Origin of the sequence: Shewanella sp. M-Br, from assembly GCF_036245925.1 — a bacterium.
Classification (GTDB): domain Bacteria; phylum Pseudomonadota; class Gammaproteobacteria; order Enterobacterales; family Shewanellaceae; genus Shewanella; species Shewanella oncorhynchi.
This window is the reverse complement of sequence record NZ_BJBV01000022.1, coordinates 57,672-106,557: the sequence shown is the minus strand read 5'-3', so window position 1 is coordinate 106,557 and position 48,886 is coordinate 57,672. Positions and strand designations below refer to the sequence as shown.

The window sequence follows — 48,886 nt, the reverse complement described above, 5'->3', positions numbered from 1 at the left end:
GCCCATGCAGGGCTTTTTATTGTCTTTTCAACACCAATTCTGCATAAGCACGGCATAGAAGCCTTAAATTTAGGCGACGATAGCATTTAAGTTGATTAACAGATAACCAATTGAATCAGTTGCGTGAATTTCCAGCCAAAACACGGGTGACAAGCGTAAGTAAGCTTAGTATACTTCCTCCCGCTTCAGGTAATGACGATTACCTTAAGTCGGCCCCTTAGCTCAGTTGGTTAGAGCACACGACTCATAATCGTTAGGTCCACGGTTCAAGTCCGTGAGGGGCCACCACCCGATTCAACGAAAAAGCCCATTGATTCAATGGGCTTTTTTGTATCTAAAAACTGATCTCCGCTAGTTATCACACAATATCCGTGTATTTACACATTCCCCTCGCTGAACTGTTTTAAATTTTTAGCCTATTCGATGTTATTTAAATATCCATAAAAATAGGCTCTTTGATAAGTGTTAAGCAGCAACACAATCAAAGAGCCTATTTAAAATCAATGAGCTAATTCCACAAATATCTGAGTGCTAGGTTTTTAACTTGCCTAACTGCTCATGTTGCTGCTTCACTAAGTTTGCTAAAACTACACTGCTTTGCTGTGCTTCACCCGCAAGACGCGCAAGTTCAGAAGCCGAATCAGAAATGCCTGTAATATTGCGATTAACCTCTTCAGTCACCGCGCTCTGCTCTTCTGCCGCTGCCGCGATATGGGTCACTTGGCCCGAAATTTCTTCAATCTGACTCACCATAGAGTTCAATGAGTTCAGCGCTTGCTCAGTTTGAGATACGGCCATTTGTGCCCGTTCCGCGCCTTTATCTATGATACCAGAAGCACTTTGAACTTCTTTTTGTAGTGCATCAATAAGAGTACTAATATCATTCGTCGAGCTTTGAGTCTTAGATGCCAACGCACGGACTTCGTCAGCCACCACTGCAAAACCCCGTCCTTGTTCACCCGCCCTCGCCGCTTCAATCGCCGCATTTAATGCCAGCAGGTTTGTTTGTGCGGCAATGGAACTGATCACCTCAAGAATACGACTAATATTCATACTGCTGTCTGCGACTTTACTCACGGCCAGCTTAGCTTCCATTGACTCTTTAGACATAGTCGCCACAAAGCCCATCGCCTTAGTCAGACTTTCTTCACTGTAACGAATGTTGCGTGACATAGCTTCTGTTTCTGCAGCGGTTTGCTCAGACGCCTTAGCAACCTCAAGTGCGGTGGCACTCATTTGGTTTACGGCCGTTACCACACTCTCAATTTCACCATATTGACGATTGACACTATCACGCGTGAGCTGGGCAATTTTCGCTGAAGCTTGGCTTTCTTCCTGAGAACGACTCGCGAGGGTTTTAAGTTCGGCAATCAAGTTTTTCAGTTTATAAATAAAGGAGTTGAAACCTTTTGCTAACGCAATCAACTCTGCATGGGAGTCCACTTCTATCGATTGCGTTAAATCGCCATCAGCGCTTGCTAAGTGTTCTACACGGCCTTGGATCATCTTTAAGGGTGAAATAATGCTACGGATCACTAGGCTAATCGTAATCACAGCAGCAATCGACACGACAACACCGACCATGAGCAACAAACTTCCCAAGGAAGTTGCCATTTCATCCATGTCATTATTTAACACAATCGAACTCTTGTACGCCTGCGCAGTCGGCACTTGGATCACTAAGGACCACTCGGCATTCGCTAAAGGGATCTTAATTGGGTAGGCAACAATAATTTCATCATCGTTAACCATGTAACCCGAGTTCTTATGTAACGAGATGATTTGTGAGGCAATAGCTGGATTTATTGACTCAGCTAAAGGGCGTGCCTTTTTACTGTAATGACTTGCTGCAACCACTAAACCTCGGGTACTTAATAAGGTCACTTTTGCTTGCCCATCGTAGAGGCTCTTAGATAACTTATCGATAAGGGTTTGAAAGACTGGTAAGTTTAAATCAACACCGACCACACCGATAAACTGTTTACGCTTAAGCACAGGAACAGTTAGCGAGGTCATTAATGCTTTGTTACCGGGAGTGATTTCGTATAAATACGGCTCCATTAGACAGGGCTTTAAGGTTTCTTTACCGCATAAATACCATTCTGCATCACGGATCCCAAATTCATTTAGGCTAGTAAGGTATTTTTCTGACGAATCTTCAACCTGTTGATGTGCAACAGTGCCATTGTCATCACGGGTATAGTAAACCTCTAGGGCACCTGATGTCGTTACACTGTGGCTGGAATTAATATTCAGAAACTCAGTATCGAGCCCATCATAACCATTAGGTTCAAACTGGGCATACATGGAGGAAACTTGCGCATTCTTCTTAAGCACAGCCGCCACAGTGAGTTCTAAACGATCACGCTTTAAGGGAAGTTCTTCTGCCGTACTCTCCACCATACCGGCAAAAGAGTAAGGAATACGATAGGCTTCGTTAATAAATCCAGCGACCATTTCGCCATATTCACCGGCGCGGGCTTCGAGTTTATCCCGCGTTTCAGTTTGTAGGGTATTTTGAACTTGATCCGATAATTGCGCGTTTTGAGCCGACAGTGTCCACCATAAACTGATAGATAAAATAGCCACTATCGATAAAAATAATGCTGAAGTAATCCACAACAACTTAGTACTGATGGACAAATGCTTCATCTAGTAAACTCCCAAGAGAACGACAATAGCGTAATTATTTTGATCTACTTTATTTTTATACTTTCTATACAGCATTAAAAATAGCACTTAGGGTAAGAATTACCAGCACTTAAGATAAAGAGTTGTCAATGGAATGTAAAACTTTTGAATGACTAAATCAAAAAAAGGCCAAATTCAAATAAATGAATTCAGCCTTTAATATCAAACACTATACTTGATTGAGTCTAGGATTAGCGTCCCCACAACCAAGCGGCGCCACGCACCCCAGATGAAGCACCATAATAATTTTTAACAACGGGTGTGTGGCACTCTCGGCCAACCACATAGAGCGGCAAAATTTTCGGTAATTCGGTATAAATAGCATCGATGTTAGACACGCCGCCGCCAAGGACGATAACATCAGGATCCATCATATTGATCACATGGGCCAATGAACGGGCTAAACGATCAATAAAGCGGTTAAATGCTTGAGTTGCCAGCGGATCTCCCGCTTGCATCATTTGGGCAATTTCAATACCGCTGTCAGCAACACCGCCCGCAGCGCGAAAGTCGCGAACAAAGCCTGTTCCAGATATAAACGTTTCGATACAGTCTCTATTACCACAAAAACACGTCGTGGTATTAAATTCATCGGCTTTCATCCACGGTAAAGGATTATGGCCCCACTCACCACCAATACCATTGCCACCATCATGTACTTGGCCTTTAATTGCGATACCAGCACCACATCCCGTTCCAATAATGGCACCAAATACAACTGACTTTCCTGCGGCAGCGCCATCTACCGCTTCTGATACGGCAAAACAGTTCGCATCATTAGCAATTTTTACTTTACGATTTAATCGAGTCCCCAGATCCACATCGAGTGGATGACCATTGATCCAAGTTGAATTAGCGTTTTTTACTAGGCCAGTAAAAGGAGAAACAACCCCAGGAATACCTATTCCGATAGTGGCGGTTTGCTGCAGGCTGTCTTCGACTTCAGTTACCAATGCAACCAAAGCATTGACTGTCGCAACATATTCTCTCGGTGTCGGGATGCGTTTACGAAAGACTTCGTTACCATCGCTATCTAATGCGACTACCTCGATTTTTGTGCCACCAAGATCGATACCAATTCGTAACATTCATATACTCCGTTTAAATATATTTAACGCAAAGCGATGCATTAACAACCTGATGCATATCTGCAACTGTAGAGACGCTGCTAAGTAGAACTTTTCGTTTTAAAGTTATCTACATTAGAATTTACAAGCGCACTATGCCTGCTGGACAAACAGCAATCAACCTCAATGTATTTAAATACACCATAGCGCATACCCGCACATGCCATTATGTGCTTATCCGATAGTACTGCGAATGTTCCTTGATTTATCCGCAGCAGAAAAACTTGGATAGAACTGTCCCCGCTTAAATCCACCTTAAAATTGATAAGGTCATTTGTAACAAAGTCTGTTTTTGCCTATGTCTGCCATTGGTTTGAATTGGTTATCGCCTTATACTTTTGAGCTCAAATATTAAAACAACAATGTTGGAAGCAAGCGATATGACTATTGGGACTGCTCCGGTAAGTAAAACACATTCATTTATGACTGTGTCTCTTATCGAATTATGGGAACGCTTTGGTTATTACGGCATGCAAGCGCTGATTGTGTACTTTATGGTGCAGCGCCTTGGCTTTGATGACTCACGTGCAAACTTAGTATGGAGTGCCTGTGCGGCACTTATTTATGTATCACCGGCAATTGGTGGCTGGGTTGGGGATAAAATCCTCGGCACCAAACGCACTATGCTGCTCGGTGCGGGGATCCTCTCTCTGGGTTATGCGCTAATGGCCGTACCCACTGAAAATACGTGGTTTATGTTTTCAGCGCTCGGCGTGATTGTGGTCGGTAACGGCCTATTCAAGCCGAATGCGGGTAACTTAGTCCGTAAAATTTACGAAGGTGACGACTCTAAAATCGACAGTGCTTTTACCATCTATTACATGGCGGTAAACGTGGGATCGACCTTCTCTATGTTGCTCACGCCTTGGATTAAAGATTACGTTAACGCCCAGTATGGCAACGAATTTGGCTGGCACGCGGCCTTTGCCGTGTGCTGTGTCGGTATATTGGTGGGGTTAGGTAACTATGCACTCATGCGTAAGAGTCTAGTCCATTACGGTTCTGAGCCAGATACTCGCCCTGTGAACAAGAAAAACCTCGCGATTGTATTGGGTCTATCCGCATTGTCAGTTGTCGCTTCAGCCATTATTCTTGAATACGAAGCTGTTGCGCGCGTCTTCGTTTATGCAGCAGGCGTAGCCGTATTGGCAATCTTCTTCCACTTAATCCGCACCAGCGAAACCAGTGAAAGAGCGGGACTGATTGCAGCACTGATCCTTACCGTGCAAACTGTGTTCTTCTTTATTTTCTATCAACAAATGTCAACGTCACTCGCGCTGTTTGCCCTGCGTAACGTGGATTGGGATTTTCAAGTTTTTGGTACCCACTTGTGGACTTGGTCACCTGCCCAGTTCCAAGCATTAAATCCATTATGGATTATGGTATTAAGTCCAGTACTCGCATGGAGCTATTCGTGGGCTGGACGCAATGATAAAGACTTTTCTATCGCGGCGAAATTTGCTCTCGGTTTTGCCGTTGTGGCGATTGGCTTCTTTATCTATGGCTTTGCGGGCCAATTTGCCGTCAATGGTAAAACCTCTTCATGGATCATGATCTGGGGCTATGCCTCTTACTCTTTAGGGGAATTGCTGGTGAGTGGTCTTGGACTTGCCATGATTGCTCGTTACGTACCTGCACGCATGGGCGGCTTTATGATGGGTGCCTATTTCGTCGCATCAGGTATTTCCCAGTATTTAGGCGGTGTGGTTGCTAACTTCGCCAGTGTACCCAAGGATTTAGTCGACCCACTGCAAACCTTACCCGTATACACAAGTCTGTTTAATAAACTAGGTATAGCCGCTGTGGTCTGTACCTTTATCGCACTTGCGGTATTACCTCTGATGCGTCGCCTGACTGAGACTCACCATTCACATAACAATGCGGCTGATCATGATATTAATGAAAGTGCTGCAGCATCGCTACGGGATGTGAAAGCCGAGCAGTAATGCTCGACTGACAATAGCGATTTTTCTATTGCATAACATTAACTGCCGATAGCCCTGCTATCGGCAGTTTTTTATCACTTCATTCAACATCGTTTATACCCTTATATTGCTACTCATAACCAAATGAGCTTTAGCGAAAGTCATGCAATCCTACTGTGACTGGCTTAGCGCTGAGTTGCTGAGAATAAGAACTTCAGTTCCACATTATCGGCCCTCACACGCGGATGACTTCAGCCCCTCAATTTGTTACAAAGCGAGTACACACTCAGTTGCATGGCGATGCTCAAGTGCAGACTCACATTGAAATAATGAAGGGGAAAGTGTTATCCATTAAAGCTTGATAAGCCGTATCGTTAACCCCATATCAATAACACTGAATACCTTTTATTCATCAAGACTGAGCCGTTAACGCTTTTTCTTAGCAATGAGCCTAGCAATGCAACAAACAATACGCCTAACACAGTTAGCGCCTCTTGTTGTCGCTAGCAAAAACGGCTGCCACTTGGAGACACTATGTCACAACCGACATCAATATTGGCCGATATTCCCTTCTCGCTATTGGAACTCGCGCCCATGCGCCAAGGCTCAACCGTGGGCGAAACGCTTCAAAACAGTTTGCAGTATGCCAAGGAAGCCGACAGACTCGGCTTTAATCGTTTTTGGTTTGCCGAACACCACAATATGCCCGGTATCGCCAGCGCGGCGACCTCGGTATTAATTGGCTATATTGCTGGCAATACTCAGCGTATTCGCGTCGGCGCGGGTGGGATTATGCTGCCAAACCATGCGCCTTTAGTGGTCGCCGAACAGTTCGGTACCCTTGAAAGCTTATATCCTGGTCGAATCGATTTAGGACTAGGCCGTGCGCCCGGCAGCGATCAAATTACCAGCCGAGCACTGAACCGTGATACCAGTCGCGCCGAACAATTCCCTGAAGAAGTCAGTGAATTACAAACTCTACTTGGCCCTTACAATGGTCGTCATGCGGTGCGAGCGATTCCCGGAGAAGGTACTAATGTGCCAATTTGGTTATTGGGCTCGAGTCTTTTTAGCGCACAGTTAGCGGCGCAGCGCGGCTTGCCCTATGTGTTTGCGGGCCACTTTGCACCACGTTTTCTCTACGATGCGATTGAAATCTATCGCCGCGACTTTAAACCTTCTCAAGTGCTTGATAAGCCGTATGTGATGTTAGGTTTGCCGCTCGTTGCCGCCGACACTGATGAAGAAGCGCAATTTCTGGGCACAACCTCGAAACAGCGCGTGCTGGCACTTATCCGTGGTCACGAGTTATGGCTAAAGCCACCGGTTGATACTATGGATGGCTTATGGAGTGCGCAAGAAGAAACCTATGTCGATAATTTCTTAGGTTTATCAGTTACTGGTGGCCCAGCGACGATTAAGCATCGCTTGGAAATGATCGTAAAAGAACTCGGCGTGAATGAGTTTATTTTTACCAACGACTTGTATGACCTTGATAAACGCAAAAAAGCGCTGCAGATCCTAATGGAGATTAAAAAATAGCGATTCATTTAACTGATGAGTGCTGAAAGTCACTGGCAGTAAAAACAGCCAATTCCAAAACAATCGCCCCAATAAAAATCCCGCCGAAGCGGGATTTTTATTGGGCAAAACTGTCATCTAAATCGTTTTATATCAAAGCGATATTAGCTTTTCAGCACGGCATTAAAGCTGGCGCTAAGAATACCAAGGCCTGCATCAATTTGTGCATCCGGCGCCGTTAATGGCACCAAAATACGCAGCACATTACCGTAGGTACCGCAGGATAATAAAATCAATCCTCGGTCACGGGCATCGCTCAACACTTGCGCGCAATAGTGCGGCGCAGGTTTACCTTCTTCCATCAATTCAATGGCGATCATCGCGCCTAAACCACGCACATCGGCGATTTGCGCATGTTCGACCTGCATTACATTCAGGGCAGACTTAATGCGCTCACCAATGGCATTAGCCCTTTCTAGCAACTTTTCTTCTTCAAACACTTCAATGACAGCAAGCGCAGCGGCGCACGCTAACGGATTACCACCATAAGTACCGCCAAGACCACCGGGACCCACTGCATCCATGACTTGGGCGCGGCCAGTAATGCCAGAAAGTGGGAACCCACCCGCGATAGATTTAGCAAAGGTCGTGATATCTGCAGCAACCCCCATTTGCTCCATAGCGAAGAAAGTGCCAGTACGGCCCGCGCCTGTTTGCACTTCATCGGCGATGAGCATAATGCCTTCACGGTCGCACAGTGCGCGCAGGCGCTGCATAAAGGCGGGCGATGCGGCGTAGAAACCGCCCTCGCCCTGCACTGGCTCTAAAATAATGGCGGCGATATCACTCGGCTCGGCATCATTTTTAAAGATACGTTCAATCGAGGCCATAGCATCATCATCGGACACGCCATGCATTTCGCACGGGAACTCAGCGCGGAACACATTCGCCGACATCAGCCCCATACCTTTACTGTAAGGCGCGACTTTTCCGGTCAATGCCAAAGCCGCAATAGTGCGACCATGGTAGCCCGAGGTAAACGCAATCACGCCAGCACGTTTGGTATAGGCACGCGCCACTTTAACTGCGTTTTCAACCGCTTCTGAACCACTAGTGAATAGTGCCGTCTTCTTGGCAAAATCCCCAGGAACAAGTTGATTGAGCTTTTCACATACTTGGATATAGCTCTCGTAGCCGAGCACCATAAAACAGGTATGGGAAAAATTATCCAGCTGAGCCGCAACCGCCGCCTTCACTTTAGGATGAAGGTGACCCGTATTGAGCACGGCAATGCCGCCCGCAAAATCGATAAACTCGCGACCTTCAACATCCCACACAGTCGCATTTTCGGCGCGGGCGGTAAAAATAGGGTGAATTTGCCCGACACCACCCGCAACTGCGGCTTGGCGACGTGCCATCAATGAATCATTGGTTGTTGTCATTTAGTCTTCCTCACTCGCCAAATCGGGCCGTATTAAACGGACATACAGATATATTTAATTTCTAGATATTCTTCGATACCGAACTTAGAGCCTTCGCGGCCAAGCCCTGAAGATTTCATCCCGCCAAAAGGTGCGACTTCCGTCGAAATCAAGCCAGTGTTGACCCCAACCATGCCATATTCCAAGGCTTCGGCGACTTTCCACACCAATGAAATATCGCGACCATAGAAATAGGCGGCGAGGCCAAATTCAGTATCATTAGCTTGTTTAATCACATCGTCGACATCGCTGAATTTAAACAGCGGCGCGAGTGGACCAAAGGTTTCTTCGCGGGCAACAAGCATGCTTTTATCGACATTGGTGAGCACGGTTGGCTCGAAGAAATTACCGCCAAGATCATGAACTTTGCCGCCCGCGATCACAGAGGCGCCTTTAGCGATAGCATCGATAAGGTGACTTTGTACTTTCTCGACCGCGGCAGCATTGATCAACGGACCCGTAGTGATGCCCTCGTTGATGCCCTCTCCAACCTTAAGCTTGCCCACTGCTGTGCTGAGTTTTAAGGCAAACTCGTCGTATACGCCGTCTTGCACATAAATACGGTTAGCGCAGACACAGGTTTGGCCGGCATTACGATATTTAGCTATCATGGCGCCTTCGACTGCGGCATCGATATTGGCATCGTTAAATACGATAAATGGTGCATTGCCGCCAAGCTCTAGCGACAATTTTTTTAAGGTAGGCGCGCATTGCGCCATTAATTTAATACCGATATTGGTTGAGCCAGTGAAAGACAGCTTACGCACTATCGGGTTGCTGCACATTTCATTACCAATCTTCACCGCATCACCCGTTAACACACTAAATACGCCCGCAGGAATACCGGCACGCTTAGCGAGTTCAGCCATCGCTAATGCGGTAAAGGGTGTTTGGTGCGCAGGTTTTACCACCATAGTGCAACCCGCAGCTAACGCTGGAGCGGCTTTGCGGGTGATCATCGCAGCAGGAAAGTTCCACGGCGTAATCGCGGCAGTTACACCGACAGGCTGCTTAATTACCATCAAGCGCTTATCCCCTTGATGCCCAGGAATGGTATCGCCATAAATACGCTTCGCTTCTTCGGCAAACCACTCGATAAACGAAGCGGCATAGGTTACTTCACCTTTCGCTTCTGCCAGCGGTTTACCCTGCTCAGTCGTCATGAGCAATGCTAAGTCATCACTATTTTCATTGAGTAATTCAAACCAACGCCTTAACTTAGCGCCACGCTCTTTTGCTGTGAGCGCTCGCCATGCAGGTAAAGCCGCTTCTGCCGCCTTAATCGCCATTTCAGTTTCAACTTGTCCCATATTAGGAACGTAGCCAATCACGGCATTGGTTGCGGGATTAACCACCTTTAGCGTGTCACCAGAAACGGCATCACACCATTGACCATTAATAAAAGACTGTTGACGTAGCAAACTCGGATCATTTAATTGCACAAGGATTTCCTCGTATTGTGAAGCTACCTAGCTTCTTAAAAGTGATGATGTTAGAGACCTAGTTTGTCTCTTAACGTGTAATACCAAGCTCCGATAGCACTAAAAGGGACGCGAAGTGCGTGACCGCCGGGAAAAGGATAATGTGGCAATGCAGCAAAGGCATCGAAGCGCGTGGCTTGGCCGTTGAGCATCTCGGCCAGTAACTTGCCCGCCAGATGGGTATAAGTGACACCGTGGCCACTGCAACCCTGTGAATAATAGATGTTCTTACCGATACGACCGACCTGTGGCAGGCGCGATAGCGTCAGGAGGAAGTTACCTGTCCACGCATAATCGATCTTCACATCCTTTAATTGTGGGAAGGTTTTGAGCATGTTCGGAATAATGATCGATTTGATATCCGCCGGATCGCGGGCGCCATACACTACGCCGCCACCGTAAATCATCCGCTTGTCGCCAGACAGACGGAAATAATCGAGTAGATAGTTACAATCTTCGACGCAGTAATCCTGTGGTAATAAACTCGCCGCCAGATCGGCACTCAAAGGCTCTGTGGTAATCACTTGCGTGCCGCAGGGCATAGATTTCGCCTGCAACTCAGGCATTAACTTACCTAAATAAGCGTTACCTGCCACGACCACAAACTTGGTTTTTACACTGCCCTGCGCCGTATGCACAACTGGGCTATCGCCTTCATCGACACTCAGCACTGCTGAGTCTTCAAAAATTTTACCGCCGAGGGATTCAACCGCTCGCGCTTCGCCTAGGGCTAAATTAAGCGGGTGAATATGGCCACCGCTTTTATCGAGTAGACCACCGACATAACGCTCAGTATTTACCACACCGCGAATACCTTTAGCATCGAGAAGTTCGAGCTGATTAACATGGCCGTGGCTTTCCCACAGTTGTTTTTGATGGCGTAGATGGCCCATTTGCTTTTCGTTCATCGCGGCAAACACGCCACCATCTTTTAGATCGCATTGAATATTATACTTAGCAATACGATCGCGGATGATTTGCCCGCCCTCAAAGGCCATTTGGCCAAAGAGTTTACCTTGTTCTTTACCGACTGTTTTTTCAATAGTATCAATGTCACGGCTATAACTATTAACGATTTGTCCACCATTACGGCCCGAGGCGCCCCAGCCTATGCGAGCGGCTTCTAACACCACCACACTCATGCCCGATTCTAATAAATGCAGCGCGGCAGAAAGGCCTGTATAACCTGCGCCAATCACACAAACATCGGCTTCAATCGATTCCTGTAGACGCGGACGTTCAACCTTATCGTTGGCCGATGCCGCATAATATGATCCAGCGTGAGCTATGGCAGACATGTTGTTCCCTTGAATTCTAATGTTCATTATTTTAAACAGCCATCACATCCTACACCTTCAGAAAACGAAACACTAGCCAGATACGCGCAATAATTTACATTTTGTTTGATATTTCAAACACGCAATAATCTTAAGCACTGCGATGTCATGCTAATGGTGTCGAGTAGCAGAACTGGCCTGCAAAGCGAAGCGGGTGATGGGAGCGGTGACAAATATCAAGGATGGCTTTGGCAATACCAAAGCCATCCCAAAATTAAGCTAACTAGTTCATTGGTGTACGGTCACGTTTCTCTGCCCGCCTTGCCATATACCAAGAAAGGAAAGCGATGAGTGAAACACACAGTATGATCAGCGTCGCTAAGGCATTGATCTTAGGAGAAACCCCTAAACGTACAGAAGAGAACACCACCATAGGCAAGGTCGTTGCACCAGGGCCTGAGGCAAAACTTGCGATCACTAAATCGTCTAAGGACAAACTGAATGACAACAACCAACCCGCCACCAGCGCCGGCGAAATCATAGGCACAGTGATCAAGAAGAAAGTCTTGAGCGGTGTTGCCCCTAAGTCCATCGCCGCCTCTTCGATTGACATATCAAGCTCGCGCAATCTTGAAGACACCACCACAGCCACATAGGCAGCACAAAATGTTGAGTGTGCAATCCACACTGTCATCATGCCACGCTCCCTAGGCCAGCCCAACAAATCTGCCATGTGCACAAACAGTAAAAGCAAAGACAGACCAGTGATCACTTCAGGCATTACCAGCGGTGCAGTAATCATGTTCGACAGGGTCAGTTTTGCCCATGAACGCTTAAAGCGTGTCATCACAAAGGCTGCCATAGTGCCGATAATGACCGCCATAGTTGAGCTATAAAACGCTATCCGCAGGCTGGTCCATACTGCATCTAAAATCTGTTGATCTTGAAATAACTCGCCATACCATTTAGGTGAAAATCCGCCCCATACCGTCACTAATTTAGAATCGTTAAAGGAATAAATCACCAGCACTAACATAGGTGCATACAAGAAAAACAAGCCAAACCAGAGCATCACTGAAGAAAAGCTTAATTTTTTCATAGGTCTTTCTCCAAACTACGCGCCTGATAGCGATGGAATAAAGTGATCGGAATAATCAATAGACCCAACATCACAATCGCCAGTGACGAAGCCACAGGCCAGTCGCGGTTATTGAAGAATTCTTGCCATAACACTCGACCTATCATTAAGGAATCGGGACCGCCGAGTAGCTCAGGGATCACAAACTCACCCACGGCAGGAATAAACACCAGCATAGAACCAGCAATCACACCACTTTTTGACAGCGGGAAGGTGATTTTCCAGAAGGTATTCAAACGGCTTGAACCCAAGTCAGACGCAGCTTCAATCAAACTCATATCAAGTTTCACTAAGGTGGCGTACAAGGGCAGAATCATAAAGGGTAAATACGCATAGATAATGCCGATATACACGGCAATATTGGTATTGAGGATCTGTAACGGCTCAGAAATAATCCCCAACCACATCAGTGAATTATTGATAATACCAGTGTTACTTAAGATCCCCATCCAAGCGTAAACACGGATTAAAAATGAGGTCCAAGAAGGCAACATAACTAACAGCAGCAGCACGGTTTGCAACCGCGCAGGGGCACGGGCAATGGCATAGGCCATTGGGTAGCCAATAATCAAGCAGCCCAAGGTCGAAATTAACGCCATTTTCAATGAGCTGAGATAAGCCATGTAATATAGCGAATCATCGAGCAACATCAAATAGTTACCCAAATGCAGAAAGATATTTAATACATCGTCAGCATATTGGAATGTTGCTTCATAGGGCGGGATAGCAATCGCCGCCGTCGAAAAACTCAGTTTAAGGACAATCGCAAACGGTAAGGCAAAAAACAGCAGCAGCCAAGCGTAGGGAATACCTATGGTCCAGAAGCGGCCCTTAAGCCACTTTAATTTAATGGGTTTCTTCATGATCTCAACACCACGCCACTGGTGTCCTCCCAACTAATGAACACTTCGTCATCCCATGTGGCATGATCGGCGCGGCGTTCACGGTTAGTCATACTGCACTGTACGATTTGACCATTCTCTAAACGAATGTAATAGACTGAAATACCGCCTAAATAAGCGATATCATGCACGATTCCTTTCGCCCAGTTATACTGACCTTCAGGCTGTTCACGGCTAATAATGGTCTTTTCGGGACGCACTGCTAGCCAAACATTCTTATCTTCAACGTTAGTCGTGACGCCATAACCGACATAGAAAGGTTGAGCCAAATCATTAGATTTAATGATCAGATGGTCGACTTCATCCACTTCAATCGCGCCACCAAACAAATTCACAGTACCGATAAACTCGGCTATCATGCGGCTGTTAGGGCTTTCGTAAATATCCATTGGCGAGCCAGTTTGAGCAATCCAGCCATCACTCATGATCGAAATTCGACCAGCCATTGTCATGGCTTCTTCCTGATCGTGGGTCACCATCACGCAGGTCACGCCGACACGCTCAAGGATTTCAACCACTTCTAGCTGCATTTGGGTACGCAGTTTTTTGTCCAATGCGCCCATAGGCTCATCGAGCAGTAATAATTTAGGTCGTTTCGCCAATGAACGGGCCAGTGCAACACGCTGGCGCTGACCACCGGATAACTGATGCGGTTTACGCTTACCGTATTGCTCCATATGCACGAGTTTCAGCATATCTTGCACACGCTGTTCAATTTCGGCTTTAGGCAGCTTGTCTTGCTTCAAACCAAATGCAATGTTTTGTGCCACTGTCATGTGGGGAAACAAAGCATAGGATTGAAACATCATATTGATGGGACGTTCGTATGGCGGTAAATCAGTGATATCTTCCCCATCAAGGAAAATACGGCCAGAGGTGGGCTTTTCAAAACCCGCCAACATGCGCAGTAGTGTTGACTTACCCGAGCCTGACCCGCCAAGTAAGGCAAAAATTTCGCCTTTATTGATAGTTAATGACACATCGTCGACAGCCCGCACGTCATCGAATAATTTGCTTACCCGCTCAATCTTGAGCAGTACTTTTTCTTGCGTCTTTGTTGTCGGTTTATTGGTGACGCTCGAGGTGATTGCCATAGTACTTCTCCACCCGAAAATGAGGCGTAGATACGCTCAAACTCTAGGTTCAACACGATTAATAAATGAAAAGTGGTTAAACAAACTGTGTCAAATCCTATACGTGGATTAACTATGCATAGGATTGGACATAGAAGTTTGCCAAGCTGGGGGCAAGCTAGGCTTGCCCCCTATCGACTATTGTCCTGACTTCACTTTGGTCCAAACACGAGTTAATACGCGCTGAATTTTCAAAGGACGAATTTCACCGATATAAAGTTTGTCTAACACTTCTTGTGGTGGATAGATCGCAGGATCGGTACGGATAGCCTCATCAACCAGAGGTTGAGCGGGATCGTTCGGGTTAGCATAGGCCACATAGTTAGAGATAGGCGCTATGACTTCTGGACGCAGAAAATAGTTAATCAACGTCAGTGCATTATCGACGTTCGTTGAGTCAGCAGGGATAGCTAACATATCGAACCACAGATTGGCACCTTCTTTTGGAATGGAGTAGCCGATCTTATTGCCATTTTTTGCTTCTTCAGCACGGGCTTTCGCTTGGAATACGTCACCGGAGAAACCGTAAGCAACACAGATGTCACCGTTTGCTAAGTCAGAAATATAACGTGAAGAATGGAAATACGTCACATAAGGACGAATTTTTTCCAGTAACTCACCCGCTTTTTCATAATCTTCAGCCTTAGTGCTGTTAGGATCTAAGCCTAAATAAATCATCGCCTGTGGCACCATATCGTCGGCAGAGTCCAACATAGCAAAGCCACACTTAGAAATTTTTTCAGCGTATTTAGGATTGAAGATCAGTTCCATTGAGTTAAATGGCGCATCTTCCCCCACAGCGGCTTTCACTTTATCTATGTTGTAACCAATGCCATTGGTTCCCCATAAATAAGGCACGGCATATTGGTTACCCGGATCGGCTTTTTCAAGCAACTTCATCAGGGCTGGATTTAAATTTTTAAAATTAGGTAACTTAGCGCGGTCTAAAGGTTTGAAAGCACCCGCTTTGATTTGCTTAGCGAGAAAGTGGTTAGAAGGTACAACGATATCGTAGCCACTACGACCAGACAGTAATTTAGCCTCAAGCACTTCGTTACTATCAAATACATCGTAAATTACCCTAATGCTCGTTTCTTTCTTGAAGTTTTCTAAGGTATCTTCCGCGATATAATCTGACCAGTTATACACGCGAACCACTTCTTCCGCTTGGGCTACTGCGCTCGCAAATACGCTCGCAGTCACCAGCGCTAATGTGGTCATCTTATTAAATAGCTTCATGCTTTCTCCTTTCTCGGGTAGCAGAACTGCTTAAGCAAATTCTGACATTGTGTCACCGGGCTGCCCGGATATTGTTGTTATTTTCGACCAATGCTACACCTTAAAAACCGCATCGGCAGTCTCTACGGCATGATAACCATGCCTACTTTATATCTTGCTGCAATTTGTTAAGTATCAGGTTTCGTGCCAAATTTTCGAGGCATCGGTATTGCATTAACACTCAAAAAAAATAGACTAGATATGACACTGCTTGTACATTTTGCAACATTAAGGCAAATGCCTCAAGTCCCTAAGCAATCGCAAAAAAACACTTAGATAAACACATTTTAAATATGACTAACAATTAGTTAGTAACGCTAGCAAGCGAACAACCTAAAATTGTTAAGCCTATTTTACTTCCCTTGCAGACAAGCAATGGAATTGAATAATCACTTTAACGGACAAGCCATTAAAAACCATCATATTATTTAACAAGCGAGTTGCACCAGTTAAGTGCAACCTCACTAAAACAGTGCACGCATCAGTATCGTTATGGCCAACGTTAACCCCTTATTCCTTGGGTTAACGCGGCAACACGGTCAGTGCAATCAATCCAAAACATTACACAGTGAGTAATAGGAATTCACGTTCCCATGAGCTGACAACACGGCGGAAGTTTTCAAGTTCAGCCTGTTTTACCGCCACAAATCCAGTGGTGAAGGATTCGCCTAAATATTGCTTACAGGCATCACTTTCTTCCATCGCCGCTAATGCTTCCTCTAATGTCAGCGGTAAACAATGGGTATTATTGCTACGACTTTCATTGGCTTTACCTTGCACAGGAGTCGAAGGTTTTAGCGACTCAACCATGCCGATATAGCCACACAACAAGCTCGCGGCAATCGCCAAATAACAGTTAGCATCGGCGCCGGGAATGCGGTTCTCAATGCGACGGTTTTGTGGTGAAGATTCTGGAATGCGTAAACCACAGGTACGGTTTTCATCGCCCCATTCTAAGTTTACAGGTGCCGAAGTGCCCGGGAGGAAACGACGAAACGAGTTCGCATTTGGCGCCATCAGTGGCAGCAACTCAGGAATGAATTTTTGTAGACCTGCAATATATCCCAAGAATAGCTTGCTCTTAGTCCCATCTTCATTGGTGAAAATATTCTTGCCCGTCTCTTTATTGATCACGCTTTGATGAATATGCATCGCACTGCCAGGTTCATCCGTCACGGGTTTTGCCATAAAAGTGGCGCACACATCGTGCTTCAGCGCGGCTTCCCGTAAAGTGCGTTTGAAGATAAACACTTGATCAGCTAAAGATAATGCGTTGCCATGGCTGAAGTTAATCTCCATCTGTGCGGGACCATCTTCATGGATTAAAGTATCGATATCTAAACCTTGAAGCTCACACCAATCGTACATGTCTTCAAACATAGGATCGTATTCGTTGGCAGCATCAATAGAGAATGACTGGCGACCCGCTTCGGGGCGACCTGAACGACCAATTGGAGGCTTTAAGGGTAAATCGTGGTCGTCACTACGACGAGTCAAATAGAACTCCATTTCGGGAGCGATAACAGGTTCCCAGCCCTGTTCGTCATAGAGAGACAAGACTTTTTTCAACACGTTACGTGGTGACAGCTCAATCGGATTACCCATTCTGTCGTAGCAATCGTGGATAACCTGTGCCGTGGCTTCGATGGTCCAAGGCAACATAAAGACGGCATTTTCATCGGGTACACAAACAAAATCGATGTCGGCGGGATCGAGCAAACTGTAGTAAATCTCTTCGTCGACAAAATCACCGGTCACGGTTTGTAACAGCACGCTTTCGGGCAAACGCATGCCTTTTTCATCGAGAAACTTATCGACTGGAGCAATCTTGCCGCGGGCGATGCCAGTCATGTCACTGATAACACATTCGACTTCTGTGATTTTTCGTTCTTTTAAAAAAGCGATTAGCTTATTCATTATTATTTCACTCGAGTTGTAGCCCTACGTCGGCATGCATCACCGAAGGCATTGAAAATGGAGAGGTAAAACGGATTCTCGCTCACCTTCCACTCTGGATGCCATTGCACACCGAGGGCAAATTCTTTAGTACCAATTACGGAGAAAGCCTCCACTAACCCATCTGGAGCATAAGCTTCTGGCCGCAACCCAACACCCAGGCGCTCCACGCCTTGAGTATGTACAGAGTTAATCTCTGCAGAGTTACGGCCCCAGGCCTCGTAAATAAGCCCCCCGGGCTCAACAGTAATACTGTGAGAAGCCCCATACTGCACATCTAAGGATGTGGTTTTATCTTCTCGATGTTCAATAAAGCCACCCACCTCATGGAGCTTCTGATGCAAACTGCCACCAAAAGCCACATTCATTTCTTGAAAACCGCGACAAATACCTAATACAGGTACCCCAGCAGCAATAGCAGCGTGGATCAGCGGCAAAGTTGTCGCGTCACGTTTAGGATCATGGTGTGTACCAAGCTCACTCGGCTGGCCTGCATAAAGATGGGGTTCTACATTAGAAGGAGAGCCAGTAAACAAAATACCGTCAAGACGATCTAAAATAGCGTCTATCGGTAAATCGCCACCTAAAGATGGGATCACTAACGGCCAGCCTTTCGCGCCATTAACTACGCCTAAAAGGTATTTTTCACCAACAATATTAAAGGGGTGTGATCCCAATTGTTGATTGCATGCAATAACACCTATGAGGGGTAAATCGGCTGACATATCTCACCTTTAGAATTGATTTTACTAGCATAACGAACACTTTGCCTTTAAATGTTCATTTTTTCACACAGTACACCGAAATTTAGCACTAGGCAAGAGGTTAAACACTTGTTAAAGGTTATTTAATCCACTTATTCTTAATAAGCATAAATAACATGTAGTTAAATATATATTTACCCCATTTCAGGCTAATTCATGTATATAAACCGGCAGTTACACCAGCATAAAACTCACTTGTTACCGAGTAAATTAAACCGTATTCGAAGCAAATTTGAACCAATATTATTTACACAAAGAAGAGGATACATAACCAATATGACAGGGTTAAAAAGTAGGTAATACCAATCGTATTAAATATCTGTTCATTCAGCGGGAGTTCAACGCGCTTTAGACAAGGCGAAGGCTTGAAGGCATAGTGGCGCTCTGTCGAAAGCCTTGAACGTAGTATAAAGCGCGTTGCCATGTAGTGAACATCAGCCGCCCTTCGGGAGCCTCACAGGCATGCCACTCCCGTGTTGCATTGACTTAAAAGGGAATGACCATTTCTGCGTCAATGCGCCTTGGATTGAAATGCCTGTGAGGCTCTGAACTGATTAGATATTTAATGTGATTGGTATAAATCCGCAGGAATGTTGAATAACAGTATTACGCCACTCACCTTTAGCTAATAAGTGGCCTAATATGTTGAATAATAGGGTAAGTTAATGACTTAATTAGAAGTTTGCAGGCGTAGTCGCACTCACAAGGCGACAAGGTTCATCGAAGGGATTGCGGAATCTATGGGGTAATTCACTGTTAAAATAATAACTGTCACCCGCTTCCAAAATATACACTTCATCCCCAACAGTGAGTTCGAATTTACCTTCTATCACCATAGCGGCCTCTTCACCTTCGTGCTTTAGCATCTCTTCACCCGTATCTGAACCGGGTGGGTAAATCTCATTCATCACTGACATTGCACGGTTCGGGTAATCACGGCCAATCAGTTTAAATTCAAGTGGCCCAGTACCGATATTCAGTAATTCATTGGATCGATAGACGACCTTTTGCTCACTATCCGTTGAGGCTTCAATGGAGAAAAAGTCCACTAAAGACATCGGGATACCCGACAGCACTTTTTTTAAAGAGCTGACTGACGGGCTAACACTGTTTTTCTCGATCATTGAAATCGTACTGTTAGTCACACCAGCACGTTTGGCTAATTCTCGTTGAGATAAGCCTTTCATTTTTCGAACAGTTTTGAGGCTGGCTCCAATATCCAAATTTCACATCCCCCTAAAGGCTCGGGTCAATCCCGATAGATGACGAACAGGTTGTTCAGGATAAACACCATCCAGAACGCATTTTCGCCCAAAAAGCGCGTGTTTTACTGCTTTCATTGTATTCTACATAAAAAGCGTGTTAAATAAAACGAACACTTTTTTGCGTCATGTTAAAAGTGTGATGAGTATACTGAGACAAGTCCAATTTACAATAAAAACAATTTTTGGGAGCCATAATGGCAAACAAACCTCCAGTGCACAGCGAACAGTATCCACACTCTTATTATGTTGATACTGCTAAAGAAATTTACGCGCACCCACAACTCGAAGGCAATATCAGTGCCGATGTCTGCATAGTGGGCGGCGGCTTTAGCGGTATCAATACCGCCATAGAACTCGCACAGCGCGGTATGAGTGTTGTGCTGTTAGAAGCGAGGCGAATTGGCTGGGGCGCATCGGGGCGTAATGGCGGCGAACTCATTCGCGGCATAGGCCATGACCCTGCACAATTTCAAAGTGAAATAGGCACTGAAGGTGTTCAAGCAATTCAACAGATGGGCTTTGAAGCCGTCGAGATAGTGCGAAATCGCATACGAGAACACAGTATCGACTGTGATCTGCAAATGGGTTATTGCGACTTAGCGGTAAAACCTCGTCACATGGATGAGCTTGAAGAAGAATTTTGCGCACTCAAGGCCATGGGTTATCAGCAAGAAATCAAGCTGTTAACTAAGGCGCAATTAGGTGAAGTCATAGGCTCAGACTTTTATCAAGGCGCGCTAGTTGATATGGGTAGCGGCCATTTACACCCGCTGAATCTTGCCCTCGGTGAAGCTCGCGTCGCCCGCAATCTCGGCGCTAGGTTGTTTGAGTACAGCGCTGCTGAAAAAATCATTCAAGGCGCCAAACCTAAGGTCATTACCGCTAAGGGCGAAGTCACATGCCAATACTTAGTGCTGGCGGGCAATGCCTATATCGGCCACAAACTTAATAGCTTTGTAGGGGGGAAAGTATTACCTGCAGGCAGTTATTTATTGGCAACAGAGCCCTTAACTGAGGCCCAATGCGCGAGTATTATCCCGCAAAACATGGCCTTCGCAGATATGCGAATTGCCCTAGATTACTTTCACTTATCGGCAGATCGTCGTTTGCTGTTTGGCGGCCTTTGTACCTATTCGGGTAAAGATCCGAAAGACATTGAAGCGGCACTGAGACCGAATCTTGAGAAGGTTTTCCCGCAATTAAAAGGGGTACGTATCGATTATGAATGGGGCGGCATGATAGGCATTGGGGCTAACCGTATGCCACAAATTGGTCGCCTGCCCGATGCCAATAATATTTTCTACGCCCAAGCCTATGCAGGACATGGCGTGAATGCCACTCACATGGCGGCAAAACTACTGGCCGAGGCCATTTGCCAACAAGCGGGACATTTCGATGTGTTCGCAAAAATCAAACACATGACTTTCCCCGGCGGCCCGACATTCCGCTCACCTATGCTCGCGGCTGGCATGCTGTATCACAGATTTAAAGACTTGTTTTAAGGACTGGTTTGAAGCCATAACGCATGATGCCCATCGGATAAACAATCAGATGGGCATCATTGTCATATGCGCGAGCCATTTAACCACTCGCTATTTAGATACGAGTCATTCAACTGCAAGTCATTCTTTACAATTAGGGCTGCAACAACGCTAAGCCTCGCCTAAGAGATAACCTCGGTCTGAGAACCATAACGACTTTTAAAAGCTAATTTGCTCTCGCTAATCTCTGCCGCTTTCTACGCCTTCCCCACAGGATAAAAGGGATAGAACCGAGATAATGCACGACTAACGCCACCACAACCCCAAAGCCAATCCCACTGGTGGTTAAAGGTATTCCTGGCTTAAAGTTACTGACGGTTTTCTCAAGATAATCAAAGCGAACGGGATTAAACATGTAGGCAGTTTTCTCAAACAAATTGCCCGTGTTAAACATCGCCAAGCCTTGTGTTAACTCTTTATAAAGCTCGATTGTCTGTACCTTTTGCTCGGCGTCGGCACGCACGCTAGGCTCCTCATTTTGCTGGTGACGGGCAATCATGGCCTCAGCATCGGCATAATGATATTCCTTAGCCGTTGCCTCGTAGCCTTCTACCTGCCATTGGGTCGATGCATAAAGTCCAGCGAGAAATTGCTGATAATGATCAGCCAGTTGCGGCAACTGCAAGGCAATCACCAGAATCAACCCAAAAACCAACTTATCAATCAATCTGCCAATCAAGGGATCCTCCTTGGTGATCTAGCCAAACAACGCAGCGGTTACGACACCGCAATGACATAATGCTCAAAACTGTACTGACTCAATCAATGCACGGCACAATTAGCACTCAATTGGCAGATCGGTACGACTGCCCCAATCCGCCCACGAGCCATCATAGAGGATGGGATGTGTATGCCCTACCGCAACCGAAGCCAAAATCAAAATGCACGCCGTAATCCCAGAGCCACAGCTAAATATCCGTGCGGGCTTATCCGCTGCTAACCCTTGATAAATCGCCTGTAACTCACTGGCCGTTTTGATTTTATTGCCATCAAGCACTTGAGCGAAGGGTAAGTTCACCGAGCGTGGAATATGTCCTGAGCGCACACCGGGGCGCGGCTCACTCACTTGGCCTAAAAAGCGTGGCGCACCACGGGCATCGACAATCGCGGTTTCGGCATCTTCGATACGTGATAACACGGCCTCGGCATCCATCACGCGCTCGGGGTGGTATTGCAGCACATCAACTAAAGTATCGACATCCGTCGGGCCGTAATCTACGCCTTCGGCTTGATAACGCGATGAGGTAATGCGGTCTTCTTCAATCCACTGAGGCAAGCCACCATCGAGCACATAGACTCGATTAAAACCCATGACTTTAAAGGTCCACCACGCCCGTGGAGCTGAATAAATACCTTGATTATCATAGATAACGATAACACTGTCGGCCTCAATCCCAAGTTGCGCTATCCCTTGGCTGAATTGCTCAAACGTCGGCAAGGCATGGATTTGAGTTGAAGTTTTATCGCAAAACACATTTTCCAAGTCGAATCGACGTGAGCGCGGAATACAAATAGGCTCATCGTAAACCAGAGGTTCTTTCCCAATAACGGTTTCCATACTGGCATCGAGCAAGACTAAATGGGGATCGGTGAGATGTGCTTCGAGCCACTGCGTACTAACAAGTGGGTATTCCATAGCGGGTCCTTTTACTGTTATCCAAGTCTGCCGCTAGTCTCTCACCAAATGCCGTAAAGCCCAAATATCGGCTTAACAAATTGTCTGCTGTGGGATTTTATTTAAAAGCGTCGACTCGATTTCATGCACTCAATCATTAAATTGCGGCGAAGCCATATTTTGAAGAGAGTGCTTTAAACTGCTCATTTTTAATGATGCTGCTTTCAAAACGATCTTTTCGATATGACCGTGTTCGAGATAGCCTTTTTCGCAACAGTCCTTTTCTAGACAGCTGCTTTCAAAATAGCCGCTACTTAATCACTTCTATTTTCACGTCAATCAAACCAGAGGAAGTGTTGCCTATGCTACTGAACGCCGATTTAGACAGATCAATAATGCGGCCACGCACGAAAGGCCCTCTATCATTGATTTTTACAATCACACTTTTGCCATTATCAACATTGGTGACCTTAACGCTCGAACCAAAGGGTAACTTTTTATGCGCCGCCGTCTTTAACTTATGTTTGTAAAACTCACCGCTGGCCGTCTGCTTATTTTGATGTTTATCCCCATAAAAGGAAGCTTGACCCGATTCAGTGAATCCCACCCAGTTACCATTTTCACCCGTCTGCATTGAAGAACAGCCAGCCAAAAAACTTAACAATGCCAGTACAGATAGTTTGACGAAATTGAACTGCCTAATTGGGTTTTGAAGTGCATTCATTTGAAGTGCATTCACATGACACCCTCTCTAATGAGTGAACGCTTTGCTAACGAGCAATAGACTCAGCAAAAGTCACGGGGAAAATAACGAACAACCTTAGATGGCAAAGCTCGAAGCTTGCATCCTAAAAGATCAAAATAAGAAACAATAAATTTCCACGAGGCTACAGCAGTTGCACGCTAAAATCACGTACTTACAGGTGAATGCTCTCTGTTTGAAGTCAAAAGGTTGCGGACATACTGACTTAAAAACAGACAGAATAGCGTTAAAAATAGAGGCCTAGTACGACTAAATAACTTGTTTGGTAACTTAAATGCTGGCCCCTACTAATGGGCAAGCCATGATGTTCACTCACCGACACGCAGCAAGTCCCTCCCTGGATGCTCGACCGCCCCATCCATGGGGCGGACGGTCGTCTCGCCAATCACCATGGCTCACCTTTTTTGCATTAGCGTAACCTATAGATTTAAAAGCTTTACGCAGCACGCTTTGGAACAAAACCTTGTTAGATAATTCACTCTTATGAGCCAGATTCGGATTAGCTATTCTATTAGTAATGCTTCGTTTGGCTACAAACTAATCAATGAACGATATAACCAGTCGGAATAGGCATAACAGGGACATGAATCAGTTCTCTAGAGATTTGATTCATCTTAAGGGAACAAACCGCCCCAGAATAGCCGCAAATGGGGCGCTAGAGCGGGTTTTAGCGGTTGGCGTGAATCAGTCTGGTGTAGAGTGATTCTACTAGTCATTATTTAAGTGTAAAAGGTTAGTACGCTTATTTTTTAGGTAAACCTGTGAATACACTCTCAATCCATGAATCAAATTTACTGCCTTTATCAAAGCTCATGACATCATACATTTCAGGATTTAGTTCTTTAAATCCGGCTTTGAATATTTCAAGATTAAACACTTCAACTTCTTTCTCCCGCTTAACTCTGAGAAATGATTTAGTGAAATCTTTAGCTTTAAACCCTATATCTTTTTTGCCTAGGCTAATAGGCTTTCCTTTTTTAGTAATTCCAAGTGCTTGAGCAGCTCGAACAGCCTCCTCTTTAACTTTGAAAACTTTATCGTGCAACGCCAGTCTAGTTATAACATCTCTGGATTGCTGACAATCATACTTTCTTAGTTCTTCTAAAGCTAAAAATCGAGTTTCCCAGCTGTGTTTACAATTAGCATTTTTGATCAGGTCTTCGATATTTATTGGGGGTTCCATTATAAGTGCCATTAACTTTCCTTATGTGATGAATGCTAGATGATGAACTCTTACGTGCTAACACTGGGTTTAGGGGCTGACAAAGCAAAACCACTGAACCCAAAATAACAACCGAAACAACAAATGTCTATTTAAACTGAGAGTGTCACGCATTGGTAGTCAATCTTAAAGATTTTGTTATATAACAGGTTTTTCCCCTAACTCACTTATCGTCACTTGAGAGTTGAAATCACTTGAGTTGATGATTCCCAACATTTTATATGCATTGTTACCATGCTTAATTACGGGAACTTTGGTTTTAATTTTGCCGTTGCTTGTTTCATGGTCTATTTCAAAAACCCAAGCCAATGTACCGTGCTCGATTTGTTCGTAACTGGATACAGCCATTGAAAGAAGATGATTATCGTAAGTATATCGAGCAGTAACATTTAACCCAACTCGGACATATTCGCCATTTATGTAACAGTAAAGAACTAAACGCCTGTCGTTTTCAAACGTAAAAGTAGCTACGTCTTTTACTACACCTTTTGAACCTTCATGCAACTCCTTTATTAAAGGAGAAATAAGTTCAACAAAAGACATGTTATAAATTTTGTCTCTAGACCATATTTTCTCATTTGAGTGTATTAGTTGGCGATCTACTAACTTTAAATCAATACTTCCTTTCTCAACACAACAACTCAAAACATCAATGCCAGTAATACAGACGTTTTCATACGATACATAAAATGATAAAAAATTTAGTGGAAGCGACTCTGGAGTTTCCTCCTTTAGATTAACGAGAAGAACCCTATTACCTTCAAATCTTGCAACCTCTTTTACACTTTCAGGAAATTCATTTCGCGAAATGCAGATTAAGCCATTAGCACCAACGTCATCTAGCTTCTGTAACCAATCGTTGAAAGTGGCAATATTAACTTGCGACTTTCGATCCTGAACCTCAACTATTGTCACGTTACGACGAAATTCGGGACCACTCTCAATGACAACGTCACATTGCCTAGTTCTTCCCGTTTGTGAATTCAACACTGGTAACATAACATTCTGACTAATAACTGAAGATGGAGAAATAGATCTTTCTATTAGCTCCACTATTTTTTCAAGATCATCCCCTAGCTTCGCCATAAGATTAGAACTCCTCATTTTGAATATCGTATAACCAGAACCATTGTAAAGTTCACATGCGCGTTTTCAAACCGATTATCTAACCTACCTAAAATTTAAGCTATTAAATTTTATAGTTTTATCTTTACTGCATTGGAATAATACGCACGTAAATTGACTAAGAATCACATATTTTGAATTTAGTGCAAAAGTGCGTTAACCCGAAGCCAACGCAAACAGACGGGCATTGGCGCGTGAATCAGACTAGGTAAGTCTGATTCACTGTAACGATTTTTGCAATCCCTCATGGTCAGGTCTTTCTTTTGGGTACCCATTACTTTAAGTATCTCAAATTATCAGATAACAAAGGGCTGATCTTCGAGCCGTGGCGCACTTAGGGGCAATATTTTTTTAGCTAAACGAACAGCAGAAGTGTTAGTTAAGATTGGCATTGTTGCAACTGTGACCGTTGGCGGCATGGATGCCGTCGTCGAGCCCTCAGGGACGAGTTTATGGCGAGTCACAGGGGAAACAATGACAATTCATGCTGCAAACTGACAACAAAGTTATCTTGCTTTGGGGCAATAGCTTTTTCGCAGAACGGCAGCGAGAGGGTTGGTTAGGATTGGCATTGTTGTAACAGTGACCGTTAGCGACATGGCCGCTTTTTCACATCCCTGCGAACACGGCATATACACTTCCGTGTGCTGTAGATGTTGCCGTCGAGCCTAGAGGGATTCTTCTTTTTAAATCTAAAGACGGCGAATCACAGGGGAAACAATGGCAATTAATGCAGCACAACTGACGATTCAATGAGCTTGCTTGGGGTAAAGACGCCCTAAAAATAAAAAACCTCTTTCCATGTAATATGAAAAGAGGTTTTAGTATTGAGCGAAAGTGGCTCCTTCTCTTATATAGACAAAAAAGAGCGGCTATAAAAACAGAACGCTTATAACACGATCCAAGTCGCTTTCAGTTCTGTGTATTTGTCGAAGGAGTGCAGAGATTTATCTCGGCCATTACCTGACTGTTTATAGCCACCGAATGGCGCTGTCATGTCGCCGCCATCGTAATGGTTGATCCACACCATGCCAGCGCGCAGGGCTTTAGCGGTTTTATGGGCCTTGCTAATATCCGATGTCCACACGCCAGCGGCTAAACCGTAAATAGTATCGTTGGCGATTGATATCGCTTCTTCCATGCCATTAAATTCAATGACAGATAACACAGGGCCGAATATCTCTTCACTGGCAATTTTCATTTGGTTGTTTACGTTAGAAAATACCGTTGGCTGCACATACACACCGCCCGTATCGGCCATAACTTGGCTGCCACCGTGGACTAAGGTCGCGCCTTCATCTTTACCTGATTTGATGTAACTGAGTACTGTGTCTAACTGTTGTTTATCAACAACGGCGCCGCTCACAGTCGCAGGGTCGAGTGGATGACCCGGATGCCACGAGGCTAGCTCCTCTGCAATAAGCGCGATAAGCTCATCTTTCACCCCTGATTCCACCAGCAAACGTGAACCTGCAGTGCAGACTTCACCTTGGTTAAAAGCAATGGCTTCGGCCGCGGCAACGGCAGCGGCTTTCAGATCTGGCGCATCATTAAAGACGATATTGGGGCTCTTGCCTCCCGCCTCTAACCACACGCGTTTCATGTTCGACTCGCCAGCGTAAATCATTAATTGTTTTGCGATTTTGGTGGAACCTGTAAACACCAACGTATCCACATCCATATGCAGGGCTAAGGCTTTACCTACGGTATGGCCAAATCCTGGCAACACGTTTAATACGCCTTGTGGGATCCCAGCTTCGATAGCCAGTTGCGCCATACGGATAGCCGTTAAGGGTGACTTTTCAGAGGGTTTTAATACCACACTGTTACCCGTGGCAAGTGCAGGCCCGAGCTTCCAACACGCCATCAGCATAGGGAAGTTCCACGGCACAATTGCAGCGACAACACCAACAGGTTCACGGGTGATCATGCCAATTTCATTGTGAGCGGTTGGTGCGAGTTCATCGTAAATTTTATCAATCGCTTCGCCAGACCAGCGAATCGCACGGGCGGCGCCCGCCACATCCACCGCTTTAGAGAAACGAATAGGTTTACCCATGTCGAGGGTTTCTAACAATGCGAGTTCATTGGCATTTTCTTCCAGTAATTCTGCGAAACGTATCATCACTTGTTTGCGCTTTACTGGAGACTGCTGCGACCAAACACCGGAATCGAATACGCTGCGGCCATTGGCAACCGCAAGATTGGCATCCGCAAGATCGCAACTCGCCACTTTTACCAGCAAGCGGCCATCGATAGGGCTAATACAATCAAAGGTGTTACCCGAAACGGCATCTTGGTATTCGCCATTGATAAACGCCTTCCCATTAATAGACAGGCTGGCAGCCAGACTTTCCCATTCGCTGCGTTTCTTCGGTGTGCTCATGATGACCTCTTAATAGTTCGCATAGGTGTGGTTTATCGTTCATCGACAAGAAATTGTGTTCAGTGACGACATTAGCGCAAATGCTACACATCATCACAGTCGTAATCCGAGCTTCAGATTACGCTGTTTGAGCAATAAAATTCAATATTTTTTACAAAAATAGCTTTTTTGCCACAAATAACTGCACACAGCTCTTCCATGTTCATTATTTCTAACATAGCATAGCAAATATTAGCCACCCTAAAACAAGACCTGAAAATACAGGACAAGGTAGACACTATGGCCGATTTGCCGCTCAATTCCTCAAGTGATGCTTCACATCAATCTTCAACTGAGCATCCCTCACTTGAACATTTCTGGATGCCTTTTACCGCCAACCGCCAATTCAAAACCAACCCGCGGTTACTCACCAAAGCGGAAGGCATGTATTACACGGATATTGATGGCAATAAGGTATTAGATGCTACCGCCGGTTTATGGTGTTGTAACGCAGGCCATGGTCGCAAAGAAATCAGCGAAGCGGTCAGCAAACAAATTAAAGAGATGGACTACGCGCCCTCCTTCCAAATGGGTCATCCGATTGCCTTTGAACTTGCCGAGCGCTTAGTCGAGCTCAGTCCTGAGGGATTGAACAAGGTCTTCTTTACTAACTCAGGTTCTGAGTCCGTCGATACTGCACTTAAGATGGCACTTTGCTATCACAGAGCCAACGGTCAAGCCTCACGCACCCGCTTTATCGGCCGAGAAATGGGTTACCACGGTGTAGGTTTTGGCGGTATATCTGTCGGTGGATTAAGCAATAACCGCAAAGCATTTAGTGGCCAATTATTGCAAGGCGTCGATCACTTACCGCACACCTTAGATATCCAAAATGCGGCATTTACCCGTGGACTCTCGCACTTTGGCGCTGAAAAAGCCGAAGTATTAGAACAACTAGTGACCCTGCATGGCGCCGAGAATATTGCCGCCGTGATCGTTGAACCAATGTCAGGCTCAGCAGGGGTGATATTGCCGCCACAAGGTTACTTAAAACGTCTGCGTGAAATCACTAAAAAGCACGGCATCCTACTGATTTTTGACGAAGTCATTACCGCTTTTGGCCGCGTTGGCGCCGCTTTTGCGAGTCAACGTTGGGGCGTTATTCCAGACATGATCACCACTGCTAAAGCCATCAATAACGGCGCCATCCCTATGGGCGCAGTGTTTGTGCAAGATTTTATCCACGACACTTGCATGCAAGGCCCCACAGAACTGATTGAGTTTTTCCACGGTTACACCTATTCAGGTCATCCAGTCGCAGCCGCCGCCGCACTTGCCACACTATCGATTTATGAGAATGAGCAATTATTCGAACGTAGTTTTGAGCTTGAGCGCTACTTTGAAGACGCAGTGCACAGCCTCAAAGGGTTGCCGAATGTGATTGATATCCGCAACACAGGCTTAGTGGCGGGGATTCAATTCTCCCCTAACGCTCAAGGCGCGGGTAAACGGGGTTACGGCGTGTTTGAACACTGCTTCTGCCACGGCACTTTAGTGCGAGCCACGGGCGACATCATTGCCATGTCACCGCCACTGATTGTCGATAAACGCGAGATTGACCAAATGGTTAATAGCCTAAGCGATGCCATTAACGCCGTTGGATAATAGCACCAGCGGTTCGTTCCACTCTCACATTTAACACCCCGCTGCGGCGGGGAACTTCAAAGGTTAACTATGCTCAAGATCACTCATTTTGTTAATGGTCAGCACACCCCTGCCAGTATAAGAACCCAAGATATTTTTGAACCCGCTACGGGTGAGCTACGTGGCCAAGTCTCACTGGCAAGCGAAACCGAAGTCGGCGAAGCCATCGCGATCGCTAAAACCGCCTTTGAAACCTGGTCGCAAGTCACGCCGCTCAACCGTGCTCGAGTGCTGTTTAAATTCAAAGCCTTAGTTGAGCAGCACCTAGATGAAATGGCGCAACTTATCACCCGTGAGCACGGCAAAGTGATCGACGATGCTAAGGGCGAGTTGATCCGAGGTCTCGAAGTGGTCGAATTTGCCTGTGGTATTCCGCACTTGCTTAAAGGTGAACACACACAGCAAGTGGGTGGCGGCGTCGATTCTTGGTCAGTTAATCAAGCTTTAGGTGTTGTCGCAGGCATTGCGCCCTTTAACTTCCCCGTGATGGTTCCCATGTGGATGTTCCCAATCGCGATTGCCTGCGGTAACACCTTTATTATGAAACCCTCGGAAAAAGACCCAAGCTCGGTGATGCGTATTGCCGAATTGCTTAAAGAAGCGGGTCTTCCCGATGGCGTGTTTAACGTGATTAACGGCGACAAAGAAGCCGTCGATACCTTACTCACCCATAAAGATGTGCAAGCGGTGAGCTTTGTAGGCTCAACGCCGATTGCCGAATACATCTACAGCACAGCCTCTAAACATGGCAAACGCGTGCAAGCCTTAGGCGGCGCGAAAAACCATATGTTAATCATGCCAGATGCAGATTTAGATCAAGCCGTTAGCGCCTTAATGGGTGCCGCTTACGGCAGTGCTGGTGAGCGTTGTATGGCAATTTCAGTCGTACTCGCGGTAGGCGATGTGGGCGACGCGTTAGTGGAAAAACTGCTACCGCAAATCCAAACCTTAAAAGTCGGCAACGGCCTAACGCCGGAGATGGAAATGGGTCCGCTGATCTCAAAACAACACCTTTCCAAGGTCACCCAATATGTTGAAGCCGGTGTGCAAGAAGGTGCAGTGCTGCTGGTCGATGGCCGTAAACTGAGTGTTGAAGAAAATCCACAGGGTTATTTCCTCGGCGCCTGTTTGTTCGACCACGTCACGCCTGAAATGAGCATCTACCGCGAAGAAATCTTTGGCCCAGTGCTGGCGATTGTGCGCGTGAAAGATTACCCAACGGCGCTTGAGCTGATTAACCGACACGAATTTGGTAATGGCACGGCGATCTTCACCCAAAGTGGTGAAGCGGCAAGGCATTTCTGCCACCACGTGCAAGTCGGTATGGTTGGAGTGAACGTGCCGATCCCGGTACCAATGGCGTTCCACAGTTTTGGCGGTTGGAAGCGCTCACTGTTTGGGCCGCTGCATATGCATGGTCCCGATGGCGTGCGTTTTTATACCAAGCGTAAGGCAATTACTGCCCGCTGGCCCGTGGGTAAACAGACTCAAGCCGAGTTTGTGATGCCTACGATGAAATAGCCGAATGTCAGCTCAACAAGGAAATCGCAAATGACTGTGAGCATCAACGCCATTATTCGTTTTGCTACGGCGCAAACAGCCGTCGAGACCTATCAGTTACCGACGGAAAAGTTGTTAGCAGGCAATCCAACTCAAGGGTTAGAGAATCATTATTCTAGCCCTTGTGATCAATTTCACAGTGGAATTTGGCAAAGTGAATCAGGCGCTTGGAAAATAAACTACACTGAATACGAGTACTGCGAAATCCTCGAAGGAATAAGTGTTATCACCGATCTTCAAGGTCAATCGCAGACTTTCACTGTGGGTGACAGGTTTATCATACCCGCGGGTTTTCAAGGCACTTGGGAAGTCGTAGAGCCCTGCCGCAAGGTTTACGTCATTTTCGAACAAAAGTGAGATCAACGAGGCTGATGTTAGCCTCAAAAAAGCTAAGTTATCTTAGCAATAACTCGCCATGAGGTCACAGCAACGGGTTTTCCTAGGCTGTTGTTTGGCAAACCAACGGATGCACTGGCGCGATTGAATAACCATGGTCGCCAGTAACACGTCCGAGTCAACAAAGAAAATGGGAGAAATACCGTGCATAACAATCTGAAAAAAAAACGGCTGGTACAGCTTGTCGGACTCGCGCTAACCACGACCCTATTCTCCGGCATTGCCGCCGCCGAAGTGACTGGGGAAATTAGTCTTACTAACGACTATCGTTTTCGCGGCGTATCACAAACCGCTGGCGATCCTGCCCTGCAAGGTGGTATTGATTGGAGCTTCGACTCAGGTTTCTCTGTCGGCGCTTGGGCAAGTAACGTGGATTTTGATGAGCCAGGTTATAACGGCCCAGCGATCGAATACGATTTCTATGTCGCCTATGGTGGTGAGATCAACGAAGATCTGACCTACGACATCACCCTTAACCGTTATAACTACTCAGGCGAGAGTGATATAGGTTATTTCGAAGTGATTACGGGTATGGAATTTAAGGGCTTTCGCGTAGCCTATTGGTTTACCAATGATTACGGTGGTACTGATTTAGACTATCACTATGGAGAGCTAAACTACTCCTACGAATTTGTTGAAAACTGGAGTCTCGATCTGCACTACGGCTATAACGTTGGTGATGCATTAGATGACGGTGAAGGTTTTGATAGCTACTCAGATTACTCTGTTGGCGTATCGACCGAATTGGCAGGCTTTGGGCTTTCTCTCGCTTGGTTAGGCACAGATCTCAGCGGTGACCAAAAGGTCTCTGACGGTGCATTTAAAAACTCAGATACCGTGCTTGCGAGCGTAAGCTACGCGTTCTAATTTCGCCTTAGCTTGGTCCAACTAAGACACAAAAAAGCCCTCATCATCGAGGGCTTCTTTTTAGCTGTTCAAACAGATTTGACTACCAACTACGCATTTTATGGCCTTTCACCGCGTAGAACAGAATGAACAAGTAGCATGGCAACATCACAATATAACCGCCCTGCATGCCCATATCTGTCGCCGAACTCATTAAGCCCCAAGACACTGGACCAAAGGCGCCACCTGCAATCCCCATGATGAGTAATGCTGAACCTGTACTGGTCAGTTTCCCCATACCAGACAAAGCTAGCGGCCACACTGCAGGCCAAACAATCGCATTAGCTAAACCAAGAAAAGCAATCATCAACAAAGTATCGGGCAGCGCCACACCGCCAAAAGGCACTAACAAAACATTAGCAATAGCGTAGGAATTATTGTCGCCAAACAAAATACCGCACGTCAGTAACAAACCCAGAATAGCCGACACCATCAAAGCCTTAGGCTGTGAAATAAAACGAGGAATTAACAGGATACCTAAAGAATAACCCAATACCATACACACCATAGTATAGGAAGTCATAACACCGTATGACTCTATGCCTAAAGACAAAGCAAATGTGCCAATGGTATCGCCAGCAATAACCTCTACAGCAACATAAACAAACAGCGCTAACACGCCAAAGGCTAAGTTAGGGTGAGATAATGCCGCTTTAAGTTGCCCTTTATCCGTATTTTCAGCAGTTTCATCTTCATTCAACAACTCTGGCAAAGGTGATTTTTTTACCGCGAGCGCTAAGATACCGATAAAAATTGCCATGCCTAAATAGGGAAATACTAAACCGTCAGCCATTTCTTCAATTTGCACTTGAGTTAACTCAGTACCAATACGGTCTTTAAAGCTGTCTAAAATCAACGCCGAAAACACCAAAGGCGCAATCACACCCGCACCTTTATTCAAAATACCCATCACACTGACACGCGCGGCCGCAGATTCTTCAGGCCCCAAACGCACCACATAAGGGTTAACCGCAGTTTGTAATAGGGTTTGGCCTGCGCCCATCACTAATTGGGCGAAAAGGAATAAGGCAAATATTTGTGTTTCCGCAGCTGGGATAAACAGTAAGCCCGCCAACATCATCACGCCCATGCCTATCGCCATACCATTCTTGTAGCCAACTTTGCGAATAAGCCAAGCGGATGGCAAGGCAGTAAAGGTCACTGCAATGTAGAAAGAAAACAGGATCAACGACGCTTGAAAGGGATTGAGTTGCAATATTTGTTTCAAATAAGGCATCAAAGAACCATTCAACCAAGTGGCGAATCCGAGGATGAAAAAGAGAGCGGCCACTATGGCCATGGGGAGAAAGCTGCTTTTCTGCTGGCTTTTATCGAGTGTCATTTCCATAAACCTGCTTCTTATAGTAATTAATTATTTAGGTGATAACGGGGTTTAAATTAATGCCTAAGTTCCCGAATATCCGTATCGCGACTCGTCCGCAATGGCTAATGTTATCATCCAAACGCACCATTGTTTCAGTGATGTTAAAACAAATAACACAAAAAGACAACGCTGTCATTTAATAAATTCTCGCGAATATTCCCTCGTAATCATCAATTGGCCGATAGCTAAGTTGTAACTCACATCCATAAAATAATGTAAAAAAAGCCGCAGACACTGAGTGCGTGCGGCTGATCTCAAGCTATTAAGCCAACTGACTAAATTCTGACAAAAATATTGCGGCGATACATCCAATATAAAACCAGCCACTGCACCGCGAGCAAGCTGATAACCGCAGCTAACGCTTGAGCGCTTTCAGGCAAGGCCAGCACTAAGCCGCCAAACACGCTTTGAGCGATATATTTCCAATCCACTAAGCTCGACGCTAAGTAAATAATAATGGCGTTGGTGCCTATCACCACGAAGAAAAATGCGGCTTTTTGCCACTTAAGCACATCGACTAAGGCATAGAATACCGCCAGCAGTATCATGCTCCAACCCGACGTCACTAGGACAAATGAACTGGTCCACAGCTCTTTATTGACCGGAATGACAAGATCCAACAGCCAACCAAAGGCTAAACAAACGCAACCCGCAGCGGCGAGCAATCCCACTTTGGCCCACTCACCTTTAGGATGGGATTTAACAATAAAGTGGCCGACAAACACACCCGCTAACGCATTGACGATGGCGGGAATAGTCGACAGTAAACCCTCTGGATCGGGCGTGCGTCCCTGATAGCTCACGCCGGGTAATAAAATCGAATCGACATAGGCATTGATGGATTCCGTTGGCGAGAGCACGCTTGCCTGTCCACCGGGAAAAGGCAACCAAAGTTGCATTGCGCCATAACCAAGCAAAATGCCCAAGGCGACGATAATTTGGGTTCGTAGACTCGTGTGCCACACCAATAATGCGGCAAAAAACCATGCAAAGGCGATTCGACCTAACACACTAGCATAACGAATTTTTTCAGGATCGGCAGGCGCGCCAGTTCCCCAACCGTGATTGTATAAAATGCCTAGTAACAGCAATAAAAAGAGTCGTTTAATCCCATGACGATACACAGGTAATCGCTCCTTCATAGGTAATTTATCTAAACGTTTAGGGGATAAACCTAAGGCCACACCAGAGAGGAAAATAAACAGCGGAAAAATCAAATCGTAGAAGTGAAAACCATGCCATTGGCTATGGTGCATTTGTTCATCGCCCCATTGCCAACCTGCCCAGCCCGTTAGAATAAGCAAGCCACCAAACAAAGCCTCACCGCCCAAAATCCAAAACATATCGAAGCCGCGCAGTGCATCCAGCGACATCAACCTAGGTTTATTCACCTTTACTGGCGCAATTGCGTTTGTCTGTGTCGTCCCCATGCCATCATCCTTTATTATTGTTATTAAAAGCTTTTATAAAAGTTGAGCAAAACTAATACTGTACAAAACTAATACTGTTTAAAATTAGTGCTGTACAATAAAAAAACTTAGCCCCTGTCATCAAAATACGACAAGGGCCAGATGTTAAAAATCACCTAAACTGCAAATGTAAATGCAAATTAAGGGTGTGCATAAACGGCTTGTCCCGCAATGTAGTTTGCCTGCACTTTGTTCTGCACATCGAGCAAGACAAAGTCAGCCCTGTATCCCAGTGCTAAACGGCCAGCCTTATGCTCAATCCCGAGGAACTGTGCGGGATATAACGCCGCCATTCTCAAGGCTTCCGCCAAAGGTAAACCTAACAAGTTGACGGTATTATTGACCGCAGTCGCCATATCGAGCACACAGCCCGCCAGCTCACCGGTCACGGCATTTAATCTGTCGCCGACTCTCAGCACTTGCGTACCGAAGAGCTCGAAGCTAGTCTCACCGTCCATACCGACAGGCGGCATAGCATCTGTGACTAACATCATTTTTCCCCTCGGCTTTGCCCTTAGTGCGACCTTTGCCGCCGCGGGATGCACATGGTGACCATCGACAATCAACCCACACCAAGCGGTTTCACTCTCAATCGCCGCGCCCACCATGCCCGGCTCGCGGGAACCCAGTGGTGACATAGCATTATAAAGATGGGTAAAACCCGTCGCGCCTGCCGCTAATGCCGCAATAACTGTATCGTAGTCAGCATTAGAATGACCCAAACACACCTTCACGCCCGAGGCAACGAGCGTACGGATCACCTCTGGCGACACATTTTCAGGTGCAAGCGTGACCACTTTAAGCCCCAGATCTTGACGACAAAATACCGCGAGTTCAGCCTCTGTGATTTCGCGAATAAAACCCTGTGGATGCACACCTTTTTTAGGCACAGATAAATGTGGCCCTTCAAAATGCACCCCTAAAACGCCAGCACAACCTTTGACTAAAGCCTCGGCCACGGCATCGGCCGCATTGGCCATCACGCTGACATCATCGGTGATAAGCGTAGGTAAAAAACCTGTCGTGCCAAAACGCGCATGGGCACGGCCGATAGTCTCAATGCAATTAACACTCGGATCGGCATTGAATAACGCCCCGCCGCCACCGTTCACTTGCACATCGATAAAACCAGGCACCAGCATGCCAGCTTGGCGGATTTCCTTCGCGCCAACAACCGTATCAAACGCCAGAATGTGCCCGTTTTCGACAGTCACAGGCACATCTTGATGGAAATACTCACCATCAAAAATACGCTCGGCGATCAAGGTGATTTTCATCGCAACCCTCTTTCAATAAATAACACGAGTGACTTAAGTCTTTAATTAAGTTAACTGCGCTGACTTAGCTGCAGATGTTTAATCGTGCAGCCTACCTAGACCTCTTACACTTTGCCGCTTAAAGCTAAGCAACTTAGAGCGTTTGGGTCACTTTTTTAAGGCCAGCAGGTTGATCGGGATCGATACCGCGGGCAATCGCAACCGCAGCCACATCGATATAGAAACGTTGTAATAACGCTAACGGCGCCACACGTGGGTGAATGTCAGTCGAGGTTTGATTCAGATGCACTAAATCGGCGCCGCGTTGGCTCACGTTTTCAATTTGTTCAATATGGCTAGCGTAAGATTCATCGCCAATACACACATCGACGATAGTGAGTTTTTTCTCAACTAAGGTCACAGGACCGTGGAGGAACTCGGCGCTACTGAATGCTTCAGCATGGATTGAACACACTTCTTTTAACTTAAGTGCGATTTCCTTAGATACCGCATAGCCTAAACCACGGCCGAGTACGACTAAGTTCTTCACGTCGGCAACGGATTCTGGCGTGAGCTGCGGCTCAGCGTCCACCGCCGTTTGCAGCGCTTGGGGTAAAGACGCTACGGCACTAGCAAGCGACTCGCTTTGAGTCCAGGCGGCGGCAAGTTGTAAAATCGCTGACAAAGTTGCGAGATAACTCTTAGTCGCGGCAACCGCTTTTTCTTCACCGGCACGTAAAGGTACAACAACATCGACGATATCTTTAATCGGTGCGGTTTCATCATTGACTAAGGCAACACAGAAAGCACCGGCATTTTTTGCCATACGCGCCTGCGCCAAAATGTCAGGGCTCCGGCCAGATTGTGAAATCACAATGACTAACGCGCCTTCGAGTTTCAAGGTTTTACCATACACACTCGCCACTGAAGGTGCGGCGGCGAAGGTAGGTACACCCGCTTCAATTTCAAATAAGTATTTAGCGAACACTCCCGCATGATCCGATGAGCCGCGACCTACTATCATCACAAAACGAGGGGCGAAGGCGCGCAGTTTCTCACCTAACTGCTGCATGATGTCAGCGTTAGCTTCTAATTGACCCGCAATTTTTTGCGGTGCAGTGCGTGCTTCTTGTTCCATAATAGTGTTTGTCATGTCTTTTACCTTCACGTTCAAATACAGGATTTGGCTTCAGTGCCTATGTGCACTGACAACGACTTATTAAATTCTTGCTGGGCGAAATACATAGCACCGAGTTCGGGTGGTGCTAAGGTTTCTGAAATCTTAGCGACCACATCGGCACCGAGCCAAGCTTGTAAAGGCTCAGCAAGACCACCGATCATAGAAAAACGCACCGGATTTAAGCTAAATAACTTACGTGCCATTTCGCTAATATAATCAGCACCTTCTTGTACGATAGCAGCCGCTACCGCGTCACCTTCATTGGCGCAATCGAGTACGCGTCTGGCTAATGCGGCGTAGCAACTTGATGATTTACCGGCTAGATTTTCGACAATGCCGAGCGCATCGGTGACGTTAAAGTAGCTCAGCAGCATATCGGTTAATCGGGTTGGTACGGCAAAGCCATCGAGTGCTAACAACACGTGTTCGGCGGCTTTTAATCCCAGCCAAGCACCGCTGCCCTTATCACCTAATGCAAAACCATAACCGCCAATACTCAAGCTGGTATCACCAACATGGGCATAACCGCAAGAGCCAGTACCCGTGATGATCACCGCGCCATCGGCACCGCGGTGGGCACCAATACAAGCCGTATGCAGATCTGTGGTGACATACATGGCCGCAAAAGGATGCTGCCAGTTGATAACATCTTGATATAACCTAGGGACATTTACGCCAGCAAGACCAAGACCCGCCACCAGCAAGTGACTATCGCTCTCGTTCATGCCCGCATCCAGCAACGCTAGGCGAGTCGATGCTTCAATGGATTCAAATGTTTGTGTGAGACCATGCAGTGGATTTGCACGTCCTGCAACACCTGTCCCTAAAACGGTACCGTCTGCGCAGTAGATGGTGGCTCGGCATTTACTACCGCCTCCATCTACACCTATAAACAGTGGTTGATCTTTTGTCTGGACTAACCCCATGACACCCCTCTTCACCTATCAATGCAGCGCTACCGTTGCTTATTATTTGCCGTTAATACAGCGCTCAACTTTAGTTAACTCAATGTTACAGCAAAAATGACAGCGTTGTCATTTACTTTTTAAGGCAATTCTTCATCTAAAATAAAATTTCGAAAATCACCGACATAGAAAAACAAAAAGGCTGTATTTTATCTTTAAAATACAGCCAGATATAAAAACGATTTAGTTAACGATTAAACTTCGGCCTTTACGAATACCATCGGCCGCAATGGCGCGGATCTCAATCGGTGCAGTGACCGCCAATCCCGCTTGATAAACTTGCCATTGGCCATTTAGACTTCGGTATTCAAGTTTGAGCCCGGGATAGGCAATATTAGCAAACAGTTTACCGTCACGGATCTCGGCGCCGACCGTCGGTACGCGATAATCAATCCCCGCTTTATCTAGCTTGATAAACTCTTTGTGGCCCAAGGTATTCGCAAGTTGTTGCCACTCCTTTGCCTGTGCATCACGCATGGCTAAAGTAAAAGCACCCGAGCTTTGATTATATACAGCACCTTGATATTGATAAGGTACTTCCCATGCCGCTTGATGCCAAGCACGCTCGGCCAACATCAACAAACGCGGGAACACCATATATTCAATTGTATCGTCACTGCGAATCGACTCACTCCAAATTTGCCCTTGCAAGCCAGTAAAAGGTTTGCCTTTCTCCCTCGGGCTCGAGACTTTGTTACCCGCTTCATCAAGTTTTATTCTGTCGTCCGCTTCGAACGGCTGATTTTCAATATCAGTCCATTGCTCGGCATTGGCGGCTAAGTTATCAGGCATAAAGCTAAAGACTTTATGGCTGTTGGTCGCACGACTCGCCCAGTAATAACCATGCTCCTTAGGGTCGGCCTCATAGGGGAAATCAAAGTACAGCACCTCAGGATTAGAGAGCACGGTTTCCCAACCAAGATTCGCCTGCTGATTGGCGCGCTCATGACCTTTATGGGCAATCACGTCCCAAATATTAGACTGCACTTTAGCGGGCATATTCTCAGGGCGAACATGGCTCATGCCATCGCTCCACCCCGCAGCTTCAATGCCTTTGGCCGCTAACATAGTCGAAATTCGTTCAATAAAATAAGCACCTAAGTCATCTATCGACTTAACGCCTTTATCGTTATTGGCAACAAATCCTAAACACTGCGGAGATTGTTTCCACGCGCCTGCGGTTTCATCGGCACCAATGTGATAACGGGTTAATGGCTGGCCAGCGGCTTGATGTAACTTGGCAATTTCATCAATCACTTTATCGACAAAATGATAAGTCGACTCCATACACACGTTAAGCGTATTGTCGTCGTAATATTGCACTGAAGAATAAACCGTTTTGTCGTTTGCATCGGATAACAAATATTGCTCAGCTGCAGTGGTTTTCCCTTCAGCTTGCAATTGACGAGCGCCCGCATCTAACGCTTTTACCGCTGTGTTAGCTTGATTTGCCGTTTCCTGCACAGGGACAACCTGCACTTTGCCCGTGTTTTTAAGCTCTACGTCTTCAGCCTGTAATCGACGAAAACGCGCATCCATCGCTTTAATCGCGGCGCGGCTGTGACCCGGCATATCCATCGATGGGATCACTTGAATTTGACGCGCCTCGGCATATTTCACTATGTCGATATAGTCTTGTTTAGTATAGAAACCATTAACGCTCGACTCCGCAAAAGGACCACTGCCCAGTTGCGGTAACAGACAGGTATTTTCAGCAAGATCATGACAACGTTTACTACCGATGTCGGTCAGCTCAGGTAGCCCGTCGATTTCGAGTCGCCAACCTTCATCATCAGCCATGTGTAAATGCAGTTTATTGAGCTTATAAGCCGCCATTTGGTCGAGCAAATCCAGCAACAATTGTTTGCTGTGGAAATTACGAGCCACATCAATGTGCATGCCACGGAACGGATAGCGTGGGCTGTCTTCGATGGTCATGGCATTCATTTTCAGCGAATTCACATCCACAAGGCTTGCTAATGATGACAAACCGTAAGAGAAGCCCGCCGCATCATTGGCAGCGATCACAATTTCAGTTGGCTGAATATCTAAGCGATAACTGCCCTCATCCCCTTTTTGGCTGGCAAATTTCACCGTAATGCCACTCGCAGATTCAGCCACACCCAGGCGAGCTAAACGTACCACCGCCGCCGCAACTTGACTCTTTTGCTCTGGGTTATCTTGCTGATATTCGAGCTTAATACCACCAGCAAGGGATACTGGTGTATCGGTTGAATAGATCTTCACCTTTTGTGGCGTTGGGATGATGGTATCCACAGCAAAGGCAGCATCTTCACTCACGCTTTGATTAGCTTTAAATAATTGCGCGGCATCGGCTGGCGCGAGTTTATCCGTTTCAGTGCGTTGATATTGGGTTTTAAAATTCGTAAACCCTTCAACATACGGACGCGTCTCTAAACCCGTTTCGGCATCTTTACCCACTTGAGTGCTGGCGATAATGACGGGTTCTAATCCTTTTGCTGCGAGGTAATAGTTTGGCATAGCGTCAGTTTCAGCCAATTGCCACGGCTCACCACGGAATGTCAGTTGCTTTTTCTCGCCTTTAACAAATCCCTTAAAAGCGGCCGTTGGCGTAATACGATGTAAATCGCCTTTAACGTGCGTTATCGTCAATTCACCGCTTTCAACCGATTGCACTGGGCGCATTTGGCTTAAATAAATTTCCCAATCTTGGCTGGCTAAATCCATACCGGGCACGAAATCAATTTGAGCGACAAAACAGCGGCCATCGGCTTTATCTTTTAGGCACTTATCGTCTGGCACATTCGTCACAACACGGTAAGTTACGACTAACGAATCCCCGAGTTGTTGTAACTGCGCTTGAGTTAATGCGTCCTGAGCTTGCTGTGTTTGAACCACAGCCTTATCGGCTGACGCTGCGGAAGGCGTCACAGGCGCCTCGGAACAGGCCGTTAATCCTAAAGCCAGTAAAATGGCGCTTGCTGAGAGTGTTTTTTTCATGATTATCCTTATCTAGCTCCAGAAATGGCTACAATCTGAAGGAAGTTACTAACGTCCGCAGTCTTTCCCCTTGGTGAAACAGTCGCTCGCTCGAGTGCGCTAAGTGCTCGCTATCGAGTGAGGCTGAACCTGAGACATTGGCAAGATCATTTAACGTGCGAGAAATCGCTTCGGTGACGCAGGTTTGCTCCTGTGCCGCATGGGAAACTTCGATGTTCATATTACTGATATTTGAGACTAAATCAGTCACTTTAGTGAGTACTAACTTAATTTCTTCCGAGCGGTTAACGCCCTGAGTTGAGAGGGCTTGGCTCGCTTTCATCACAGTGACTGTTTCGGCCACTCGGCTCTGGACCTGCTGGATCATCTTCTGGATCTCACCAGTTGCCTGTTGGGTTCGGCTCGCCAGCGTACGCACTTCGTCGGCAACCACAGCAAAACCGCGCCCTTGTTCACCCGCCCTTGCCGCTTCAATGGCAGCATTAAGCGCCAGTAAGTTGGTTTGCTCGGCAATACTGTTGATGACTACAACGACTTCATCAATCTTTTGCGTTTCTTGCTGTAACTGTGAAATAGACAGTGCCGAGCGGGCTAATTCAGATGCCAACTTACGGGTAATATCTAATCCAGAATCGAACTGCCGCTGACTGTCATCGACCGCTTTATCGGCCTGACTCGCTGCATCCGCGGTGCGCTTGGCATTAATGGCAACTTCGTTAGCACTGGCACTTAGCTGAGTTACAGCCGTCACTGCCGCCTCGGTTTCTTTTAGTTGGGTTTGCACGCGATCATTGTTGGTTTGCGACAGTGACCCCAGCGCTTTGGCATCGCCCAGTAATTGCCCTGAGGTTTCGTGCACTCTGGAAATCGTGGCGTGAATTTGCTCTACAAAACCATTAAATGCCTTAGCGAGCTGGCCAATCTCATCCTGACTCTCAACGGGTAATCTGTGGCATAAATCGCCGTCACCGCTGGCAATTTCTTCCATGGCGCGAACCACATTCCCAAGTGGATTAATTACTAAACGTTTAAGAATAATGAAGATAACAATTAAACTGCCACCGAGAATTAACAACGCCTGCAAGAAATAACCTAAGAGTAAATCTGACAACTGAGCGCGAATAGGCAAGATTGAAAACTGAATGACCAATTGGCCCGTTGGGTTACCTTGCTCAGCAAATTGAATTTCACGCTTCACTAGATACTCATCGGCCACTGTTTGAGCCTGTTGACTCTCGGCTAACACTTTACCGCGATGGTCACTCACGACAATATGATAAATTTGCGCAGATTTAAGCATCACAGATAGCACTGCACGGATCTGCTCATAGTCGTAGGTGAAGATGGGCTGCGCCATAGTGACTTGTAAATTGGCGACGGTATTTTCTTCAAACTCAGTTTCACTGGCAGCCAATTTATCGCTCGCCAACCAGTATGATGCACCGAACAGAACGCTAACAATCATAAAAATTGCTGCCGCTAATCCAATCTGTACTTTTAAGGCTAATGTTTTCATTATTTTGCACCTTGCATACTAAAGAGATCTAACCATAATTCTGTGCGTTCTATTGGTGTTAATGGACTTAAATCAGGTGTATCAAGACGGATAATCACCCGTTGTTCAAACTTAGCCTCACGGTACAGTTGCTCAATTTTAAGCTCGCGATTAAACATCTCATCAAAAGAGCCGTCGCTTACCATACTTTCAAGCCCGGCTAAAATGGCCGCAGCAAGTTCGGGGCGCTTAGGGGAAACAAAGAAATAAGCTGGCGAGCGATATTGCAGCAGGATATGACTATCGACCTTAAGTGCGGGATCGGGGTGATTTGCGAGTTCTTCGCCAATTTCCTGAGCGCCGAGGGCAAGATAATCGAAACGCCCGCCTTCTAACATGGAGTATAAATTGGTGTACTGATAGCTAGTGACGACGGGTAATCCATTGGCTTCTAAAATCTTAGCATCGGGCCAATAACGATTTTGCCCCGCCTTTAACTGCCTAAAGTCCGCCATGGTTTTCACATTAGCAAATCGTGCCTCATCCGATTTACGGATAATCAGCAGCCGATTACCGAGTAACCCTTTAAACAATGGAATGCGTACGGGAAGCACTGTTTCTTCCAATTCTTTTGAGGTCATGCTCCAAAACACGTCGACTGTCCCAGCGAGAGCTTCTTCAACCTTGCGCTTTTGATTCATTTGAGTCGACATTTGCTGCACTTGATAGCCGCTATCCGAGCGGCGCAGTGCTTCCTTAAGCAAATTTAGCTGCCAAGTCTGCTGTATGGTGGTGACGATTGTTTTTGAAATCGGCGCCTGAATGTGAGAAACGTCAGACTTAATGGCGTCAGAGGAACCGGAATTAGAGTTTGAGTTTGAGTTAGCGGCAAAATGACTTGAGGCAATATCGGCGGCAAACACAGCGAAGGATGAGGCTGAAAGCCCCGTCAGAGCCATGATAAACAGTGACCAGCAAGCTGCTCGTTTAGTGATGATAAATGTGGTCGTTAGTGTAAAAACATAACGAATGACACTCGTCATACCCATCGCAATGACGCGCATCGCAACCGTTAAATGAATCGCCATAAATTGCAGCCTCTTTTTATTATCTGGTTTTTACCAGTGAGTTTTATTTATCTATGCCGCTAACGTTCAAATGCTGAGGTAGGCATTTAAGTCATATTGTAAAAACACCCTAAAAAAATGGCTGGGCACTGCTTACAGTACCCAGCCCACGCTAGTTTCTGGGGAGAGACTATCAAAATATCAAAGACAAACGTATCGCCGCCCGACAGCAATACTCCTGCCAAATACATGATAAGGAGACCTCATCCTCTCATGCAGACCTTACAAACAACGTATCACACAAGCAGATGACAGCGCTGTCATTATTAAAGTACACAAGAAAGAACAGGATTTCTACATTTTTTTGACAATTATTGTTATTTTTTATGAATAGACACGATTAATCATTATTATTCAATGATTTAAAATGTTTAATTTATTTACTCGAGCTTATGTGACAACGTTGTCTTTCATTGGTAACATGGCGATAACATGACAAAGATCACGGTAGTTATTGATGAATCCCATTAACACACTTGTGCGCAATAATACCCAGCCTGCTCCGCGCTTAAATCGGTATTACCTAAACCTCAGTTTGGTATTACTACTCTGTGGAGCTTGGTTATTTTGGGCGAACCATTTTCATTCGCTATTTGATCTTATCCAAGAATTTGGACGCTTCGTTTTTCTAGGCATCACAGGAGCGATATTTGCAAACTCGACGGGAGCTGGCGGTGGCGTCATCTTTATTCCGGTATTTTCGAGCCTCAACTTTAGTGAGTCTCAAAGTGTCTCGACTTCATTTATGATCCAATGCTTTGGCATGACAGCAGGCGCAATTTCATGGTCACTGCATTATAAAAAGCACCATCGAGAAGATGATGCATGGTCTGGTTTTGTAAAAGCATCATTACTTGCAGCCTTCTTTTCTGTCTTAGGTTTCTGGAGTAGCCAATTACTACAACTCAATTCGCCCTCTTCGCTACACACCAGCTTTAGCATTTTCTCGATAGTGCTTGGTATCGCCATCATTATCAGTAGCAAAAAAAGCACACAAATCACTCACTCTATAATGCCGGTCGATTTTCTTTGGCTCGCTCTCATTGGCTATTTCGGCGGTATTATCACAGCTTGGTTATCGGTAGGTGTCGGCGAATTAGTCGTCATTTATCTCATGATAAGGGGATTATGCGCCAAAATGGCGGTCGCCACTGGCGTTGTTGTTTCTGCGATTACAGTCTGGTCGGCAAGCCCTATTCATATCTTTTCAACAAATAGCCAAGCCCTCTTTGAGTTAGTGTTATTCGCAGGCCCGGGCGCCGTTATCGGGGGATTACTTGCTCGCAAATTAGCGCTCTTTCTCCCAGTAAAAGTATTAAAACACTTTTTCTCCATTTGGATCATTTTGACGGGTAGCGTCATGTTGGCGAGTTAATAGGAAACATTAAGATGAATAATTCTCCGCTAAAAAGTATCACGATTGTCGGTGGCGGTAGCACAGGCTGGATGACGGCTCTCTACTTGAGTAAGTTATATAACCACTCATCTAATATCATAGATATTAGACTTATCGAAAGTAAAGAAATTGGTATTATTGGCGTTGGCGAAGCTACAGTTCATAGTCTACGATTCTTCTTTGCAGCTATGGGATTAGATGAAAATGAACTACTTAAAGAAACTAACGCAACATTAAAGACTGGCATCTTATTTCGTAACTGGATGAAACCAGTCGATGGCAAAATTCATGAGTATTTCCATCCATTTGAGCAACAAAAACCATCTGGAAAAGTTGATAATGCAAGTGCTTGGATTTTAAATAATCAGATTAATGAATCAAACAGCACTTCCTTTGCTGAAGCAACAAGCCTTTCATTTAGTTTAATGAGAAATAACTTAAGTCCTAAAACACAATACTTGAATCAATATCAAGGTATTGTCCCCTATGGTTACCACTTAGACGCGACGCTCATGGCGGCCTTTTTAAAGCGCAAAGCCACCCAAGCAGGGGTAGATCATGTTGAAGCAAATGTAACGGACGTTCTGGTTAATGATGGCAACATCATAGAGGTTGTAACTGATCAAGGCTCATTCAAGAGTGACATATTTATAGACTGTACAGGCTTTAAAGGGCTTTTAATTCAAAGCCTAAAGAATGATAACTGGCAATCATTCGAAACCGAATTACCTTGCAATAAAGCCGTTGCAATGCAGCGGGAATATCTGCCTCACCAGCTACCAAGAGCCTATACGACAGCAACAGCGCTTAGTCATGGTTGGGCTTGGGAAATTGACCTAACGAATCGTCAAGGAACGGGTTATGTCTACGATGGACATAGTCTAACGAGGGAGCAAGCTGAGGCTGAATTAAAAGCTTATCTTGGCGATGAACAAGAGATCATAAGAACTGTTCACTTAGATATGAAGATAGGTTGTAGACGTGAATTTTGGGTTGGAAATTGTATTGCAATGGGGCTCGCAGGTGGATTTATTGAACCCTTAGAATCGACAGGCTTGCATCTTATAAACTTAGGAGCAAGATTGCTAGCGACGCATTTAACTTCATCTAATCCCTCCCAAGCGATAAGGACGTCATATAATATCGCAATGAACGGATTGTATACCGATCTTAGACAATTTATCGTACTTCATTACTGTTTAACTGATAGAGATGATAATGAATTCTGGCAAAAAGCAGCACAAAGCTCAGTATTCATCCCTGCTCTAGAACAAAAAATGACACTATGGAAAGACAAGGTTTGTGAGTATGTCGATCTTGCCAATGGATATAGTTCAGTTTTTACAGATGAGAATTATCGCTACGTACTTTATGGTATGCAGCATATTCCTGAAATCCATATACCTTGTCCCAAAACTGAAATATCAAGAATACTCGACAACTTAAAAACACAACAGTTTAGAGCAAAAGAGCAATCTTTATCACATCAAGAATTCTTAGCGAAAATTAAAAATATTTAAAATCATAAAGAGCAAGATTAAAAATCTTGCTCTACTTACCGTTTAATTCAACCATTAATTAAGTTGGATGCCATACAACTTGATGCGTTCAATTAACTCCCTATGGGGTAATAATTGCGATTTGAGTAATGTAACCTGCTTGTCTAGTTTGTCGGTCATTTCCGAGAAAAGCCGTTCCTCTTCATCATTTAATGTCATCTTTAATGTTGACTCAAAGTCTGAGCCATAGAGTACATATAAATAGTTTTCTAAATTGAAAAATTCTAGCGTAGAAGTAAAGTCATAGGCAGTCGGTATGTGATAGCGCCACAATTCTAAATGTTCTTTTAATGAGTCTGGAATACTTATTTCATTTTTATTATCAACCCAAAAAGGCGTATCCATTCGTTTGGCTGTGACATAGTGAAGTTTAATAAAATCAATCACCCGATTCCAAGCATTCGATACCCGCTGATTATAACGATTAGCCACAAGTGGCATAACGTCAGTATTAGCAGGAAAACATTCGGCTAACATTCTGGCTGTCGCATCAAACATAAGAAGACCAGTCGCTTCTAAAGGTTCAACAAAACCACTCGACAAACCAATCGCAACACAGTTACCTTGCCACGATTTCTCTCTATACCCCACCTTCATCGGTATGTGTCGAAACGAGATTTCTTCAGCTGCTTTACCTAGATATTCCCGTAATACACTCTCAGCTTGCTCTATTGATGAATATTGACTGGAATACACATAACCAACACCACGACGTTCAGACAAACCGATATCCCATATCCAGCCAGCCTCTTGTGCTGTTGATTTAGTGAAACAAGGGATAGGCGTATATTTATCTTCATAAGGAAGCTGCACAACTAATGCTGAGTCGACAAACAAGATGTCACTCTTATCAACGAAGGGAACTTTACATGCATCTCCAATGAGTTGAGCACTAAATCCTGTACAATCAACATACAAGTCCGCATTCAATACACCA

General features: G+C 45.6%; 37 protein-coding genes and 1 tRNA gene (1 of these 38 running past the window's edge). 11 read left to right on the top strand and 27 right to left on the bottom strand.

From position 1 onward, the window contains the following. Positions 1-211: 211 nt before the first annotated feature. Positions 212-288, top strand: a tRNA-Ile gene (locus AAA952_RS17600). 243 nt (positions 289-531) lie between these two features. On the opposite strand, the gene AAA952_RS17595 is transcribed toward AAA952_RS17600, so the two are convergent. Both AAA952_RS17595 and mak read right to left on the bottom strand, forming a co-directional pair. Then, positions 532-2,652: a methyl-accepting chemotaxis protein gene (locus AAA952_RS17595; RefSeq protein ID WP_338258715.1), complete on the bottom strand. Its 2,121-nt coding sequence runs from the start codon at positions 2,650-2,652 to the stop codon at positions 532-534. Between the two features lie 230 nt (positions 2,653-2,882). Then, positions 2,883-3,779 carry a fructokinase gene (gene mak, locus AAA952_RS17590; RefSeq protein WP_028760873.1) on the bottom strand — a complete coding sequence of 299 codons (897 nt, stop codon included), beginning with the start codon at positions 3,777-3,779 and terminating at the stop codon, positions 2,883-2,885. Positions 3,780-4,198: 419 nt separating this feature from the next. Here mak and AAA952_RS17585 point away from each other — a divergent pair, with 419 nt between their 5' ends. Together AAA952_RS17585 and AAA952_RS17580 are read left to right on the top strand one after the other, a co-directional pair. Next, positions 4,199-5,764, top strand: coding sequence for a peptide MFS transporter (locus tag AAA952_RS17585; RefSeq protein WP_028760874.1), 1,566 nt, complete (start codon positions 4,199-4,201; stop codon positions 5,762-5,764). Between the two features lie 513 nt (positions 5,765-6,277). After that, entirely contained in the window at positions 6,278-7,285 is a 1,008-nt protein-coding gene (locus AAA952_RS17580) for an LLM class flavin-dependent oxidoreductase (protein ID WP_338258714.1), read from the top strand. Positions 7,286-7,428: 143 nt separating this feature from the next. Here AAA952_RS17580 and gabT read toward each other — a convergent pair whose 3' ends face one another. The 10 genes from gabT to AAA952_RS17530 all read right to left on the bottom strand — a co-directional run bounded on the left by gabT (position 7,429) and on the right by AAA952_RS17530 (position 19,897). Continuing rightward, positions 7,429-8,706, bottom strand: a complete 1,278-nt coding sequence (gabT, locus tag AAA952_RS17575; protein WP_113941280.1) for a 4-aminobutyrate--2-oxoglutarate transaminase — start codon at positions 8,704-8,706, stop codon at positions 7,429-7,431. A gap of 32 nt (positions 8,707-8,738) precedes the next feature. Beyond that, positions 8,739-10,187: an NADP-dependent succinate-semialdehyde dehydrogenase gene (gene gabD, locus AAA952_RS17570; protein WP_338258713.1), complete on the bottom strand. Its 1,449-nt coding sequence runs from the start codon at positions 10,185-10,187 to the stop codon at positions 8,739-8,741. 50 nt (positions 10,188-10,237) lie between these two features. After that, complete coding sequence (locus AAA952_RS17565) at positions 10,238-11,524, bottom strand: NAD(P)/FAD-dependent oxidoreductase (protein ID WP_028760878.1); 1,287 nt, start codon at positions 11,522-11,524, stop codon at positions 10,238-10,240. A gap of 262 nt (positions 11,525-11,786) precedes the next feature. Beyond that, positions 11,787-12,602: an ABC transporter permease subunit gene (locus AAA952_RS17560; RefSeq protein WP_105249905.1), complete on the bottom strand. Its 816-nt coding sequence runs from the start codon at positions 12,600-12,602 to the stop codon at positions 11,787-11,789. Then, complete coding sequence (locus AAA952_RS17555) at positions 12,599-13,504, bottom strand: ABC transporter permease subunit (RefSeq protein ID WP_028760880.1); 906 nt, start codon at positions 13,502-13,504, stop codon at positions 12,599-12,601. The genes AAA952_RS17560 and AAA952_RS17555 overlap by 4 nt, the downstream gene beginning before the upstream one ends. After that, a complete protein-coding gene (gene potA, locus AAA952_RS17550) occupies positions 13,501-14,637 on the bottom strand; it encodes a polyamine ABC transporter ATP-binding protein (RefSeq protein ID WP_028760881.1) in 1,137 nt (378 codons plus the stop codon). The genes AAA952_RS17555 and potA overlap by 4 nt, the downstream gene beginning before the upstream one ends. Before the next feature lie 177 nt (positions 14,638-14,814). Next, entirely contained in the window at positions 14,815-15,915 is a 1,101-nt protein-coding gene (locus AAA952_RS17545) for a polyamine ABC transporter substrate-binding protein (protein ID WP_028760882.1), read from the bottom strand. Positions 15,916-16,515: 600 nt separating this feature from the next. Next, positions 16,516-17,871: a glutamine synthetase family protein gene (locus tag AAA952_RS17540; RefSeq protein ID WP_105249908.1), complete on the bottom strand. Its 1,356-nt coding sequence runs from the start codon at positions 17,869-17,871 to the stop codon at positions 16,516-16,518. 2 nt (positions 17,872-17,873) lie between these two features. Beyond that, positions 17,874-18,635, bottom strand: coding sequence for a gamma-glutamyl-gamma-aminobutyrate hydrolase family protein (locus AAA952_RS17535; protein WP_219252965.1), 762 nt, complete (start codon positions 18,633-18,635; stop codon positions 17,874-17,876). Between the two features lie 713 nt (positions 18,636-19,348). Beyond that, positions 19,349-19,897, bottom strand: coding sequence for a cupin domain-containing protein (locus AAA952_RS17530; protein ID WP_028760885.1), 549 nt, complete (start codon positions 19,895-19,897; stop codon positions 19,349-19,351). Positions 19,898-20,133: 236 nt separating this feature from the next. On the opposite strand from AAA952_RS17530, the gene AAA952_RS17525 reads away from it, so the two are divergent. Beyond that, the gene (locus tag AAA952_RS17525; RefSeq protein WP_338258712.1) at positions 20,134-21,441 is read left to right on the top strand and encodes an NAD(P)/FAD-dependent oxidoreductase; all 1,308 of its coding nucleotides are present in this window, start codon (positions 20,134-20,136) and stop codon (positions 21,439-21,441) included. 205 nt (positions 21,442-21,646) lie between these two features. Here the strand turns inward: AAA952_RS17525 and AAA952_RS17520 are convergent, their stop codons facing one another. The 5 genes from AAA952_RS17520 to AAA952_RS17500 form a co-directional block, all read right to left on the bottom strand. After that, positions 21,647-22,159, bottom strand: coding sequence for a DUF2937 family protein (locus tag AAA952_RS17520; protein ID WP_311905064.1), 513 nt, complete (start codon positions 22,157-22,159; stop codon positions 21,647-21,649). Between the two features lie 99 nt (positions 22,160-22,258). After that, complete coding sequence (locus AAA952_RS17515; RefSeq protein ID WP_338258711.1) at positions 22,259-23,116, bottom strand: sulfurtransferase; 858 nt, start codon at positions 23,114-23,116, stop codon at positions 22,259-22,261. 289 nt (positions 23,117-23,405) lie between these two features. Next, positions 23,406-23,819, bottom strand: a complete 414-nt coding sequence (locus AAA952_RS17510; protein ID WP_338258718.1) for a septal ring lytic transglycosylase RlpA family protein — start codon at positions 23,817-23,819, stop codon at positions 23,406-23,408. A 781-nt stretch (positions 23,820-24,600) separates the two neighbouring features. After that, positions 24,601-25,053 carry a HEAT repeat domain-containing protein gene (locus AAA952_RS17505; RefSeq protein ID WP_259521998.1) on the bottom strand — a complete coding sequence of 151 codons (453 nt, stop codon included), beginning with the start codon at positions 25,051-25,053 and terminating at the stop codon, positions 24,601-24,603. Between the two features lie 165 nt (positions 25,054-25,218). Then, complete coding sequence (locus AAA952_RS17500; RefSeq protein ID WP_338258710.1) at positions 25,219-26,166, bottom strand: hypothetical protein; 948 nt, start codon at positions 26,164-26,166, stop codon at positions 25,219-25,221. Positions 26,167-26,577: 411 nt separating this feature from the next. Between AAA952_RS17500 and AAA952_RS17495 the strand changes: the two genes are divergently transcribed. Beyond that, positions 26,578-26,703, top strand: coding sequence for a hypothetical protein (locus AAA952_RS17495; protein WP_259512830.1), 126 nt, complete (start codon positions 26,578-26,580; stop codon positions 26,701-26,703). Positions 26,704-27,094: 391 nt separating this feature from the next. Here the strand turns inward: AAA952_RS17495 and AAA952_RS17490 are convergent, their stop codons facing one another. After that, entirely contained in the window at positions 27,095-28,591 is a 1,497-nt protein-coding gene (locus AAA952_RS17490) for an aldehyde dehydrogenase (RefSeq protein WP_338258709.1), read from the bottom strand. Positions 28,592-28,870: 279 nt separating this feature from the next. On the opposite strand from AAA952_RS17490, the gene AAA952_RS17485 reads away from it, so the two are divergent. The 4 genes from AAA952_RS17485 (at position 28,871) to AAA952_RS17470 (ending at position 33,097) form a co-directional block, all read left to right on the top strand. After that, a complete protein-coding gene (locus AAA952_RS17485; RefSeq protein ID WP_338258708.1) occupies positions 28,871-30,235 on the top strand; it encodes an aspartate aminotransferase family protein in 1,365 nt (454 codons plus the stop codon). A gap of 69 nt (positions 30,236-30,304) precedes the next feature. Beyond that, complete coding sequence (locus AAA952_RS17480; RefSeq protein WP_338258707.1) at positions 30,305-31,795, top strand: CoA-acylating methylmalonate-semialdehyde dehydrogenase; 1,491 nt, start codon at positions 30,305-30,307, stop codon at positions 31,793-31,795. Positions 31,796-31,825: 30 nt separating this feature from the next. Then, on the top strand, positions 31,826-32,191 hold the full coding sequence (locus AAA952_RS17475) for a cupin domain-containing protein (protein WP_220592273.1): 366 nt from the start codon (positions 31,826-31,828) through the stop codon (positions 32,189-32,191). Positions 32,192-32,374: 183 nt separating this feature from the next. Further along, positions 32,375-33,097 carry a TorF family putative porin gene (locus tag AAA952_RS17470; protein ID WP_338258706.1) on the top strand — a complete coding sequence of 241 codons (723 nt, stop codon included), beginning with the start codon at positions 32,375-32,377 and terminating at the stop codon, positions 33,095-33,097. Positions 33,098-33,179: 82 nt separating this feature from the next. Here the strand turns inward: AAA952_RS17470 and nagP are convergent, their stop codons facing one another. The 8 genes from nagP to AAA952_RS17430 all read right to left on the bottom strand — a co-directional run bounded on the left by nagP (position 33,180) and on the right by AAA952_RS17430 (position 44,955). Then, the gene (gene nagP / locus AAA952_RS17465) at positions 33,180-34,478 is read right to left on the bottom strand and encodes an N-acetylglucosamine MFS transporter NagP (RefSeq protein WP_338258717.1); all 1,299 of its coding nucleotides are present in this window, start codon (positions 34,476-34,478) and stop codon (positions 33,180-33,182) included. A gap of 317 nt (positions 34,479-34,795) precedes the next feature. Continuing rightward, positions 34,796-35,950: a transmembrane glucosamine N-acetyltransferase NagX gene (gene nagX, locus AAA952_RS17460; protein ID WP_012196773.1), complete on the bottom strand. Its 1,155-nt coding sequence runs from the start codon at positions 35,948-35,950 to the stop codon at positions 34,796-34,798. Between the two features lie 179 nt (positions 35,951-36,129). After that, complete coding sequence (gene nagA, locus AAA952_RS17455) at positions 36,130-37,266, bottom strand: N-acetylglucosamine-6-phosphate deacetylase (RefSeq protein ID WP_338258705.1); 1,137 nt, start codon at positions 37,264-37,266, stop codon at positions 36,130-36,132. Positions 37,267-37,399: 133 nt separating this feature from the next. Continuing rightward, positions 37,400-38,398 carry a glucosamine-6-phosphate deaminase NagB-II gene (gene nagB-II / locus AAA952_RS17450; protein WP_220592270.1) on the bottom strand — a complete coding sequence of 333 codons (999 nt, stop codon included), beginning with the start codon at positions 38,396-38,398 and terminating at the stop codon, positions 37,400-37,402. Between the two features lie 17 nt (positions 38,399-38,415). Further along, on the bottom strand, positions 38,416-39,351 hold the full coding sequence (gene nagK / locus AAA952_RS17445) for an N-acetylglucosamine kinase (protein ID WP_338258704.1): 936 nt from the start codon (positions 39,349-39,351) through the stop codon (positions 38,416-38,418). A 222-nt stretch (positions 39,352-39,573) separates the two neighbouring features. After that, entirely contained in the window at positions 39,574-42,372 is a 2,799-nt protein-coding gene (locus AAA952_RS17440; RefSeq protein ID WP_338258703.1) for a family 20 glycosylhydrolase, read from the bottom strand. Positions 42,373-42,400: 28 nt separating this feature from the next. Further along, positions 42,401-43,888, bottom strand: a complete 1,488-nt coding sequence (locus AAA952_RS17435) for a methyl-accepting chemotaxis protein (RefSeq protein WP_338258702.1) — start codon at positions 43,886-43,888, stop codon at positions 42,401-42,403. Continuing rightward, positions 43,888-44,955 (bottom strand): substrate-binding periplasmic protein, encoded by a 1,068-nt coding sequence (locus AAA952_RS17430; RefSeq protein ID WP_338258701.1) that lies wholly within the window; start codon positions 44,953-44,955, stop codon positions 43,888-43,890. The genes AAA952_RS17435 and AAA952_RS17430 overlap by 1 nt, the downstream gene beginning before the upstream one ends. A 496-nt stretch (positions 44,956-45,451) precedes the next feature. On the opposite strand from AAA952_RS17430, the gene AAA952_RS17425 reads away from it, so the two are divergent. Beyond that, positions 45,452-46,369, top strand: coding sequence for a sulfite exporter TauE/SafE family protein (locus tag AAA952_RS17425; RefSeq protein WP_338258700.1), 918 nt, complete (start codon positions 45,452-45,454; stop codon positions 46,367-46,369). A 14-nt stretch (positions 46,370-46,383) separates the two neighbouring features. Next, positions 46,384-47,910: a tryptophan halogenase family protein gene (locus AAA952_RS17420; protein WP_338258699.1), complete on the top strand. Its 1,527-nt coding sequence runs from the start codon at positions 46,384-46,386 to the stop codon at positions 47,908-47,910. Positions 47,911-47,964: 54 nt separating this feature from the next. On the opposite strand, the gene AAA952_RS17415 is transcribed toward AAA952_RS17420, so the two are convergent. After that, positions 47,965-48,886 carry the 3' portion of a tryptophan halogenase family protein gene (locus AAA952_RS17415; RefSeq protein WP_338258698.1) on the bottom strand. 620 nt of this gene lie beyond the right edge of the window, so the window shows 922 of its 1,542 coding nt (coding positions 621-1,542); its start codon lies off the right edge, out of view; its stop codon occupies positions 47,965-47,967.

Coding starts and splice junctions, on each gene's coding strand:
- AAA952_RS17490 (WP_338258709.1), bottom strand. CDS start 28,591: ATGAGCACACCGAAGAAACGCAGCGAATGGGAAAGTCTGGCTGCCAGC.
- AAA952_RS17435 (WP_338258702.1), bottom strand. CDS start 43,888: ATGAAAACATTAGCCTTAAAAGTACAGATTGGATTAGCGGCAGCAATT.
- AAA952_RS17560 (WP_105249905.1), bottom strand. CDS start 12,602: ATGAAAAAATTAAGCTTTTCTTCAGTGATGCTCTGGTTTGGCTTGTTT.
- nagA (WP_338258705.1), bottom strand. CDS start 37,266: ATGAAAATCACCTTGATCGCCGAGCGTATTTTTGATGGTGAGTATTTC.
- AAA952_RS17430 (WP_338258701.1), bottom strand. CDS start 44,955: ATGGCGATTCATTTAACGGTTGCGATGCGCGTCATTGCGATGGGTATG.
- AAA952_RS17580 (WP_338258714.1), top strand. CDS start 6,278: ATGTCACAACCGACATCAATATTGGCCGATATTCCCTTCTCGCTATTG.
- AAA952_RS17480 (WP_338258707.1), top strand. CDS start 30,305: ATGCTCAAGATCACTCATTTTGTTAATGGTCAGCACACCCCTGCCAGT.
- AAA952_RS17555 (WP_028760880.1), bottom strand. CDS start 13,504: ATGAAGAAACCCATTAAATTAAAGTGGCTTAAGGGCCGCTTCTGGACC.
- AAA952_RS17540 (WP_105249908.1), bottom strand. CDS start 17,871: ATGAATAAGCTAATCGCTTTTTTAAAAGAACGAAAAATCACAGAAGTC.
- AAA952_RS17475 (WP_220592273.1), top strand. CDS start 31,826: ATGACTGTGAGCATCAACGCCATTATTCGTTTTGCTACGGCGCAAACA.
- mak (WP_028760873.1), bottom strand. CDS start 3,779: ATGTTACGAATTGGTATCGATCTTGGTGGCACAAAAATCGAGGTAGTC.
- AAA952_RS17585 (WP_028760874.1), top strand. CDS start 4,199: ATGACTATTGGGACTGCTCCGGTAAGTAAAACACATTCATTTATGACT.
- AAA952_RS17485 (WP_338258708.1), top strand. CDS start 28,871: ATGGCCGATTTGCCGCTCAATTCCTCAAGTGATGCTTCACATCAATCT.
- AAA952_RS17420 (WP_338258699.1), top strand. CDS start 46,384: ATGAATAATTCTCCGCTAAAAAGTATCACGATTGTCGGTGGCGGTAGC.
- AAA952_RS17545 (WP_028760882.1), bottom strand. CDS start 15,915: ATGAAGCTATTTAATAAGATGACCACATTAGCGCTGGTGACTGCGAGC.
- AAA952_RS17440 (WP_338258703.1), bottom strand. CDS start 42,372: ATGAAAAAAACACTCTCAGCAAGCGCCATTTTACTGGCTTTAGGATTA.
- nagB-II (WP_220592270.1), bottom strand. CDS start 38,398: ATGACAAACACTATTATGGAACAAGAAGCACGCACTGCACCGCAAAAA.
- AAA952_RS17425 (WP_338258700.1), top strand. CDS start 45,452: ATGAATCCCATTAACACACTTGTGCGCAATAATACCCAGCCTGCTCCG.
- AAA952_RS17510 (WP_338258718.1), bottom strand. CDS start 23,819: ATGAATGCACTTCAAAACCCAATTAGGCAGTTCAATTTCGTCAAACTA.
- AAA952_RS17535 (WP_219252965.1), bottom strand. CDS start 18,635: ATGTCAGCCGATTTACCCCTCATAGGTGTTATTGCATGCAATCAACAA.
- AAA952_RS17500 (WP_338258710.1), bottom strand. CDS start 26,166: ATGGCGAAGCTAGGGGATGATCTTGAAAAAATAGTGGAGCTAATAGAA.
- AAA952_RS17515 (WP_338258711.1), bottom strand. CDS start 23,116: ATGGAATACCCACTTGTTAGTACGCAGTGGCTCGAAGCACATCTCACC.
- AAA952_RS17595 (WP_338258715.1), bottom strand. CDS start 2,652: ATGAAGCATTTGTCCATCAGTACTAAGTTGTTGTGGATTACTTCAGCA.
- nagX (WP_012196773.1), bottom strand. CDS start 35,950: ATGGGGACGACACAGACAAACGCAATTGCGCCAGTAAAGGTGAATAAA.
- potA (WP_028760881.1), bottom strand. CDS start 14,637: ATGGCAATCACCTCGAGCGTCACCAATAAACCGACAACAAAGACGCAA.
- AAA952_RS17505 (WP_259521998.1), bottom strand. CDS start 25,053: ATGGCACTTATAATGGAACCCCCAATAAATATCGAAGACCTGATCAAA.
- AAA952_RS17565 (WP_028760878.1), bottom strand. CDS start 11,524: ATGTCTGCCATAGCTCACGCTGGATCATATTATGCGGCATCGGCCAAC.
- AAA952_RS17525 (WP_338258712.1), top strand. CDS start 20,134: ATGGCAAACAAACCTCCAGTGCACAGCGAACAGTATCCACACTCTTAT.
- nagK (WP_338258704.1), bottom strand. CDS start 39,351: ATGGGGTTAGTCCAGACAAAAGATCAACCACTGTTTATAGGTGTAGAT.
- nagP (WP_338258717.1), bottom strand. CDS start 34,478: ATGACACTCGATAAAAGCCAGCAGAAAAGCAGCTTTCTCCCCATGGCC.
- gabT (WP_113941280.1), bottom strand. CDS start 8,706: ATGACAACAACCAATGATTCATTGATGGCACGTCGCCAAGCCGCAGTT.